Annotated in this window: 55 protein-coding genes and 1 pseudogene (1 of these 56 only partly in view); 28 read left to right on the top strand and 28 right to left on the bottom strand. The window is 70.9% G+C overall.

The genetic code is table 11. The features are described from left to right. Positions 1–120 precede the first annotated feature (120 nt). Genes FJ091_10260 through FJ091_10250 form a run of 3 tightly spaced genes read left to right on the top strand, consistent with a single transcriptional unit; the run spans position 121 to position 6,898 of the window. Positions 121–549 carry a lipocalin-like domain-containing protein gene (locus FJ091_10260; protein ID MBM4383738.1) on the top strand — a complete coding sequence of 143 codons (429 nt, stop codon included), beginning with the start codon at positions 121–123 and terminating at the stop codon, positions 547–549. Further along, positions 546–6,056, top strand: a complete 5,511-nt coding sequence (locus FJ091_10255) for an acyltransferase domain-containing protein (GenBank protein ID MBM4383737.1) — start codon at positions 546–548, stop codon at positions 6,054–6,056. Before FJ091_10260 ends, FJ091_10255 begins: the two co-directional genes overlap by 4 nt. An 8-nt stretch (positions 6,057–6,064) precedes the next feature. Further along, positions 6,065–6,898, top strand: a complete 834-nt coding sequence (locus FJ091_10250; GenBank protein MBM4383736.1) for an alpha/beta hydrolase — start codon at positions 6,065–6,067, stop codon at positions 6,896–6,898. 13 nt (positions 6,899–6,911) lie between these two features. On the opposite strand, the pseudogene FJ091_10245 reads toward FJ091_10250, so the two are convergent. Beyond that, a pseudogene (locus tag FJ091_10245) lies at positions 6,912–7,115 on the bottom strand (4-hydroxyphenylpyruvate dioxygenase). Between the two features lie 149 nt (positions 7,116–7,264). On the opposite strand from FJ091_10245, the gene FJ091_10240 reads away from it, so the two are divergent. The 4 genes from FJ091_10240 (at position 7,265) to FJ091_10225 (ending at position 11,296) form a co-directional block, all read left to right on the top strand. Further along, positions 7,265–7,402 carry a hypothetical protein gene (locus FJ091_10240; protein ID MBM4383735.1) on the top strand — a complete coding sequence of 46 codons (138 nt, stop codon included), beginning with the start codon at positions 7,265–7,267 and terminating at the stop codon, positions 7,400–7,402. A gap of 21 nt (positions 7,403–7,423) precedes the next feature. After that, positions 7,424–8,698, top strand: a complete 1,275-nt coding sequence (locus FJ091_10235) for a 2-oxo acid dehydrogenase subunit E2 (protein MBM4383734.1) — start codon at positions 7,424–7,426, stop codon at positions 8,696–8,698. Positions 8,699–8,701: 3 nt separating this feature from the next. Next, the gene (locus tag FJ091_10230) at positions 8,702–9,136 is read left to right on the top strand and encodes a helix-turn-helix transcriptional regulator (protein MBM4383733.1); all 435 of its coding nucleotides are present in this window, start codon (positions 8,702–8,704) and stop codon (positions 9,134–9,136) included. 1,314 nt (positions 9,137–10,450) lie between these two features. Then, positions 10,451–11,296: an aspartate/glutamate racemase family protein gene (locus FJ091_10225; GenBank protein ID MBM4383732.1), complete on the top strand. Its 846-nt coding sequence runs from the start codon at positions 10,451–10,453 to the stop codon at positions 11,294–11,296. A 25-nt stretch (positions 11,297–11,321) separates the two neighbouring features. Here FJ091_10225 and FJ091_10220 read toward each other — a convergent pair whose 3' ends face one another. The 8 genes from FJ091_10220 to FJ091_10185 form a co-directional block, all read right to left on the bottom strand. Next, on the bottom strand, positions 11,322–12,509 hold the full coding sequence (locus FJ091_10220) for an ATP-binding protein (GenBank protein ID MBM4383731.1): 1,188 nt from the start codon (positions 12,507–12,509) through the stop codon (positions 11,322–11,324). 58 nt (positions 12,510–12,567) lie between these two features. Beyond that, positions 12,568–12,849 (bottom strand): hypothetical protein, encoded by a 282-nt coding sequence (locus tag FJ091_10215; protein MBM4383730.1) that lies wholly within the window; start codon positions 12,847–12,849, stop codon positions 12,568–12,570. Beyond that, positions 12,849–13,541 carry a hypothetical protein gene (locus tag FJ091_10210; GenBank protein MBM4383729.1) on the bottom strand — a complete coding sequence of 231 codons (693 nt, stop codon included), beginning with the start codon at positions 13,539–13,541 and terminating at the stop codon, positions 12,849–12,851. The genes FJ091_10215 and FJ091_10210 overlap by 1 nt, the downstream gene beginning before the upstream one ends. A gap of 18 nt (positions 13,542–13,559) precedes the next feature. After that, positions 13,560–16,682, bottom strand: a complete 3,123-nt coding sequence (locus FJ091_10205; protein MBM4383728.1) for an efflux RND transporter permease subunit — start codon at positions 16,680–16,682, stop codon at positions 13,560–13,562. Beyond that, positions 16,679–17,827 carry an efflux RND transporter periplasmic adaptor subunit gene (locus tag FJ091_10200; GenBank protein ID MBM4383727.1) on the bottom strand — a complete coding sequence of 383 codons (1,149 nt, stop codon included), beginning with the start codon at positions 17,825–17,827 and terminating at the stop codon, positions 16,679–16,681. Before FJ091_10200 ends, FJ091_10205 begins: the two co-directional genes overlap by 4 nt. Then, entirely contained in the window at positions 17,824–18,465 is a 642-nt protein-coding gene (locus FJ091_10195; GenBank protein ID MBM4383726.1) for a TetR/AcrR family transcriptional regulator, read from the bottom strand. The genes FJ091_10200 and FJ091_10195 overlap by 4 nt, the downstream gene beginning before the upstream one ends. 99 nt (positions 18,466–18,564) lie before the next feature. After that, on the bottom strand, positions 18,565–18,945 hold the full coding sequence (locus FJ091_10190) for a cobalamin biosynthesis protein CbiX (protein ID MBM4383725.1): 381 nt from the start codon (positions 18,943–18,945) through the stop codon (positions 18,565–18,567). Continuing rightward, a complete protein-coding gene (locus FJ091_10185) occupies positions 18,945–19,253 on the bottom strand; it encodes a (2Fe-2S)-binding protein (protein ID MBM4383724.1) in 309 nt (102 codons plus the stop codon). Before FJ091_10185 ends, FJ091_10190 begins: the two co-directional genes overlap by 1 nt. A gap of 84 nt (positions 19,254–19,337) precedes the next feature. Here FJ091_10185 and FJ091_10180 point away from each other — a divergent pair, with 84 nt between their 5' ends. The 3 genes from FJ091_10180 to FJ091_10170 are packed head-to-tail and all read left to right on the top strand — an operon-like array spanning position 19,338 to position 21,532. Next, positions 19,338–20,063: a competence/damage-inducible protein A gene (locus tag FJ091_10180; GenBank protein ID MBM4383723.1), complete on the top strand. Its 726-nt coding sequence runs from the start codon at positions 19,338–19,340 to the stop codon at positions 20,061–20,063. A gap of 38 nt (positions 20,064–20,101) precedes the next feature. Beyond that, positions 20,102–20,548 (top strand): DUF4079 family protein, encoded by a 447-nt coding sequence (locus FJ091_10175; GenBank protein MBM4383722.1) that lies wholly within the window; start codon positions 20,102–20,104, stop codon positions 20,546–20,548. Positions 20,549–20,608: 60 nt separating this feature from the next. Continuing rightward, positions 20,609–21,532, top strand: a complete 924-nt coding sequence (locus tag FJ091_10170) for an alpha/beta hydrolase (GenBank protein MBM4383721.1) — start codon at positions 20,609–20,611, stop codon at positions 21,530–21,532. Between the two features lie 10 nt (positions 21,533–21,542). On the opposite strand, the gene FJ091_10165 is transcribed toward FJ091_10170, so the two are convergent. Continuing rightward, on the bottom strand, positions 21,543–22,919 hold the full coding sequence (locus FJ091_10165; protein ID MBM4383720.1) for a wax ester/triacylglycerol synthase family O-acyltransferase: 1,377 nt from the start codon (positions 22,917–22,919) through the stop codon (positions 21,543–21,545). A 48-nt stretch (positions 22,920–22,967) separates the two neighbouring features. Further along, positions 22,968–23,588 (bottom strand): TetR/AcrR family transcriptional regulator, encoded by a 621-nt coding sequence (locus FJ091_10160; protein ID MBM4383719.1) that lies wholly within the window; start codon positions 23,586–23,588, stop codon positions 22,968–22,970. Between the two features lie 100 nt (positions 23,589–23,688). On the opposite strand from FJ091_10160, the gene FJ091_10155 reads away from it, so the two are divergent. Continuing rightward, the gene (locus FJ091_10155; GenBank protein ID MBM4383718.1) at positions 23,689–24,870 is read left to right on the top strand and encodes a cytochrome P450; all 1,182 of its coding nucleotides are present in this window, start codon (positions 23,689–23,691) and stop codon (positions 24,868–24,870) included. A gap of 253 nt (positions 24,871–25,123) precedes the next feature. Next, entirely contained in the window at positions 25,124–26,332 is a 1,209-nt protein-coding gene (locus FJ091_10150; protein ID MBM4383717.1) for an MFS transporter, read from the top strand. Here FJ091_10150 and FJ091_10145 read toward each other — a convergent pair. Continuing rightward, positions 26,278–27,624 (bottom strand): phosphotransferase family protein, encoded by a 1,347-nt coding sequence (locus tag FJ091_10145; protein ID MBM4383716.1) that lies wholly within the window; start codon positions 27,622–27,624, stop codon positions 26,278–26,280. The genes FJ091_10150 and FJ091_10145 overlap by 55 nt on opposite strands. A gap of 192 nt (positions 27,625–27,816) precedes the next feature. Here FJ091_10145 and FJ091_10140 point away from each other — a divergent pair, with 192 nt between their 5' ends. Next, positions 27,817–29,085, top strand: coding sequence for an MFS transporter (locus FJ091_10140; protein MBM4383715.1), 1,269 nt, complete (start codon positions 27,817–27,819; stop codon positions 29,083–29,085). A 126-nt stretch (positions 29,086–29,211) separates the two neighbouring features. Here FJ091_10140 and FJ091_10135 read toward each other — a convergent pair whose 3' ends face one another. Next, positions 29,212–29,733 (bottom strand): nuclear transport factor 2 family protein, encoded by a 522-nt coding sequence (locus tag FJ091_10135; GenBank protein ID MBM4383714.1) that lies wholly within the window; start codon positions 29,731–29,733, stop codon positions 29,212–29,214. Between the two features lie 143 nt (positions 29,734–29,876). Here FJ091_10135 and FJ091_10130 point away from each other — a divergent pair, with 143 nt between their 5' ends. Continuing rightward, complete coding sequence (locus FJ091_10130) at positions 29,877–31,418, top strand: propionyl-CoA carboxylase (protein ID MBM4383713.1); 1,542 nt, start codon at positions 29,877–29,879, stop codon at positions 31,416–31,418. A 323-nt stretch (positions 31,419–31,741) separates the two neighbouring features. Here FJ091_10130 and FJ091_10125 read toward each other — a convergent pair whose 3' ends face one another. After that, positions 31,742–32,116 (bottom strand): GFA family protein, encoded by a 375-nt coding sequence (locus FJ091_10125; GenBank protein MBM4383712.1) that lies wholly within the window; start codon positions 32,114–32,116, stop codon positions 31,742–31,744. A gap of 29 nt (positions 32,117–32,145) precedes the next feature. Between FJ091_10125 and FJ091_10120 the strand changes: the two genes are divergently transcribed. Then, positions 32,146–32,550: a GFA family protein gene (locus FJ091_10120; protein MBM4383711.1), complete on the top strand. Its 405-nt coding sequence runs from the start codon at positions 32,146–32,148 to the stop codon at positions 32,548–32,550. A gap of 50 nt (positions 32,551–32,600) precedes the next feature. On the opposite strand, the gene FJ091_10115 is transcribed toward FJ091_10120, so the two are convergent. Next, positions 32,601–33,542, bottom strand: a complete 942-nt coding sequence (locus FJ091_10115) for an alcohol dehydrogenase catalytic domain-containing protein (protein MBM4383710.1) — start codon at positions 33,540–33,542, stop codon at positions 32,601–32,603. A 107-nt stretch (positions 33,543–33,649) separates the two neighbouring features. On the opposite strand from FJ091_10115, the gene FJ091_10110 reads away from it, so the two are divergent. Genes FJ091_10110 through FJ091_10100 form a run of 3 tightly spaced genes read left to right on the top strand, consistent with a single transcriptional unit; the run spans position 33,650 to position 36,505 of the window. Further along, positions 33,650–34,816, top strand: coding sequence for a cytochrome P450 (locus FJ091_10110; GenBank protein MBM4383709.1), 1,167 nt, complete (start codon positions 33,650–33,652; stop codon positions 34,814–34,816). A gap of 19 nt (positions 34,817–34,835) precedes the next feature. Continuing rightward, the gene (locus FJ091_10105; GenBank protein ID MBM4383708.1) at positions 34,836–36,077 is read left to right on the top strand and encodes a cytochrome P450; all 1,242 of its coding nucleotides are present in this window, start codon (positions 34,836–34,838) and stop codon (positions 36,075–36,077) included. Next, positions 36,074–36,505, top strand: a complete 432-nt coding sequence (locus tag FJ091_10100) for a heme-binding protein (GenBank protein ID MBM4383707.1) — start codon at positions 36,074–36,076, stop codon at positions 36,503–36,505. Before FJ091_10105 ends, FJ091_10100 begins: the two co-directional genes overlap by 4 nt. 15 nt (positions 36,506–36,520) lie before the next feature. Here the strand turns inward: FJ091_10100 and FJ091_10095 are convergent, their stop codons facing one another. Both FJ091_10095 and FJ091_10090 read right to left on the bottom strand, forming a co-directional pair. Further along, a complete protein-coding gene (locus FJ091_10095) occupies positions 36,521–37,297 on the bottom strand; it encodes a zf-HC2 domain-containing protein (GenBank protein ID MBM4383706.1) in 777 nt (258 codons plus the stop codon). After that, the gene (locus tag FJ091_10090; protein MBM4383705.1) at positions 37,290–37,808 is read right to left on the bottom strand and encodes an RNA polymerase sigma factor; all 519 of its coding nucleotides are present in this window, start codon (positions 37,806–37,808) and stop codon (positions 37,290–37,292) included. The genes FJ091_10095 and FJ091_10090 overlap by 8 nt, the downstream gene beginning before the upstream one ends. 206 nt (positions 37,809–38,014) lie before the next feature. On the opposite strand from FJ091_10090, the gene FJ091_10085 reads away from it, so the two are divergent. Further along, positions 38,015–38,674 carry a spondin domain-containing protein gene (locus FJ091_10085; GenBank protein MBM4383704.1) on the top strand — a complete coding sequence of 220 codons (660 nt, stop codon included), beginning with the start codon at positions 38,015–38,017 and terminating at the stop codon, positions 38,672–38,674. Positions 38,675–38,720: 46 nt separating this feature from the next. Here the strand turns inward: FJ091_10085 and FJ091_10080 are convergent, their stop codons facing one another. After that, the gene (locus tag FJ091_10080) at positions 38,721–39,212 is read right to left on the bottom strand and encodes a cytochrome P460 family protein (GenBank protein MBM4383703.1); all 492 of its coding nucleotides are present in this window, start codon (positions 39,210–39,212) and stop codon (positions 38,721–38,723) included. 152 nt (positions 39,213–39,364) lie between these two features. Here FJ091_10080 and FJ091_10075 point away from each other — a divergent pair, with 152 nt between their 5' ends. From FJ091_10075 to FJ091_10050, 6 genes are all read left to right on the top strand, one after another. Beyond that, positions 39,365–39,649, top strand: coding sequence for a helix-turn-helix transcriptional regulator (locus FJ091_10075; protein ID MBM4383702.1), 285 nt, complete (start codon positions 39,365–39,367; stop codon positions 39,647–39,649). Positions 39,650–39,673: 24 nt separating this feature from the next. Continuing rightward, a complete protein-coding gene (locus tag FJ091_10070) occupies positions 39,674–40,030 on the top strand; it encodes a DMT family protein (GenBank protein ID MBM4383701.1) in 357 nt (118 codons plus the stop codon). 125 nt (positions 40,031–40,155) lie between these two features. After that, positions 40,156–40,587, top strand: a complete 432-nt coding sequence (locus FJ091_10065) for a hypothetical protein (protein ID MBM4383700.1) — start codon at positions 40,156–40,158, stop codon at positions 40,585–40,587. Between the two features lie 49 nt (positions 40,588–40,636). Then, positions 40,637–41,182: a formaldehyde-activating enzyme gene (fae, locus tag FJ091_10060; GenBank protein ID MBM4383699.1), complete on the top strand. Its 546-nt coding sequence runs from the start codon at positions 40,637–40,639 to the stop codon at positions 41,180–41,182. A gap of 235 nt (positions 41,183–41,417) precedes the next feature. Next, a complete protein-coding gene (locus tag FJ091_10055; GenBank protein ID MBM4383698.1) occupies positions 41,418–41,741 on the top strand; it encodes a TonB C-terminal domain-containing protein in 324 nt (107 codons plus the stop codon). Beyond that, positions 41,738–42,607 (top strand): GNAT family N-acetyltransferase, encoded by an 870-nt coding sequence (locus FJ091_10050; protein ID MBM4383697.1) that lies wholly within the window; start codon positions 41,738–41,740, stop codon positions 42,605–42,607. Before FJ091_10055 ends, FJ091_10050 begins: the two co-directional genes overlap by 4 nt. A 58-nt stretch (positions 42,608–42,665) precedes the next feature. Here FJ091_10050 and FJ091_10045 read toward each other — a convergent pair whose 3' ends face one another. Both FJ091_10045 and FJ091_10040 read right to left on the bottom strand, forming a co-directional pair. Continuing rightward, the gene (locus FJ091_10045; GenBank protein MBM4383696.1) at positions 42,666–43,835 is read right to left on the bottom strand and encodes a CoA transferase; all 1,170 of its coding nucleotides are present in this window, start codon (positions 43,833–43,835) and stop codon (positions 42,666–42,668) included. Between the two features lie 88 nt (positions 43,836–43,923). Continuing rightward, positions 43,924–45,024: a hypothetical protein gene (locus tag FJ091_10040; GenBank protein MBM4383695.1), complete on the bottom strand. Its 1,101-nt coding sequence runs from the start codon at positions 45,022–45,024 to the stop codon at positions 43,924–43,926. A gap of 93 nt (positions 45,025–45,117) precedes the next feature. Here FJ091_10040 and FJ091_10035 point away from each other — a divergent pair, with 93 nt between their 5' ends. Both FJ091_10035 and FJ091_10030 read left to right on the top strand, forming a co-directional pair. Continuing rightward, positions 45,118–47,637, top strand: coding sequence for a response regulator (locus tag FJ091_10035; GenBank protein MBM4383694.1), 2,520 nt, complete (start codon positions 45,118–45,120; stop codon positions 47,635–47,637). 107 nt (positions 47,638–47,744) lie between these two features. Then, positions 47,745–48,158, top strand: coding sequence for an SRPBCC family protein (locus FJ091_10030; protein MBM4383693.1), 414 nt, complete (start codon positions 47,745–47,747; stop codon positions 48,156–48,158). A gap of 280 nt (positions 48,159–48,438) precedes the next feature. Here FJ091_10030 and FJ091_10025 read toward each other — a convergent pair whose 3' ends face one another. From FJ091_10025 to FJ091_10005, 5 genes are all read right to left on the bottom strand, one after another. Next, on the bottom strand, positions 48,439–49,242 hold the full coding sequence (locus FJ091_10025) for an SDR family oxidoreductase (protein ID MBM4383692.1): 804 nt from the start codon (positions 49,240–49,242) through the stop codon (positions 48,439–48,441). Beyond that, complete coding sequence (locus FJ091_10020; GenBank protein ID MBM4383691.1) at positions 49,235–50,242, bottom strand: GDSL family lipase; 1,008 nt, start codon at positions 50,240–50,242, stop codon at positions 49,235–49,237. The genes FJ091_10025 and FJ091_10020 overlap by 8 nt, the downstream gene beginning before the upstream one ends. Positions 50,243–50,248: 6 nt before the next feature. Next, entirely contained in the window at positions 50,249–51,370 is a 1,122-nt protein-coding gene (locus tag FJ091_10015; protein MBM4383690.1) for an LLM class flavin-dependent oxidoreductase, read from the bottom strand. Between the two features lie 76 nt (positions 51,371–51,446). Beyond that, the gene (locus FJ091_10010; protein ID MBM4383689.1) at positions 51,447–52,223 is read right to left on the bottom strand and encodes an SDR family oxidoreductase; all 777 of its coding nucleotides are present in this window, start codon (positions 52,221–52,223) and stop codon (positions 51,447–51,449) included. Further along, positions 52,220–52,807, bottom strand: a complete 588-nt coding sequence (locus FJ091_10005; GenBank protein ID MBM4383688.1) for a hypothetical protein — start codon at positions 52,805–52,807, stop codon at positions 52,220–52,222. The genes FJ091_10010 and FJ091_10005 overlap by 4 nt, the downstream gene beginning before the upstream one ends. Before the next feature lie 71 nt (positions 52,808–52,878). Between FJ091_10005 and FJ091_10000 the strand changes: the two genes are divergently transcribed. Continuing rightward, positions 52,879–53,361, top strand: coding sequence for a hypothetical protein (locus FJ091_10000; GenBank protein ID MBM4383687.1), 483 nt, complete (start codon positions 52,879–52,881; stop codon positions 53,359–53,361). On the opposite strand, the gene FJ091_09995 is transcribed toward FJ091_10000, so the two are convergent. From FJ091_09995 to FJ091_09985, 3 genes are all read right to left on the bottom strand, one after another. After that, positions 53,362–54,183 (bottom strand): SDR family NAD(P)-dependent oxidoreductase, encoded by an 822-nt coding sequence (locus FJ091_09995; protein ID MBM4383686.1) that lies wholly within the window; start codon positions 54,181–54,183, stop codon positions 53,362–53,364. 90 nt (positions 54,184–54,273) lie between these two features. After that, positions 54,274–55,470 carry a M48 family metalloprotease gene (locus tag FJ091_09990; GenBank protein ID MBM4383685.1) on the bottom strand — a complete coding sequence of 399 codons (1,197 nt, stop codon included), beginning with the start codon at positions 55,468–55,470 and terminating at the stop codon, positions 54,274–54,276. Further along, positions 55,467–55,717: the end of a hypothetical protein gene (locus tag FJ091_09985; GenBank protein ID MBM4383684.1), read on the bottom strand. It continues 523 nt past the right edge of the window; the window shows 251 of its 774 coding nt (coding positions 524–774); its start codon lies off the right edge, out of view; it ends in the stop codon at positions 55,467–55,469. Before FJ091_09985 ends, FJ091_09990 begins: the two co-directional genes overlap by 4 nt.

Below are 55,717 nucleotides of genomic sequence, written 5' to 3'. Positions count from 1 at the left end.
GTGAATCCGCCCATCATCCGCGTCCTTGGTTTGGCGCGAACGCTGTTTCGCCGCGCGCAGTGAGCCCACCCCCGAGACTCCTCGCGACCACCTCTCTCTAAAGCCATCGAGGAAGTTCGGATGAGCGACGACGCTGGCCGCCACGCGCTTTGCGGCTCCTGGAAGCTGCTCTCGTTCGAGCTGCGCATGCCGAACGGCGACGTCTCGTACCCGTTCGGGAAGGGGCCGCGCGGCTACCTCTTCTACAACGCGCAGGGCTTCATGTCGGCGGCGTTCATGGGCGCGGATCGCTTGAAGCCGCAGTCGAGCGACCTCGCCGACACCGCGAAGAACGTGAACTTCGATCAGTTCAACGCCTACTGCGGGCGCTTCGAGACGAAGGGCAACCGCGTCGTTCACCACGTCGAAGTCGCGTCGCTGCCGCAGTGGGTCGGGGTCGACCAAGAACGCATCTTCAAGATCGACGGCGACCGCCTGATCCTCGAGACGCCGCCGCTCACGATCAACGCGCAGGCACCCACGGGCTACCTGATCTGGGAGCGCGTTTGATCCCGCGCGCTCCGGAGCCGATCGCGATCATCGGCATCGGGCTCCGCTTCCCCGGCGGCGCGCGCGGCCCCGAGCAGTTCTGGCGCATGCTGCGCGAGGGGCGCAGTGGCATCAGCGAGCCGCCGCAGCACCGCGTCGAGCTCGGCTTCAACATCGACGACATCTACGACCCGCGGCCGGGCACGCCGGGCAAGATCTCGTCGAAGCTCGCAGGCTTCCTCGATCACCCCGAGCTGTTCGATCCGTTCGTGTTCGGCCTCTCGCCACGCGACGCCGTCGCGATGGAGCCGCACCAGCGCTACGCGATGGAGGTCGTCTTCGACGCGCTCGACGACGCCGGCATTCCGCACGACGCGCTGATGGGCGAGCGCGTGGCCGTGATCTTCGGGCGCATGAACGAGGACTACTCGCGCGAGCACATCGCCGTGCTCGGCGAGGATCGCTTCCGCCGCAACATGGACGTGTGGGGCGCTGCGGGCATCACGGGCTCGGTGTTGTCAGGGCGCATCTCGTTCTGGCTCGGCACGCGCGGCCCGAGCTTCTTCATCGACACCGCCTGCTCTACCTCGCTGCTCTCGGTTCACCTCGCGTGTCAGAGCCTGTGGAGCGGCGAGACGCACACCGCAATTGCTGGCGGCGTGAACGTGTTCATCACGCCCGAAGGCATGATCGCGCTGTCGCGCGTGGGCATGATGGCGCCCGACGGCAAGATCAAGGCGTTCGACGACCGCGCGAACGGCTTCGTGCGCGCGGAAGGGGCCGGCGCCGTCGTGCTGCGGCCACTCGCCGCCGCGCTCGCGAACGGCGACCCGATTCACGCAGTCATTAGGGGAACCGGCTTCAGCGCCGACGGCCGCGACGGCGGGCACATGATGGCGCCCGGTCGCTTCGGCCAAGGTCAAGCGATTCGCGACGCCTACGAGCGCGCGGGCATCGCGCCGAGCGACGTCCACTTCGTCGAGACGCACGGCACCGGCACCGTCGTGGGCGATCCCGTGGAGATCGCCGCGCTCGCGGACGTGATGGGCCCCGGCCGCGCGAAGGAGCGCCCGCTCCTGATCTCGTCCGTCAAGGGCAACATCGGCCACGCCGAACCGGCGTCGGGCGTCGCGGGACTCATCAAGGCCACGCTCGCCGTGAAGCACCGCGAGCTGCCGCCGCAGGCGAACTTCGAGACGCCGAGCACGAAGATTCCGTGGGAGAAGGTGCCGATCCGCGTGCAGAAGGACCTCGCGCCCTGGCCGTATCCCGAGCGCGCACTCGCGGGCGTGAACTCGTTCGGCATCAGCGGCACGAACGCGCACGTCGTGCTCGAAGAAGCGCCTGCGCTGCCTGCGCTCGCAGACGAGGCGGCGCGCCCGCGGCTCGTGACGCTCAGCGCGCACACCGATCGCGCGCTCGTCGAGCTCGCCGATGTCGTTCGCGAAGAAGCGGCGCGCGGGGGTGGCCCCGCGCTGCGCGACGTCGCCTACACGCACGCACGCCGCCGCACGCTGCGCGCGAACCGCGCGGCGGTCGTCGCGCGCGATCGCTCGGAGCTTGCGAGCGAGCTGGCGAGCTTCCTCTCGGGCGCGCCGTCCCCAACGACTTCGAGCGGCGTCGCCACAAAACCGACGGGCGTCGTGTTCGCGTTCTCAGGTCACGGCACGCACTGGGCAGGCATGGGCAAGACGCTCCTCGAGCGCGAGCCCGCGTTCGCCGCGGCGATCGACGCGTGGGACGCGGAGCAGCGGAGGCACGTGCGCTGGTCCCTCCGCGATCTGCTCGAGCGGGCAGTCGGCGGCGAAGACCTCGATCGCATCGACGTGCTTCAGCCCGCCCTGACCGGCATCGCGATCGCGCTCGCGCGGCAGTGGGAGCACTGGGGCGTGAAGCCGGCCGCGGTGCTCGGGCATTCGAGCGGCGAGATCGCCGCGGCGCACATCGCGGGCGCGATCTCGCTCGCGGACGCGGCGCTGATCGCGTGCGCGCGCGGCGCGGTGGTGCGCGAGCTCGCGCCGCCCGGCGCGATGGCGCTCGTCGCGCTGCCTGCGAGCGCAGTCGACGAAGAGCTCGCGCGCGTCGGGAACCGCGCTGCGGTGGCTGGCGCGAACAGCCCGAACATGACCGTGCTCTCCGGCGACATCGACGCGATCGAGGCCGTCGTCGCCGCGTTCGAGGCGCGCGGCGTCTTCGCGCGCAAGCTGCGCGTCGAGTTCGCCTCGCACGGCTCGCACATGGATGCGCTCGCGCCCGAGCTCGCGCGGCGCGTTGCGAGCGTCGCGCCGAGCGCGAGCGCGGTGCCGATCTTCAGCACGGTCACGCCGGGTGTCGTCGCGGGTGAGTCGCTCACGGCGAGTTATTGGGGCGAGAACCTGCGCGAGCCCGTGCGCTTCGCGGATGCGGCGGCCGCCGCAGTCGCCGCGGGCCACACGACGTTCCTCGAGATCGGCCCGCACCCTGTGCTGAAGCTCTCGCTCGAAGAGATCGGCCGCACCGCGAAGCAGCGCGTGAACGTCGCGGTGTCGCTGCGCCGCGAGGCCGACGATCAGGCCGAGATGCTCGCGTCGCTCGGCGCGCTCTTCTGCGCCGGCGCGAGCATCGACTTCGCCGCGGTGCACCCGCAGGGCCGAGTCGTTGCGACGCCGCTGTATCCGTTCCAGCGCGAAGAGCACTGGTACGGCGGCAAGCGCGGCGTCGACGGCCGCAAGAGCGCCCATCCGTTCGCGGGCATGATCGGATCGAACGCCACCGAGCTCGAGAGCGCAGAGAGCGGCGAGCGCTTCTGGCAGATCGACCTGTTCCGCGAGGCGCTCGGCGCGGAGGCAAAGCGCGACGGCGCGATCGTCGTTCCGCCGAGCGAGCTGCTCGCGACCGCGCTCGGCGTCGCGAAGCGCTCGTTCCCCGATGCGGCCGTTCGGGTCGAGGACTTCGCGCTCGCGGCGCCCCTCACACTTCCGAAGAGCGGCGCGCGGACGCTGCAACTCACCGCGAGGGAAACCGCGGATGGCGCTGCGCTGCGCTTCGCCACGCGCGCCGCGTTCTCGAACGCAGCGTTCGAGCCGCTCGCGAGCGCGCGCATCGTGCGCGCACAGAGCGCTGCGAGCGCGCTCGACCTCGCGGCGCTGCAAGCGCGCTGCACGAACGCCGAAGCACGCGATGCGTTCTACGCCGCGCTCGACGCGGCGGGCGAGTCCGTACCGAAGGAGCGCCGCGCGCTGCGTGAGGCGAGCTTCGGCGCGGGTGAAGCGCTCGCGCGCGTTGCGCACGCGGCGCCGCTCGCGAGCAACGAGGTGATTCCGGGCGCCGTTCTCGACGCGAGTCTCCAGCTGCTCGCGCGCCTCGCCGAGCGCGCGCGCGGCGACGTCGCGACACGCTTCGAGCTTGCGGGGATCGAGCGCATCACACTCGGTGCGGCGTTCATCTCGGGCGACATCTTCGCAAGCGCGCGGCTCGACGGCGCGCGCGCGGAGGTCGCGCTGCTCAGCGCCAGTGGCGAGATCGTCGCGCGGCTCGAAGGAATCGCACTGGCGCGGCGTGCGCGCCCCGCGAAGCCCGAGGCAGGCCCGTTCCTCTACGAGATCGCGTGGCGAAAGCTCGAAGGATCGGGCGAGAACGAACCGCAGCGTGCGACGCGCAACGGCGTTCCGAGCGCGCCGCGCCTCGTGCCGCTCACGCTCGCCAGCGGCGAGCGCCGCGAGCCCGCGCGCGGCCGCGAGTTCACCGCGCTGCCCGCAGCGCCCGAGCGCCTCTCTGCGGCGGTGTTGCGAGAGTCCGAGCCGATCGCGCCCGGCCCCGGCCAAGTCGCGATCGAGGTGAACGCCGCCGGCCTCTCGTTCCTCGACGTTCTACGCACGTTCGGCCTCGAACAGGACGACGCGCTGCGCGGGCTTGGCTGCGAAGTCGCGGGGATCGTCTCCGAAGTCGGCGCCGGCGTGAGCGAGCTCGCGCCAGGCGACGCGGTCCTCGGCTTCGCGCGCGCGTCCGTCGCCTCGCGAGTTGTTACGGACGCCGCGCTCGTCGTGCGCAAGCCCGCAGCGCTCAGCTTCGAGAACGCCGCCGCGCTCCCGCTCGCACGCGCGGTCGCGCACTACGCACTGCACGGCCTCGCGCGCGTGAGCAAAGGCGAGCGCGTGCTCGTACACTCCGCGGGCGGCGCGATCGGGCACGCGGCGGTCGCGCTCGCGCGCGCGCTCGGCGCCGAGGTCACCGCGAGCGCCGGGAGCGCGCGCAAGCGCGAGAGCCTCGCGCGCGCCGGCGCAGCGCACGTGCTGGGCGCGCGCGCGGGTGAGACATTCCGGCCGGGCCGAAATGTCGCAGCGCGCGCCGAATCCAGCCCCGCCGAAGTGGCCGGCGCGTTCGACATCGCGCTCGACCTCGCGGGCGACGGCGCGCCGCTCGCCGCGCTCGCACCCGGCGGCCGCTACATCGCGCTCGCTCGCAACGGGGACTCGCACGCGACGCTCTCGCGCGCACCGCGCAACGTCTCGCTGCACACGCTCGATCCCGCGGGCCTACTCGCCGCGAAGCCCGACGAGCTCGCGGCATCGCTGTGCGCCTCGATCGCTGCGTCGCCCGCGGCGCTCGAATTCCCGCTCAGCGTCTTCCCCGTCGCACAGCTCGGGCGCGCCGTGCGCTTCATGGCGCAAGCGCGCCACACCGGGAAGGTCGTGATCTCGCTCGCGCAGCGTGCGTCCGCGCAGCTCGTGCCGCTCTCGATGTCCGAGCGCATCGCGAACGGCGCCGTGATGGTGATCGGCGACGAGGCGCGCTTTCCGGCGCTCGCCGCTTGGATTGCGGCGCAATCGCCGCGAGAGTTGTTGCGGCTCGGTGCGAGCGACGACCTCGAGGCGGCGCGCGCCAAGCTCGGCGCGCCGTTGCGCTTCGTCGCGCTCGTCCTCGACGAAACGGACGCGGGCGACGCCGCGCCGCGCGCTCGCGAGGTCGCCTCGTTCGCCGCGGAGCAGGGCGCAGCGCTCTGGCTCGTGAGCGACGCAAACGCCTCGCTCACGCTCGGCGAGATTCCGCTCGCGGACTTCGCCGCCGCGCGCCGCGATCGCGGTGATGTGGTGACCGCCCTCGCGCTCGATGCGAGCGTCGCGCCCAGCGCGGGGGCCTTCGCGCTGCTCTCGCGCATCGCAGGCAGTGACGTCGCAGCGTGTGCAGTGCACGCCACTGCGCCGAACGCGTGGAACGCAGCGAGCGCCCCAATCCTGCGCGAGCTCGGCGCCGCGAACGCGAGCGCCGCTTCGAAGCTCGCTGCCGCTTCGCCCGACGGGCGCACGAAGCTGCGCGAGATCGTCGCCGCCGCGCTCGCGATCGTGCTGCGCCTCAGCGCCGAAGCGCGCGCGCGCATCGACTGGCACCGCCCGCTCAGCGAGCTCGGCCTCGACTCGCTGATGGGCGTCGAGCTGCACACGCGCATCGAAGAAGCCGCGGGCCTCGAGATCCCGCCCGCGGTGCTGTTCGCCGAGCCCAACCTCGAAGCCGTGGTCGAGCGCCTCGCCGCCTCGATCGGCGGCGCGTAGGAGTTCGCATGGAAGCGCGCCTCGTCACTCGCGACGGAATCGAGCTGGCCGCGACGGATTCGCGCGGTGGCGCCTCACCTGTCGTGTTCGTGCACGGCTTCTCGAACGACCGCTTCGTGTGGGACGACCTCGCTGCCGCACTCCCTGACAACCGAGCGATCCGTCACGACCTGCGCGGGCACGGCGACTCCGGCTGGTCCCTCGACTGCCGCTACCACCTGTTCGATCACGCTGCCGATCTGCTCGAGATCTTCAACGCGCTCGGCATCGAGCGCGCAGCGCTCGTCGGCCACTCGCTCGGCGGCAACATCTCCGCGCTCTTCGCGTCGCGGAACCCCGAACGCGTCTCGCGCCTCGTGATGATCGACAGCGGCCCCGCGCTCGGGGTCGATGCTTGGCGCCGCGCATCCAGCGACGTGAGCGAGCAGGCGCGCGCTTACGAGAGCGTCGCCGAGTACCGCAAGCTGCTCGGCCTCGCGTATCCGCTCTCCGCGAGCGCCGCGCTGGATCGCCTCGCGCGCACGAGCCTCGTGCAGCGCCGCGACGGTCGCTTCGAGCCGAAGCTCGACCCCGCGCTGCTCGAGCTGCTCGGCACCGAGGACGAGCTGCGCGAGACCGAGGCCACGCTCTGGGACGCGCTCGCGAAGCTGCGCTGCCCCGTGCTGCTCGCGCGCGGCGAACGCAGCGCGATGCTCCCAGAAGAAGTGGCGCGCAAGATGACCGAGCGCGTAATCGCGAACGCGCGCCTCGCACAGATCCCGAACGCGGGGCATGCGGTGATGTTCGACAACGGCCCGGAGCTGGCGCGCGTGGTGGGCGAGTTCCTCGCGACCGGCTCGTGATCGGGCAGCGGGCTCACGCCCCCGGCTTCAGCACCCCACGCCGCATCTGATCCGCCTCCATCGCGACGAACAGCGCCTTGAAGTTGCCTTCGCCGAAGCCTTGATCGCCGCGGCGCTCGATCACCTCGAAGAAGATCGTGCCGATCACGTTCTCGGTGAAGATCTGCAATAGCAACCTGCGCGAGCCCTGCGTCGTGCCGTCGACCAGGATGCCGCGCTAACGCTCATCGCGCCGCGACTCCGAGTTTTTGCCGTTCCCGTACACGCTCGAAGAGCACTACCTGCCGAACGCGGATCGAATCCTCTCCGCGCTCGTGCGGGCGATCGATTATTGAGGCATTAGTGACTACAGGCTCGGAGAAGCGCATGTTCCGATTCTTGCTGCCGGACATCGGAGAAGGCGTCGTCGAGGCCGAGGTGATCGAGTGGCGCGTGCGCGAAGGCGAGCGCGTCGAGGCCGATCAGGTGCTCGTCGAGCTGATGACCGACAAGGCGAACATCTAGATCCCGTCGCCCGTCGCGGGCGTGGTGCATCGCCTCGCCTTCGCGAAGGGCGACATCGTGCCCGTCGGGGCCGTGCTGATCGAGATCGACGACGGCGCGGGCGCGATTGAGAGCGCCCCGCCGCCGCAAGCGCCCGCGACGCCGCGCGCGCCTGCCGCCGCGAAGCCTGCGCCGCCTCCGCCTGCGCCGCCTGCGCGGGAAGCGAGCCCGCCGCCAGCTGCTGCCGCGCCGCCGCGCCCTCGCGCAGTAACAACTCCGTCCCGGGAGCCCGAACCCGGCGCGGCGCATCCGCCCGCGATGCCGCCGCGGCCGGGCCTCGCACACCACCGCGTTGCGCACGCTGCGGGTGGCGATGCCGTGCGCGCCGTGCCCGCGGTGCGCGAGCTCGCAAAACGCCTCGGCGTCGACCTCGCGCACGTAGCCGGCTCCGGACCGGGCGGCCGCGTGATGCGCCGCGACGTCGAGCTCGCAGCATCCACCCCTGCACCCGCGCCCGCTCCGGAGCAACCCGCGTCCGCTGGACTCGCGAGCGCCACGGTCGTCAAGAGCGAGGAGCCGCCGCAGTACGGGACTGCGGCGCGCGCGCCGGATCCGCCGGACTGGCGGCGCGTCCCGCTGCGCGGTCTGCGGCGCGCCATCTCGCGCCACATGCGCGAAGCGAAGCAGCACGCCGCGCACTTCACGTACGTCGAGGAGATCGACCTCACGGCGCTGCTCGAGAAGAGCGACGCGCTCGGCGGGCAGAAGCTCTCGCCGCTCGCGTTCATCGCGCGCGCCGTGGCTCGCGGGATCCCGGCGCACCCGAGCCTCAACGCGAGCCTCGACGAAGCGCGCGATGAGCTCGTGTTCAAGGAGAAGCTGCACCTCGGCATCGCGGTCGCCGCGACCGACGGGCTCGTCGTGCCCGTGATTCGCGACGCCGCGGCGCTCACCACGCGCGATCTCGCGCTCGCCACCGACGCGCTCGCGCGCCGCGCGCGCGAGGGCAAGCTCACGCCCGACGAGCTGCGCGGCGGCACCTTCACGATCTCGTCGCTCGGCAAGCTCGGCGGCATCGTGTCGACGCCGATCGTGAACTACCCCGAGGTCGCGATCCTCGGCGTGAACGCGATCCGCAAGCTGCCGCGCTTCGTGGGCGACCGAGTCGTGGCGCGCCGGCTGATGAACCTCTCGATCAGCGTCGACCATCGCGTCGCGGACGGAGCGCACGCGGCGCAGTTCATCGCGGACGTGAAGACGATCCTCGAGGCGGCGGATTTCCCGGACGTATTCGGACCTAACAAGCAGGGGGCGTGAGCCATGAGCGACGACTTCCTCAAGCTCGACGTCGGCGGCAAGCTGCGCCGCCTGCGCGAAGACAACGGCCTCTCGATGGCGGACCTCGCGCGCCGCGCCGCGCTCCCCGAAGCCGCCGTGCGCGACTTCGAGGACGGGAAGGCGGTGCCCGCGGTCGGCGATCTGCTGAAGATGGGCAACGTGCTCGGCGTCTCGATCGGCCACTGCGCCCGAGGCGTTCCACACGTACAGCATGCGCCAGGCGATCGAGGAGGAGTTCATCCTCGACGTGCTCGCGAACTACACGACGTACAAGGCCTACTCCCGCCTCGTGAAGACCGCGGCCGAGGATCCGTCGCTGCCGAAGAGCCAGGCGGCGAAGGCGCTCGCGAAGTTCATGACGCTTCACCCCGTGAACGTGGAGCAGAAGACGGAGGTGATGATCGAGCACTTCCGTAACAAGGTGCGCGCGAAGCTCGGCGGCCGTGCGAAGGCGATGGTCGTGACGTCTTCGCGCCTGCACGCGGTTCGCTACATGCGCGCGTTCCAGGCGTACATCGCGGAGCACGGCTACTCGGACGTGCGGCCGCTGGTCGCGTTCAGCGGGAGCGTGCGCGATCCCGAGAACGGCCAGGAGTACACCGAGCCGGGGATGAATCGCGACGTGGTGAGCTGTAAGCCGATCAGCGAGTCGCAGCTTCCCGAACGCTTCGACTCGCCCGACTACAACATCCTGCTCGTCGCGAACAAGTATCAGACCGGCTTCGATCAGCCGCTCTTGCAAGCGATGTACGTCGACAAGCGGCTCGATGGCGTGCAGGCCGTGCAGACTCTCTCGCGCCTGAACCGCGCCGCGAGCGGCAAAGAAGCGCCGTTCGTGCTCGATTTCGTGAACGACGCGGAGAACATCTACCGCGCGTTCAAGCCCTACTACGACACGACCAGCCTCGCGGAGGCGTCAGATCCGGCGCAGCTCGAAGCGCTGAAGCACGAACTCGATCTCGCGCAGGTCTACCACGCGAGCGAAGTCGAGGCGTTCGCGCGCATCTTCTACAAGCCGCCGGCGAAGGCCGCAGCGACCGACCACGCGCAGATGCAGAAGCACATCCAGCCCGCGGTCGACAGCTTCCAGGGGCTCGAGGAGGAACCGCGCCGCGAGTTCCGCGAGAAGCTAACGGCGTTCGTGAAGCTGTACGCGTTCGTCAGCCAGGTCTTGCCGTGGAACGATCCAGAGCTCGAGAAGCTCTACTCGTTCGGGAAGCTCTTGCTCCCGTACCTGCGCGATGAGCGCGAGCGCCTCACAGTTCGGTTCGGCGACGACGTCGAGCTTCAGTACTACCGCCTCGAGCGCCTGTTCTCTGGGCCGATCCACGTCGCCGAGGGCGAGCCGTGGGGCGTGAAGAGCCCGAGCGAGGTGGGCACCGCCAAGGCGAAGGAAGATCGAGCGCCGCTCTCGGAGATCATCGAGCTGCTGAACGAACGATTCGGCACGCAGTTCACGGAGGAGGACCGCCTGTTCTTCCAACAAATCCAAGAGAAGGCATCGAATGATCCGCGCGTGATCGACACGGCGCGCGCAAACCCGCTCGACAAGTTCGAGCTCGGCGTGCGCAAGCTGATCGAGGACCTGATGGTGCAGCGCATGGCCGACAACGACGCGATCGTCACGCGTTACATGGGCGATGCGCAGTTCCAGGCGGCGGCGTTTCCTGTCCTTGCACGTGCGATCTTCGAAGCCGTGAAAGCACGCGATGTGCGACCGAGTGAAGCCCCATGATCGGCGTCTTCGACTCCGGGCTCGGCGGCCTAACAGTTCTGCGCGCGCTTTCTTCGCGCTTCCCGCAGCAGGCGTTTCTCTACCTCGGGGATCACGCCAACGCGCCCTACGGCGATCGCGCGTCGGCGGAGATCGTCGCGTTCACGCAGGCCGGCGTCGCGCGGCTCTTCGCGCTCGGCGCGAAGCTCGTCGTGCTCGGCTGCAACACCGCCACGGCGGTCGCGCTGCGCACGCTGCAGCGCAAGTGGCTGCCGGGCTCGGGCTACGCGGGGCGCAACGTGGTCGGCATCGTGGCGCCGACGGTCGAGGCGGCGACGCAGACGCCGTGGGCCGTAACGACTCCGCAGTATCCGCAGAAGAACAACCGCGACGTGATCGCGGTGTTCGGCACCACGCGCACGATCGCGTCGGGCGTGTACGCGGAGGAGATCTTCAAGCGCTGTCCACGCGTGCGCATCGTGCTGCAGCCGTGCTCGGAGCTCGCCGCCGCGATCGAGAACGCGCAGCCGCGCGCCGAGCTCGAGGCAATCGTCGCGAACGCGGTGAAGGCGATGACCGCGCAGCTCGGTGGCGGCAAACCCGATCGCGCGATTCTCGGCTGCACGCACTTCTCGCTGGTCGAGGACGTGTTCGCAGCGAAGCTGCCGGCCGGCGTGCGCATCCTCTCGCAACCCGAGGTCGTGGCGGACAGCTTCGAGGACTACCTCGCGCGACATCCCGAATACGCCGCGAACGGAGCGCCCGGAGTGCGGCTGCTGACGACGGGCGATCCGGCGCACGTCTCGCGCACCGCGGCAGTGTTCTGGCCCGAGGCGCCGCGCTTCGAGCGGGCAGCACCTTGAAAATCGAAAGTCTGCCTTTCGATTTTCAAGGTCTCCGTTTCGCCTGACGCGCCCTGGCGGACTTCGTGATCTGCGTAGCGCCGCCGTCGGCAAGAGCGCCGACCGGGAGCACGTGCACACGGTCTGACAGGGCGTAGGCGCGCTCGCCGGGATAGATCACCGTCACGCGCTCGAGGCCGAGGTCGTCGATCGCGGTGCGCATCGATGGCGTGATGCGCGGCGCGTCGGCGTGCTTCACCTCGACGCCGAATCGTCGCCCGCCCTTCACGAGCAGCAAGTCGAGCTCGGCGCCGGAATGCGTGGCCCAGAAATAGGCTTGCGCAGGACTCACCGCCCGCAGCACTTCCTCGATCGCGTAGCCCTCGAACGACGCGCCGAGCTTGGGGTGGCGTTGCAGGTCGCGGTCGCTCGCGATGCCGAGCAGTTGGTGCAGGAGCCCGGCGTCGCGCACGTACACCTTCGGCGCCTTCACCTGGCGCTTGCCGAGGTTCTCGTGCCAAGGCAGGAGCTGCCGCACCATGAACAGGCCAGTCATCAGGTCGAGGTACTGGCGCACGGTCGGCTGGCTCAACGCGAGCGAGCGTGCGAGCTCGGCGCCGTTCCACACGTTTCCGTGGAAGTGAGCGAGCATCGCCCAGAAGCGATGCAGCGCCTGCGGCGGGATGCGCACGCCGAGCTGCGGGAGGTCGCGCTCGAGAAAAGTCTGAATGAACTGCTTTCGCCACTGGAAGCTGTCGCCCTCGCTGCGCGCGAGGAACGACTGAGGGAAGCCGCCGCGTCGCCAGTGCCGCGTGAGCGAGTCCTCACCCACTTCCGAGAGATCGAAGCCTCCGATCGTCAGCACTTCGATGCGTCCCGCGAGTGTCTCGGAGGATTGCCGCAACAACTCGGGCGAGGCGCTGCCGAGAATCAGAAAGCGCGCGCGGAGCGGGCGTCGATCCGCCAGCACGCGCAGCACCGGAAACAGGTCGGGGCGCCGCTGCACTTCGTCGACGACGACCAGGCCGCGCAGCTCACGCAGCGTGGTAATCGGCTCGGCGAGGCTCGCGAGGCTCGCGGGATCCTCCAGGTCGAAGTAGCGAGGCGAGCCGGGCGGAACGAGCGTGCGCGCGAGCGTCGTCTTGCCGCACTGGCGCGGGCCCACGAGCGCCACGACGGGGCTGCGGCGCAGCGCCGTCTGCAGCTCGCGCAGGAGGCGAGGGCGTTCGATCACGCGCCGAGCCTACCTTGAAAATAGAAAGTCTGCCTTTCGATTTTCAAGGTGCGCGAAGTCAGCTCCCGCCGCGGTCTCGCCGCGCTTCGTCCATCTCGTCCTTCGCCTGCGCGAGCCCGAGGCCGGTCAGCTCGCGATGGATCTTGATCGCGTCGATCTGACGCCCCTCGCGCAGCGCCTGCTCGCGTGCCGCCTCGAGCTCGGCGCGCTGCGCGGGGCTGAGCGTCGGCCGCGGGCGCTCGGGGTCGCGCTCCTTCGCGAGCGGGATCTCGCGCGCCGCGAAGCGCGCGAGGATGCGCAGCGCGATGAGCACCGCGAGCGCGATCAGCACGAGGCGCATCACGAGAGCACGTACTCGCTCATCGGGTGCGACTCGACGCGCTCCTGCGCGAGGAATCCCTGACAAGTGTCGATCATGCGCTTCAGGTTGCGCTTCAGCTTCGCCGGATCGCCCACCGCGTCGTAGAACGCGGCGGGGTCGTTCAGCGCGGCGATCGGAAAATTCTCCTCGACGATCGCCGCCCAGCTCGGCGCGTTCGACGTGAGCGCTCGCACGATCTCGTTGCGCACGTAGCCGAACGTGCTCTGCGTCTCGATCGCGCAGGCGCGCTGCTGCTCGTGCCAGATGCGCAGGAACTCGGCGTACGGGAGGCCGTCTGCAGGCTCGATGCACGTGACGAGCGCGAAGCCCGGCGTGCGCGCGCCGGCGCGCGCGCTGCGGTTCACGAGCGGGCGCGACTCGACGACGAGGTAGCCCGCGAATGCGCCGCAGGTGCCCGCGAGCACGCGCTCCACCGGCGCGCGGTCTTGCGACTGCTCGATCCAGAACGATGCGAAGGCGGCCTTCGGCGGCGACATCTTCCCGAGCCGGAGCTTCTCGCCCGCGGCGACGTCGTCATCCACGATCGAGATCTGCACGCGCTCGACGTCGAGCGCGAGCAGGCGCGGGCCCGTCTCGCCCAACAAGCGCTGCTTGAACGCTTCGTTCGGCTCTTCGCCACGCTTCCACAACACGTAGACGACTTTCTCCACGGCGACTCTCCTCGAGCTTCAGGGCGAGACGTCGAGGCGCGCGCGCTCCTCGTCGCGGCCGCGCAGCGACGCGCGCGCTCGCGAGATCGAGCCGCGCACGCGCGCGCTCATGCCGTCGATGAGCGCGTAGAACACGGGCACCACCATCAGCGTGAGCGCGGTGGAAGTGGCGAGCCCGCCGATCACGATCACGGCCATCGGTGCGCGGAACTCGGCGCCGGTCGCGTTCGAGAGCGCCATCGGCAACAGGCCCAGCACGAGCGCGGCGCTGGTCATGAGGACCGGGCGCATGCGCACGGGGCCGGCGCGCAAGATGGCTTCGTCGCGTGACATGCCTTCGCCGCGCAGCTGGTTCGTGTAGTCGACGAGCAGGATGCCGTTCTTCATCACGAGGCCCATCAGCACGAGCAGGCCCATCGCGCCCATGATGTCGAAGGACATGCCGCTGACTTTCAGCGCGAAGAAGCCGCCGACGAACGAGAGCGGCGCCGAGGTCATGATCGTGAGCGGATGCGTCACCGAGTTGAACAGCGACGCGAGGATCATGTAGATCGAGATCATCGCGAGCACGAGCGCGAAACCGAGGTCGGCGGCGGACTCCGCTTGCGATTCGGCGGCCCCGCCGGCATCGAGCGAGTAGGGCGGCGCGACGCCCACTTCTTTGCCGAACTGCTCGATCTTCCGCATCGCGGCGTCGAGCGAAGTGTCTGGGGCCTTGCTCGAGTAGATGCGGATCATGCGCGCGCGGTTGTGGCGGCGCACTTCGACCGCGCCGCTCTCGCTTCGCACGATCGCCGCGCTGGTGATCGGCACGAGCTCTCCGCGCATCGAGCGCACACGGATCAAGTCGAGCTTGCTCGGATCGTCGCGGTACTCGGGCAGCACTTGCACGCGCACGTCGTAGCGCTCGCCGCGGTCCTCGAACGAGCCGACCTCCTCACCTGCGAGCAGCGTGCGCAGCGTTCGGCCGAGCGCGACGGAGGAGACGCCGATGTCCGCGGCGCGCCCGCGATCGATGTCGAGCGTGATCTGTGGGCGGCCCGTCTCGTGCGACCAGCGCACGTCGATGAAGTCCGGATCCGCCTCCATCTTTGCGCGAATCGCAGTCGCGTAGCGCGCGATCTGCTCGAGGTCGGGGCCCTGCACCGAGTAGGCGAGGTCGTTGTAGCCCTCGCCGCTCGAGCTCGCGTACATCGGGTGCGACACGCCGATCTCGGTGCCCGGCGGCAGCACCGCGGCGACGCGCTGCCGAATCTCCTCGAAGGTCTCGGCGATCGGGACGTCGCGCTCGGTCTTCTCGGTCAGTAACAAGTTCATGCGCGCTCTGTGCGGCTGGTACTGCAGCTCGTCGCCCGCCGTCGCGAACGTCGTCACCACGTAGGGATGCGACTCGACCGCCGCCTCCATCGCGCGCAGCGTCGCGTCCGTCACCGAGAGCGGAGTGCCGATCGGCAGCTTCGCCGTCACGAACGCTTCGCCGAGATCGTCCTGCGTGAAGTAGTTCGTCGGCAGCGTGCTGAACACGCCGCAGCCGCTGAACACGGTGACGAGCGCGATCGCCACCGTCGCGAGCTTGTGCTGCAGCGACCAACCGAGCACGCGCGCGTAGCCGCGCTCCAGCCACCGCAGCATGCGTTCGCACGCGAGGAACAACGCGCTCTCCTTCGGCGTTTGGCGCAGCACCTTGCTCGCGAGCATGGGCGTGAGCGTGAGCGCGACGAGCGCGGACATCAGCACCGCGACCGTCACCGAGACCGCGAACTCGAGGAAGTAGCGGCCCATCGTGCTCGTCATGAAGAGCACCGGAACGAACACGCCGCACACGGCGAGCGTGGTCGAGATCACCGCGAGCGCGACTTCGCGCGTGCCCGTGAGCGCCGCACTCTTCGAATCCTCGCCGTGCTCGACGCGGCGGAAGATCGATTCGAGCACGACGATCGCGTCGTCGATCACGAGGCCGACCGCGAGCGAGAGCGCCATCAGCGTCATGTTGTTGAGCGAGAGACCGGTGGCGTACAGGACGGTGAAGCTCGCGATCACGCTCGCGGGGATCGCGAGGGACGCGATCAGCGTGGAGCGCCAGTTGCGCATGAAGATCAGTACGACGGCGACGACCAGCGCGGCGGCGAGCAGCATGTCGAGCAGCACGGAGGAGATCTGGTCCTCGACGATGCGCGCGTAGTCGCGCAGCACGCTCACTTCGACGCCCGGCGGCGCCACGGCGCGAATGCTCTCGAGCTCCTTGCGCACGAGCCGCGCGGCCAGCACGAGGTCGGATCCGCTCTGCTGCTGAATGTCGATCGAGACGCCGGGCTCGCCATTCACACGCGCGACGCTGCGTTCCTCCGCCATGCCGTCTTCGACCAGAGCGACGTCGCGCAGCTGGATCGGGCGGCCAGCGCGCTCGGCGATGATCAGCGCGCCGAACTCGTCGACCGTGCGCGCCTTGCCCTGAGTCGTTACGGACCACTCGCGCGCCGCGCCCTCGATGCGCCCGCTCGCGAGCTCCGCGTTCTCGAGCCGCAGCGTGGTCGCGACATCCTCGATCGCGAGGCCGTAGCCCGCGAGCTTCAGCGGATCGAGCCACACGCGGACTTCGCGCTCGCGCCCGCCGCGAATGCGCACGCCGCCGACGCCGGGAATGCGCTCGAGCCGCTCCTTCACCGTGTTCTCGGCGAAATCCGTTAGCTCGCGCTGCCCGATCGGCCCGCCCAGCACGAGCGTCATGAACTCGATCGCCGAGAGATCGAACTTCTGGACGATCGGATCCTCGACGTCGACGGGCAGCTCGGGCCGGGCGAGCGCGACCTTGTCGCGGATCTCCTGAACCTTCGTGTCGATGTCGTAGCCGAGCCGAAACTCGACGTGGACCTGCGAGAGACCTTGCTCCGAGGTGGAGTTGATCTCCTTCACGCCCTCGATCGCGTTGAGCTGCTCCTCGAGCACGTCGGTGACTTCGCGCTCGACGGTTTCCGGCGATGCGCCGCGCAGCTCGGTGACCACGTTCGCGAACGGGAAGTCGATGTCGGGCTCGAGCTTCAGCTCGAGGCGCGAGAGCGAGATCAGCCCCAACACGACGAGGCCGAGGTTCAGCATCGCGGCGAACACCGGCCGCTCGATCGAGATGTCCGCGATCCTCACGGCTGCGTCTCGTTCTGCGCGACGACCGGCGCAGCGGCTCCGGGCGCGGCGGCGTCGACGCGCGTGCCATCGCTGAGGCGCTGCGCGGCCTCGCCGTGCACCACGACGTCGCCGGGCGCGACGAGGGCGAGCAGCTCCACTCGCGTCTCGGTGGCGATGCCCACGCGCACCGGCACTTCGCGCGCGACGCCGCGTTCGACGCGCAGCACGTAGGAGCGCCCGTCGCGCGTGACGACGGCGCTGCGCGGCGCGACGGGCTGCGGCGATTCGCGCGTGGCGGTGATCTCGGCGCGCGCGTAGGAGCCCGCCTTCACCGCGCCGCTCGCGTCGCGCACGAGACAGCGCACCTCGTACGTGCGCGTGCTCGGGTCGATGCGCTCGGAGACGCGCGTCACCTCCGTGACGATCGGGTCGGCGACGCCCTGCGCGAACAGGCGCACGGCGTGGCCGGCGCGCACGGTGATCGGCGTCGTCTCGGGCACATCGAGGATCGCTTCGAGCGCGCCCGACTCTTGGAGCACGAGCACGGGCGCCGCGCCCGCGAGCGCACCCTCGTGCGCGCGGCGCTCGACCACGCTGCCCGCGTACGGCGCGCGCACCGTCGTGCGCGCGAGGTCGCGCTCGGCGCGCGCGACGCGCGCTTCGCCCTGCACCACGCGCGCCGCCGCAACTTCCGCCTGCGTGCGGATCTGGTCCGCGCGCTGCACCGAGGCCGCGTTCTCCTCGACGAGCTTCGCCATGCGCGCCGCCTCGGTCGCCGCGTTCGCGCTCTCCGCGCGCGCGAGCGCGAGGCCGGCGCGCGCCTCGGCGAGCGCCATCTCGTACGGACCCGGGTCGACGCGGAACAGCGGAGCACCGGCCTTCACGCTGTGCCCCACGTCGACGAATACCGCGTCGAGCGTGCCGGGCACGTCGGTGCCGACTTCGGTGAGCCGCTTCGCTTCGATCGTGCCCGAGGCGGCGACGACAGCGGTCAGGGACTCGCTCGCGACGACTGCGGTCTCGACGCGCGCCGGCGCCTGGGCGCTGCCCGCGGGCGCGGCTGCGACATCGCCCGTCGCCTTCGCCGCGTGCTCGCGCTTCCCATCGTCTCCGCACGCGGCGAGCGCCACCGTGAGTAGAAGAACGAGGATCCGCACCTTCATCGCGCGCCCTCCGCGCGCAGGCCGCGCTGCAGCACGTCGACGCAAGTGGCGACGAAGCGCTCGTCCGAGGCGTCGATCCACTGCGGGAAGAGCAGGTGATCGCAGAGCGCGATCATCACGAGCCGTAACAAGTCGGCGGCGCACTCGGGATCGAGGTCGCTGCGCAGCTCGCCGGACGCGATGGCCGCGCGCACCGCGGCGACCAGGCGCGTGCGCGCCTCGCTCATGCTGCGCTGCACCGCGGCGCTGCCGCCGAGGCCGAGCACGACCGCCGGATCGAGCTGGAAGAGCGCGCGCAGGAGCGGGCTGCGGCGCGCGTAGTCGAGCGAGGCGCGCAGCGAGCGCTCGAAGGCGGCGAGCAGGCCGGCGCCGCGCGCGAGGTAGGCGTCGAGGTCGGAGACGCGTGCCCAATCCGCGAGCGTGCGCTCGAGCAGCGCCTCGAGGATCGACTCCTTGCCGCGGAAGTGGTGGTAGACGACGGCCTTCGACGCGTGCGCCGAGGCGGCGATCTCCTCCACGGTCGTCTTCGAGTAGCCCGCGTTCGCAAAGCACTGAGCGGCCGCATCGAGCAGGCGTTGGCGCGTGCGCTCCGCGCGATCGACTCGCAGCGGCTCGCCGAGGGGGGTCGGGTGTGCCATCGCAGCACTCTAGGACGAACTAGACGAGATTGCTCCAACTCGTCTCAGAAGTGACCCGCGGGAAACCTAGACCCACACCGCGCGCCGGGGACATGGGAGTCAAGGGGAGCCAGGCCCGCGGAGTGCCTCGCGCACGCGCTCCGCCAGCGCGTCGGCCACCGCGGGGTGCGCGCCCAGCGGCTCCGCGAGCACCACCTCGACCCCCGAATGCGTGGCGCGCAGCTCCGCGGCGAGGCGCGGCAGGTCCTCGCGCACGTGCCGGCCCGGCGCGAGAAAGCACGGCAGCACGACGAGCTCGCGCGCACCGTCGCGCACGCACGCCGCAGCAGCCTCCGCGAGCGAGGGCGCGGCGAGCGTGAGGTGCGCGGTCGCGACGCGCGCGCCGCCGAGGCGCGCGGCCACGTGAGCGGCGAGCGCCTCGAGCTGCGCGTTCGCCTCGGGCTCGCGGCTGCCGTGATCGAGCAGAATCACCACGCGCATCACCAGTACGCCGCCGTCGCCGTCACTTCGCCGTGCACGCCCGCGCGGCACGCGAGCCGCTGCTCGGCCGGGATGCGATTGCGCTCCTTTTGCCGCCGCTCGTCCGCGCGTTCGGGGTCGAGCGCCTCTGCGCCCGCGAGCACGCTGAGGCCGCAGCGCGCGCACAGCGCGACTCCGGAGCACGCGCTCGCGATCGGGAGCCCCGCCGCGCGCGCGGCATCGAGCAGCGTGGTGCCGTCGACCACGCGCGCGACCACGAGCGCGGGCTCCCCCGCGACGCGCCGCACGAACGTCACCGTGTGCTCCATGCGCGCGATCTTAGGCGCCTTTCGCGAGCGCGATTTCGCTGGGTTCCGTCGCCGCGCCCGCGCGCGCCGGTTTAAGCTCGCGCGATGCCTACCGCGGCCATTCTCGTGATCGGCAACGAAGTCTTGTCCGGCAAAGTCACGGACACGAATTCGCCGTACCTGTGCCGCGAGCTGCGCGTGCTCGGCGTCGACGTGCACCGCATTCTCACGATTCCCGACGACATCGAGCTGATCGCGCGCGAGGTGCGAACGCTCTCCGCCGCCTACGACATCGTGTTCACGTCGGGCGGCATCGGGCCGACGCACGACGACATGACGATGGACGGCGTTGCGCTCGCGTTCGGCGTGCCGCTCGAGCGCAACGAGTCGATGGTGTCGCGCGTCGAGCGCCACCAGAACAAGCCGGCGAACGCGAGCCAGATCAAGATGGCGATGGTGCCGGCGGGCGCGCAGCTGGTGGACGCGGGCGATCTCTGGTTCCCCGTCGTGATCGTGAAGAACGTGCACATCTTCCCCGGCATCCCGGAGTTGTTACGGAAGAAGTTCGAGTCGATCCGCGAGCGCTTCCACGGCGTGCCGGTGCTGCTGAAGAACGTGTTCGTGAAGCGCCGCGAGAGCGAGATCGCGCAGTCGCTCAACGACCTCGTCGCCGAGTTCCCGGAGCTGATGCTCGGCTCCTACCCGAAGATCGGCGAGGAGATGTTCCACGTGCTGCTCACGCTCGAGTCGCGCGACGCAGGCTATCTGCAGCGCGCGCTCGACTCGCTGCTCGCGCGGCTCCCGGCGGACGCGATTCACCGAGTCGAGTAGGGCGCCGCTCGATGCCGCATGCTGGTGCGAGCTGTTAGGTGGAGAACGATCTCGCGGCGCAGGGCGGCGCGGCGTACTGGCTCGCGTACGCACACCCCGCCTTCATGCTCGCCGCGCTCGGCCTCGCGCTCGCCGCGCTGCGGCTCGGCCTCGGGCTGCGCAGCTCGCGCAGGCTCGGCGCGCGGCGCGATGGGCGCGCCTACGCGCGGCACCTCCGGCTCGCGAAGCTCGCGGTCACGCTGCTGCCGCTCGGCTTCGCCGCGGGCGTCGCGTCCGCCGTGCTGCTGCGCGGCTGGAGCGCGCTCGGTAGCGCGCACGGCCGGATCAGCAGCGCGGCGCTCGTGTTGTTCCTCGGCGCCGCGCTGTTCGGGCGAAAGCTCGAGCGCGGCGCGAAGGACGCCCACGACACGCACGCGCTGCTCGCGGTTCTCGCTGCGCTGTGCGCGGCGGCGTCGATCTTCACGGGCTTCGTGTTGCTCCCGTGAGGCGCGACACCACTCGGTGTCGCTGCTGGCGTAGAGTGAGCGCACCCCGAGGAGAACCCCATGGCCAGCCCCCAAGCCAAGCAAGTCGATGCTCATCTCCGCGCGCTCGCGAAGCGCATGGCCGCTGCGGGCGCGGACATCGAAGCGTCGCGTGCGGCAGTGAACGATTACTGGAAGGTGGACGGCTCGACGCAGGAGCTCGTCGCCGACGTGAAGCGCATCGATCTCGCGGGGGTCGCCTGCGAGTGGCTCGTGGCGAAGGGCGCAGATCCTGACAAGCGCCTGCTCTACATCCACGGCGGCGGCTGGACCGCGGGCAACCTCGACTCGCACCGCCCGCTGAGCGCGCGCCTCTCGAAGGCTGCGGGGGTCGCGGTGCTCGCCGTGCACTATCGCCTCGCGCCCGAGCATCCGTTTCCGGCGGGCCTCGACGACTGCGTGCACGCGTACCGCTGGCTCCGTAACAACGGCCCGAACGGCGCCGCGCCCGCGCGCGCGATCTTCATCGCGGGAGACTCCGCGGGCGGCAACCTCACGCTCGCCACGTTGCTCGCGTGCAAGGAGCGCGGCCTCCCGCAGCCAACCGGCGCGATCCCGATCTCGCCTGCGACCGACTTCAGCGCGAGTGGCGATTCCTACGGCACGCGCGCCGCGCTCGATCCTGTCATCCCCGGCGTGCGCGAAGGCATTCAGGCGATGGGCGCCGTCTACACGCAGGGCCGCGCCGACCCGCTCTCGCCGCTGTGCTCGCCGCTGAACGGCGACCTACGCGGGATCGCACCGCTGCTGATCCACGTCGGCGACCACGAGGTGCTGCTCGACGACTCGACGCGCATCGCCGCGAAGGCGAAGGCCGCGGGCGTCGACGCGACGCTCGCGATCTACCCCGAGATGCCGCACGTGTGGCACGCGTTCGCGCCGTTCCTGCCCGAGGCGAACGCCGCGATCGACGAGATCGGGGCGTGGGTACGGAAGCGGTCGTAGACGCGAGCCGCTAGCGGCCCACCACCTTCAGCGGGCGCGACCTGCGCTTCGCGGCGGCGACGAGCTCGCGCACGGACTCGCCGAGCAGGCGCGTGAACACGTCGAGGTCGGCGACCCGGTCGTAGTCGGCGTTCACGCCCACGCACAGCTTTCCGTCGTAGCTGAACATCGCGATGCCGAGGCCTCCGCTCTTCGCGAGCGGCACGGTGCCGAACGCTTCGAGCAGGCGCGCGCCGCGCAGATACACGGGCGTCTGCGGGCCGGGCACGTTCGCGATGCGCACGTTCACGGGCGTGCGCTCCGAGATCGCGCGCACGGCCTGCGCGAGCGTCCGCGAGCTGGTCCACTTCGCGACGCTGTTCAGCGTGCGCGCGCCGAGCGCCGGGCTCTCGCGATTCAGCTCGTCGGTCTTCACGTGGATCTGCTCGAGGCGCCGCGCGGGATCGCGCTCCCAGATCGGCAGATCGAGGATCCACTCGCCGACGCCTTCGTTCTTGTCGCCGCTGCGCAGGCTCACGGGCACCGCCGCGCGGAAGTCGATCACGGCGGGATTCATGTGGCGCATGCGGAAGTACGCGCCGACGGCGCCGGCGACCGCGGCGAGCAGCACGTCGTGCACGGTGCCGCCCAATTCCTCGTGCACGAGCTTCGCGTCGGCGAGCGGAATCACGAGCGTCTCGAAGCGGCGGTGCGGGCCGGGCTCGCCGCTGAGCGGCGTCTCGTGCAGCTGACGAATCGTGTAGCCGAGCAGGTTCGCGACGCCCTGCGCGCGGTGCCGCAGCTCGTTCGAGAGCGAGTCGCTCTCGCGCGCGAACTCCTGCAGCCGCCGCAGCGCGCGCTGCGGCAGGCGCAGCTGGCGCACCACTTCGTCGCGCACGAGCTCGGCGGCGCTCGGCATCGCGCGCGGCACGAACGGCGGCGCGGGCTCGAACTCGTCGTCGGCGTTCTGCGCGAGCAGCACCTGCATCAAGTCGCCACCGCTCTCGGCGAGGATCGCGTGCTGTTTCACCACGAGCGCGAAGCGCCCCCCCGACAACCCCTCGATCACCCAGCATTCCCAGAGTGGCCGCGAGCGATCGAGCCGCTGCGCTTGCAGGCGCGCCACGACTTTCTGCACATGCGCGATCTCGCCGGGATGCGCGATACCGGTGTGACGCACGTGGTAGTCGAGGCTGAACTCGCGGTCGTCGACGAGCACGGGGTGATTCTCGAACGGGATGCGGCGCAGCTTCCTGCGATACGCCGGTACGAGGTGCAGGCGCGACTCGATCGCGCTGCGGATCGCATCGAAGTTCACGCCGCCGCCGGGGTTCGCGAGCGGGCCCGCATCGAACACGAGCGTCGTCGCCGCGTGCCCGAAGTGGCGCGAGCTCTCGCCGCCTAACAACGCGGCGCTCTCGTAGCTCAGGCGTTCGTAGAAGTAGCGGGCCAGGATTTACTCCCTGCGCGCGCCGGCTCGGCGCACGCCTTCGAGGGCGAGGTCGACCATCGGATCGACCATGGCGGGCGAAATCTTCATGGCCCGAAAGAAGAGGCGAACCGCGATCGGGCCCACGACGAGATCCGCCGCCAGATCGAGGTCCGTGCCCGGCGCGATCTCGCCGCGCACTTCGGCGCGCTTCAGCGCCGCCTCGAGCGGGCGGCGGCGCCCCTTCAGCACGGGATCGAACACGGCGCCGAGCTCGGGATTGTGCGCGCGCTCCGCGGCGAGGCTCGGGTAGATCGTGGCGAGCGGCGTCGCGAGAAAGTTCTCGAGGTAGCGCGTGAGCATCGCCTTCAGGTCGCCCGCGAGTGTGCCGGTGTCGACGTCCTCGAACGCGGGCAGCTGGCCGAACGCCTCGACCACGAGCGGGAGCTTCGAGGGCCAGCGCCGGTAGATCGTGGCTTTGCCGACGCCCGCGCGCGTCGCGACGCCCTCGACCGTGAGCGCGGAGAAGCCCACTTCCTGCAGCAGCTCGAGCGTCGCGTCGAGAATCGCGCGGTGCGCTTCGCCACTGCGCGGACGGCCAGCGGCGCTCGCCTCGCCGTTCCCGATTCCGCTCGTCCCGGCGCCCATTTCTAGAACCCCCGGAAGCGCTCCCGGCCACATCGTCTCATTACGATACTGTACGTCTCGTTATCATTCACCCTCGCAGAATCAAAGGGGAATTCGCGCGATGGTCGACTACCACCCGTTCTCGGAGGCGGTCCAGGACGACCCGCACCCGACCTACGCCCGCCTGCGCGAAGAAGACCCCTGCTTCTACTTGCCCGAGTGGAACACGTACTTCCTCTCGCGCTTCGACGACATCTGGAGCGCGTCGATGGATGCCGAGCGCTTCTCCACCGCGCAGGGCACGACGACCGCGCAGCTCGTGACGAAGGTCCAGCCCGTCACGCCCATGATCAACAGCCTCGACCCGCCGTTTCACACCGCGTTTCGGAGCGCCGTGATCGGCTTCTTCACGCCGGGCCGCGTGAAGCGCCTCGAGCCGCAGATTCAGCAGTTCGTCGACGACGCGTTCGCCGAGGTGCGCGAGCTCGCCGAGGTCGACGTGTTCAATCAGTTCGCCGCGAAAGTCTCGGTGAAGGTGGCGTGCCTCGCGAACGGCTTCCCGATGGAAGACAGCGAGATGCTGAACAAGCTCGTGTGGCGGTTCTTCGCGCGCGAAGAAGGCGTCTCGGGCATGACCCCCGATGGCGTGAACGCGATGATGGAGATGTTCCAATACTTCAACGAGCTGATCGCCGCGCGGCGCGCCGCGGGCGCGAACGAAGCGAACGTGGTCGACCTGATCTGCCGCTTCGAGAAGGACGGCAAGCGCTTCGAGCCGCAGGACGCCGCCTCGCACCTCTCGATGTTCCTGATCGGCGGCGCCGAGACCTTCCCGAAGACGTTCGCGAGCGCGGTGCACCGCTTCTGGCAACACAAGGATCAGCGCAAGTGGCTCGTGCAGGACGCGTCCCTAATCCCTGACGCCTACCGCGAGGTGCTGCGGTACGACATGCCGACGCAGTACCTGATGCGCAAGATCGTGAAGCCCGTGCGCTTCCACGACAAGGAGTGCGCGCCCGGCTCGAACCTCGCGTTCCTCTACCCGAGCGCGAATCGCGATCGCCGCGAGTTCGAGAATCCCGACGTGTTCGACGTGCGACGCAAATCGCCGCGCATCCTCTCCTTCGGCCACGGCGTGCACCTCTGCATCGGGCAGCACTTCGCGAAGATGGAAGCGAAGCTGTGCGTCGAGAAGCTGCTCAGCTTCGCGCCGGAGTACGAAGTGCGCGCGGAGAAGCTGAAGCGCTTGAGAACCGAGTTCGTGCAAGGCTGGGCATCGATGCCGGTGGTGTGGCGCGGGTAGTTGGGGCGCACCGTGAAGTCAGAGCCGCGCAGAATGCGAGCCGTCGCGCGGCCGGCATCGATCTTTCCTTGTTGACTCCGCTCGCCTCCGAAGACTCCGGCTCGCTGCGCGCTTCGCTTGCGGTCTCGGCCGACTTGCTTTGGTGGAGCGTTCGTCATCGAGGTTTTTCTGACTTCTTCAGCGGCGCGTCGGGCTCACAGCTGTGAACGGCGCGGAGTCGATTCGGTCACCGAGTGCCTCTCAGCGCGCGCTGGTGGTGTTTGCGTGTTTCGTGTGTCAGTTGGGGCTTGGGTACACGTATTTGTTTTCGGCGGTGTTGCCGGAGGCGACGGCCGAGCTGGGGTGGACGCGGGCGCAGTTTTCGAGCGGGCGCTGGCCTTACTTCGCGATGACGGCGCTCGGCGGGCTCGCGGCGGGGCAGTGGACCGTACGCTTCGGTGCGCGGCCGGTGCTCGTTACGGGCGCGCTCTGTCTCGCGGCGGGGTTGGCGCTGCTGTCGCGCATGCAGGACCTCGCGATGTTCTGGATCGCGCAGATCTTCTACGGGCTCTTCATGGCGGGGCTCGGCGACGTCGCGATCGCGGGCGTGCTCACGAGCTGGGTGCGCGGCGCGCGCGGCGCGGCGATGGGCTTCGTGTACGCGGCCTCGAACATCGCCGGCTTCTTCGTGCCTCAGGTTTTCGCGGCAGGCGTCTCCGCGCGCGGCTGGCGGGCCACGTTGTTATGGATGGGCCTCGCGGGAGCGGCGGTGATCCTGCCGTTCGCTTGGATCGCCGGGCGAAGCGCGCCAGGCGGAGCCGCGGCCGCTTCCGGCCCCGCAAGCGCGAGCGCGCTCTCGCTCGGCGAAGCGCTGCGCACTCGCACGTTCTGGCTGCTCGCGTTCACGATCTTCGGCTTCTTCTTCTTCTTCCTCGGCATGAACGACGCGTTCGTCTCGTTCCTGAACGACCTCGGCATGTCGCGCGAGGAAGCCGCGCGTCATTACGGGATCGCGACCGGCGCGGGCGGCGTGAGCAAGCTCGTCGCGGGCTGGTTCGGCGATCGCTTGCCCGCGAAGACCGCGCTCGTGCTGGACCACGCGCTGCTCGCGCTCGCGGCGCTCCTCGTATTCGCGTTGCCCGTCACGCCCGCGCTCTTCTTCCCGTTTCTCGCGGCCTACGGCTTCGCGATCGCCGCGCGCGACGTCGTGTATCCGCTCGCGCTCGCGCACTGCTTCGGCGAGCGCACGATGCCGGCGATCTACGGCGCGGTGATGATGAGCCTGTTCGTCGCCGCGCCGCTCGGGTCGATGGTGACGAGCCGCGTGCGCGACGTGACGGGCAGCTACGAGCCGGCGTTCGCGGGCTTTGCGGTGCTGAACGTCGCGATGCTCGCGGCACTCTGGTTCGTGCGCCGCGAAGTGAGCGACTACGCGAGCGGCGAGAACTTGCGCCCTGCGAAGGGCGCCACGACCGGCGCGTAGAGCGCCTCGGCGCGCTGCGCGTGGCACGCGAGGTAGCGCAGCGTCGCTGCCTCCGGCGCCGATCCCGCGCGAATGCGCTCTTCCAGCTCGATGCGGCCGGCGCGCGCTCGCTCGACGCGAATCCCTAACAGCTCGCTCAGCTCCTCGCGTTCGCACGCGGCGATCGCCGCGCCGTAGCGCCGCTCGCGCTCGATGCATTCCACGAGCGCGGCCGCGCTCTCGGCGCGGTGCTTCAGGTACGCGCTCGGCAGCGCTGGTGCGATCTCGTCGCTGAGCTGCTTCGCGACGAGCGCGGGCAGTGCGTGCTGATCGAGCGCTGGCGCATCGGGCAGCGCCGCGGGCTCGAGCGCGATGCCCAGCGCATCCGCGATCGCTTCGCACAGCGCGCGCTCGCAGATCACGCGATAGGCGAGATTCATCGCGACGGGGCCGCGCGGATCGTGCGGTGAGGTGACGCGCACGAGGCCGAGCACCGAGCGCGTCATCTGCTGCACGCGGAAGTAACGCACGCGACCCAGCGGCACCGGCGCGCCGGTGAGCTTCCCGTAGTGCGCGAGCGCCTCTGCGACGCCGCCGCACGGCGCGAAGAACTCGCGCACGCAGAAGTTGCCGAGATCCTCCATCGGATCGCCGAAGTGCGCCCACTCGAAGTCGACGAGCGCCGTCATGCGCGCGCCTTCGTAGAGAAAGTTTCCAGGGCCCGTGTCGCCCTGCACGAGCGCGACGCGATCGAGCTTCTCGGGCACGTGCTTGCGCAGCCACGCGACGCCGAAGCGCGCGATCGGCTCGGGCTCGCGGTGGCCCGCGAGCATCCCTTCGAGCGTGTTCACCTCGCCGAGGGCGGCCTCGGCGGGCGTCTGAGGAATCGCGAGATCGAGCGCGAGCTGCGCAGGTGTGAGGGCGTGCATGCGCGCGATCTCTTCGACGAAGTCGAGGAGCACGGCGCGGCGCTCGGCGGGCGGCGCCGGCGGCAAGTCCGCACTCCCGCGCACGCGCTCCTGCAGCGCGACCTGATGCGCCTCGCTCCAGCCGTGGATGCGCGGCACGCGAATGCCATTCGCGCCGAGCGCCCCGAGGACGCGCGTCTCGCGCGCGAGCGAGAACGGATTCGGGCGCGCCGGCTTCGCGCGATCGACGCTCAGGAACCACTCCGCGCGCGAGCCATCAGGCCGAGACACGTCGACCAGCCACGCTTCGCGTCGCGCGACGTGACGCGCTGCGCGCGTCACGTCGCCGGCGCCTTGCTTTGCCACCCACGCGATGATCTCGGGCTCCAAGGTGTCGCTGGGCATCAAGCCTCCGTCGTGGCGGCGCCGGCCCTCCTTGTTTACTTCGCTCGGCTTCGCCTCGCTGCGCGCTCCGCTTGCGGCCCATGCAGACCTACCCCGAGGAGTGTTCGACTTCGAGGCAGCTCCTCCGATTCCGCGAACTCGGGGCAGCAGCACGTTGGCTCGGCTATCTCGCCTCTTCCGCTGGAGCGTCCATTGCCCGACTCGAAGCCGACCCGTGCGTACTCGCTCTGGGTACTCGCGCTGCTCTCGCTCGCGTACGTGCTGAACTTCGTCGACCGCCAAGTGCTCGCGATCGTGGCGGGTGACGTGAAGAAGGAGCTCGCGCTCACGGACTTTCAGCTGAGCCTCTTGTTAGGCCCGGCGTTCGTCCTCTGCTTCACGCTCTCGGGCTTCGTGGTTTCGCATTGGGCGGACACGCGCTCGCGCAAGCGCGTGCTGACGGCGGGGCTCACGGTGTGGAGCCTGCTCACCGCCGCCTGCGGGCTCGCCACGAACTTCTGGCAGATCGCGACGCTGCGTTTCGGCGTCGGCATCGGCGAAGCCGCGGGCGCACCGCCCTCGCAGTCGATGCTGTCGGACTACTTCCCGCCCCAGCAGCGCGCGCGAGCGCTCAGCGTGTTCGGCCTCGGCATCTATGTCGGAACGCTGCTCGGATTCGCGGGCGGCGGCGTGATCGCGGAGTGGTTCGACTGGCGCACCGCGTTCTTCGTCGCGGGGTTATCAGGCGTGCCGCTCGCGCTGGTGATCGCCTTCAGCGTGCGCGAGCCCGAGCGCATCGCAGCGAGCGCCCAGCACGCGCCGCTGCGCGAGATGACGCGCGTCCTGTTCGAGCAGCGCACGTATCGCTGGCTCATGCTCGCAGCCGCGTGCCAGGCGTTCATCGGCTACGCCGCGCTCTCGTGGAGCGCGCTCTTCTTGCAGCGCGTGTTCGCGATGAACAAGGCGGAGTCCGGAATCGCGTTCGGGCTCACCGCCGGCATCGCGGGCGCCGCCGGCTCGCTGCTCGGCGGCGTGCTCGCGGATCGCCTCTCCACGCGCGACGCGCGCTGGTACGCGTGGCTCTCGGGCGGCGTGTCGCTCGCGGCGGCGCCGTTCTTCGCGGCGTTCGCACGGGTCGAGAGCGCGGCGCTCGCGCTCGCGTGCTTCGGCGTCTTCTACTTCCTCAACAACATCTACGTGCCCTCGCTCTGGACGCTGGTGCAGTCGCTCGTGCCGGCGCGCCTGCGCGCCACGTCGTCCGCGACGCAGCTCGCCGTCACGAACGTGTTCGGCTACGGCCTCGGTGTCGCGCTCGTCGGCAAGCTCAACGACGTGCTGTTCGCCGAGTACGCCGACGCTGCGCTGCGCTGGACGCTGCTCCTGCCCGCCGCGATCGGCGCGCTCTCGGGCCCGCTCTTCTTCCGCTGCGCCGCGAGCGTCCGCGAAGACCTCGCCGCCGTGGCGCGCGAGGAGCGCGCGTAGCCCGCGCACTGGGGACGTACGTGCACATCGAGACGCCTGGGAGCGTGCACGTACGTCCCCAGTGCGCGCTTTGGTGCATGTACGTCCCGTGTGCGCGCTTTGGTGCACGTACGTCCCAGGTGCGCGTCAGCGGAGGATGCGCGTCCAGCCCGTCGCGTGCGGCGCCATGAAGACGGGCGTGAGCTTCATCGCGCGGTGCAGCCACTCGCCGCCGACGCGCGCGTACTCGTCGTCCTCGAAGCCGACCATCCAGCTCGGCGCGCCGTCCGCGGTCGTGCATGGCGAGAGAATGTCCCAGCGCGCGCGGGCGCGGTCGGGCGAGAGCACGTCGATCTGTGGCTTCACGAAGAAGTGCCACGAGAAAACGAGCGTGGGCACGCGCATGCGCGCCGCGATCTCGGCGCGCCCGCGGGCGATGCCGAGCTGCGCGCCGCCGTCCCATACGCCGTCCTCGGTGAAGAGCGCCGCGATCGCCTCCGCGCGCGCCGCCACGATCTCGTCGCTCGCGACGCGGCCGCGCGCGTAGCGCTCGTCCACGAGCTGCGCGTAGCGCGCCTTCAGCGCATGAATCGCGAGCGCCGCCTCCGCGCGCTCGACGCGCGCCCGTAGCGCCGCGATCTCGGCGGCGAGCTCATCGGTGGTGGGCATCGGGTCTCCGGTTCGGTCGGCGCGGCTGCGGCACAAAAGGGTCAGACCTCAAGTGGTCGGACCCCGAGTGTGCCATTGCCATGCGTTCGCTCGCGTCCGGGCACGTTCGCTCGCATCCGGCCTCGGGGTACTGTCGCCCGCCTATGAGCTGGCAGGACGAGGCGGACGAGATCGCGCGCCGGCGCCGCGGTGCGCACGCGCTCGGCGGCGCGGAGGCGGTGGCGAAGCACAAGTCGCGCGGGCGTGGCACGGTGCGCGAGCGCATCGACGCGCTCGCGGACGCGGGCAGCTTCCGCGAGGTCGGCGAGATCGCGGGCGAAGTCGCCGAGGGCGGCGCGTTCTCGCCCACGAACATCGTGGCCGGCACCGCGACGGTCGGCGGGCGCGCCGCGGTGATCGCGGGCGACGACTTCACGATCAAGGGCGGCGCCTACACGCCCGCGAGCCTCAAGAAGATCCAGCACGCCGAGGGCCTCGCGATCCGCCGCCGCATGCCGCTCGTGCGCCTGCTCGAAGGCGGCGGCGCCAGCGTGTCCGGCGCGTACGGCGCGCGCGGGCGCTCGGGCTACGACTTAACAGCCCCGAGCCCGATGAACCTGCTCGCGATGCAGGCGCTCGCCGAAGTGCCCGTCGTGTGCGCCGCGCTCGGCCCGTGCGCAGGCTTCCCGGCCGGCCGCCTCACCGCGTCGCATTTCTCCCTAATGACTCGCGACACCGCGGTCGTGCTCACCGGCGGCCCCGCGCTGGTCGAGCGCGCGATGGGGAAGAAATTCACGAAGGAGGAGCTCGGCGGACCCGCGGTCCACCTGAGAAGTGGCGTCGTGCACAACGAAGCCGCCGACGAAGCCGACGCGTGGCGCCAGATCCGCGCGTTCCTCTCGTACCTCCCGCCCTCGGTGTGGGAGCCCGCGCCACGCCTCGTGTGCAGCGATCCCGCAGCGCGCGCGGAAGAAGCGCTGCTGAGCTTCATCCCGCGCGATCGCCGCAAGACGTACAAGGTGCGCCGCTTGCTGGAGCACGTCGTCGACTCCGGCTCGCTGTTCGAGATCGCGCCGCTCTACGGGCGCACGCAGGTCACGGCACTCGCGCGCATCGCGGGCCAGCCCGTCGGCGTGATCGCGAACGACCCCAACATCTACGGGGGCGGCATGTCGGCCGACGGCGCGCAGAAGCTGCGCCGCTTCGTCGAGACGTGCGACGCGTTTCATCTGCCGATCGTGAGCTTCGTCGACGAGCCGGGCTTCCTGATCGGCCCCGACGCCGAGAAGGCGGGCACGATCCGCTACGGCATGGAGGCGCTCTTCGCCGTGCAGCAGACGCGCGTGCCGTGGATCGCGGTGGTGCTGCGCAAGTCGTTCGGGGTCGCGCAGGGGATTCATTACGGCCCGAGCTGCACGGTGCTCGCGTGGCCGTCGCTCGCGAGCGGCGCGCTGCCGGTGGAGAGCGGCGTGCATCTCGCGTTCGCCAAGGAGATCGCGGCGGCGCCGGATCCGGAGGCGCGGCGGCGCGAGCTGGAAGAGGAAATGGCCGCGGCGCAGTCGGTGTTTCCGCGGGCTGAGGAGTTCGGCGTGCACGAGCTGATCGACCCGCGCGAGACGCGCCCGCGGCTGTGCGCGTGGGTGGAGGAAGTGCAGGGAGAGCTGCGGGGGTTGTCAGGGCCGCGGGTTTACTCGATGCGGCCTTGAGTGGCGGATCGAGCGCGTCGCGGACTCGCGCTCGAGGAAGCACTCGCGCTCGCAGCGGCCGCGGGGGGCGGGGGCGGCCGCGGCGAATGGCTCGTTGGCGGCCGCTCGCTTGGGGCGTCTCCGAGATCTGGGAGAACGCGCTCGCCTCGGCGTAGCGCTGCACGGTGTTCGCGGCCGAGCTGTGCTTGATTTCGCCTCCGCCGCCCCCGCCCCCCGCGGCCTTGTCGTGGGTTCGAAGAGGGGCTGCACGTCTCGTTTGTGGAGGAACGAAGCGACGGCGCCATCGAGGCGCCGTCGCTTCGCTTTTCTGAGGTTGGCGGCGGTTACTTCCAGCGCCTCGTCTTGATCGCGTCTTCCCAGTGGGCGCCGTCGAAGCGTTGGACGTGCAGCTTGCTCGCGTCGACGCCGTGAAGGCAGCGCACGTTGATGTCGATCAGGTGCGGGTCGGAGCGCGGGACGCGGAAGGGGGAGATGCCGCAGGTGGTGCAGAAGTGGTTCCGCGAGGTGCCGGTGCCGAAGGTGTAGGTGCGGTAGGCGTCCGCACCCTTCGTGATGCGGAGCTGGCGCGGCTCGACGTTCCAGTGCAGGTAGCCGGCGCGGGCGCAGTAGGAGCAGTTGCAGTCGACGACGTGGTCGAGCGTGCCGTCGACCTCGAACTCGATCGCGCCGCAGTGACACTTTCCCGTGTACGTGGGCATCGCAGCCTCCACTCATCGCGGGGAACAGCATGCACCACGGCTCGTGCCTCTGTGGCGGCGTCGCGTACGAGATCGACGGCGAGATCGGGACGATTCTCTACTGCCACTGCTCGATGTGCCGGCGCTGGCATGGCTCGGCGTTTCGCACCAGCGCGGCGGTGCGGAAGCGCGACTTTCGCTTCGTGCGCGGCGAGGAGTTGATCACGGAGTACCGCTCGTCGGCGGACACGGTGAAGCGTTTCTGCCGCGTGTGCGGGTCGCCGCTCGTGAACTCGTGGGATCCCGACCCTGACAACTACGGGCTCGCACTCGGCACGCTCGCGACGGACCCCGGGAAGCGCGCGGTGTGCCACATCTTCGTCGCGTCGAAGGCGCCGTGGTACGAGATCAGCGACGACCTCCCGCAGTTCGACGAATTCCCGCCGAAGGCTTGACCGCGAGCGGCGCTCCCCTGCGCGCAGCGCGGCGAGGCCAGCGACGCCTTTCAGGCCGGCTCGAGCACGACCTTGATCGCTCCCGCCTTGCGGTCGCGCGCGGTAGCGAAGGCTTCGGCGGCGGCTGCGAGCGGGAAGCGGTGCGTGATCAGCAGCTCGCCGATTTGCGGCTTCGCGGCGAGCAGCGCGGCGGCTGCGTCGGCGTCGCGCCCTTGGGCGCTCCGGCCGTACATCGAGGCGACGGTGAGCGCGAGCTCCTTCGCGACGAACGTGAAGCCTGGCAGCGCGATCGGGCCCCAGGCGGCGGCGAGCAATAACAACATCCCGTTCGGCCGCAGCGCGGCGGCGCACTCTTCGAGCGATTGCGTGGTGCCCGCGCAGTCGATCGCGATGTCGGCCTCGCCCGCGGCGAGCGGCTTCGCGCCGAGGCGCGCGCCGGCTTCGCGCTGGCGATCGTGGCGCGCGGCGAGTGCGACCTGACAGCCGGCCGCGACGGCCGCCGCCGTCGCGCACAGGCCGATCGCGCCGCCGCCGATGATCGCGACGCGCTCGCCGCCGCGAATCCCTGCGCGGCGGAGGCCGTGCACCGCGACCGCGAGCGGCTCCACGAGCGCCGCGTGGCGCGGATCGAGTCCGCGCGGCAGCGCGACGAGGCAGCGCTCGGGCACGACGATCTCGTCCGCCATGCCGCCGTTGCGACCGACGCCGTAGATGATCTCGACGCCCGCACGGCAAACCTGGTAGTCGCCGGTGCGGCAGAACTCGCACGCGCCGCACGGCGCGACGGGCTCGATCGCGACCGCGGTGCCGTCCGCGAGCGTGCCCGCGATCTCGTGGCCGGGGATGCCCGCGATCGGGAAGCCCGCGTCGAGCATCGCGAGGTCGCTCGCGCAAATGCCGCACGCGCTGACGCGCACCCGCACGCCTTCGCCGCGCGGCGCCTCCGCGTCCACTACGCGCACCGCGCCTTGCTCGAATCGCACCGCTTTCACCGCTCGACTCCCCGCTCGCCTTCGGTCGCTGCGTTCGATCGTGGCATCGCGCTCCGCCTCGGACGAAGTCGGCTCGCGGCTGGGCAGGCTACGCCAAGATGCGGGCCATGCCGTTCGCCCAAGGCTGGGATCTCTATGCGCTGCATCGCCGCGAGGACATGCACGCGGCGCTCGCGGAGCTGCGCGACGCCGCGGCGGTGCACGCGCTGGCGGGCAACGTGTTCCTCGTGACGCGCTACGCCGAGGCCGAGCGCGCGCTGCGTGCGCCGGAGCTCGTGGCGGGCAGCGGCGTCGCGGAGTCGTTCGGCGCGCGCAGCGGCCTCCTCTACGACGTGATGACGCACTGGCTGATGGCGCAAGACGGAGCCACTCACGAGCGCGCGCGTGGCCTCGTGCGCCGCGAGTTAACGCCGCGGCGCGTCGAGTTGTTACGGCCGTTCATCGCCGCAACCTCGGAGCGGCTCGCGCAGGGCGTCGCGCGCGAAGCAGTGCACGGCCGCGTCGACCTCGTTGCGCGCCTTGCGTTCGCGCTGCCGAGCGAGGTGATTCGCGCGCTGTTCTGCATCGAGCGCGAGGAGTGGCAGGCTCGGGTGGAGCCGCTGCTGCGACCTGGCGCGAGCGCCGAGGGCGGCGGCTTTCTCGCGGCGCTCGCGGAGTACTTCTTCGCCGCGAATCAGCGCGCCGCGAGCGCTCCGCCCGAGGGCCTACTCGCGCGGCTGCGCGCGCCGGACGCGCAGCTCGGCGCGCTGAGCGAGCTCGAGGTGGTCGCGAACTGCGTGCTGCTCGTGTCCGCGGCGATCGACACGACGACGGGGCTGATCGCGAACACGCTGCTGTGCCTGCACGCGCATCCCGAACAACTTGCGAGAGCGCGCGCGGACGACGCGGCGCTGGCCGCCGCGATCGAGGAGACGCTGCGCTTCGAGCCGCCCGCGCTCTCGTGCAGCCGCTTCGCGGCGCGCGCGCTGGAGCTCGGCGGCGCCGAGATTCCCGCTGGTGCGCACGTGCTCATCTCGATCGCCGCCGCGAGCCGCGACCCCGCGCGCTTCCCGTCGCCCGATCGCTTCGACCTCGCGCGCGCGCCCGAACGCTCGCTCGCGTTCGGCGGCGGCCGCCACGTGTGCCTCGGCGCCGCGCTCGCGCGCCTCGAAGCGCAGCTCGCGGTGGGCGCGCTGCTGCGCGCGGCGCCGGCGCTGCGCCTCGAGGGCGAGGTCGCGTGGCGCAGCGACAACCCCACCGTGCGCGCGCCCGCCGCGCTGTGGGCGAGCGCGTGACGTTGCGAGGGGACCGCGCATGAAGCCCAGCGACGCGAGCTTGCTCGATCCCGCGGTGCAGCAGAGCCCGTACGCCTACCACGCCGCGCTGCGCGAGCACGGCGTGTACTTCATGCCCGAGATCAACGCGTGGGTCGTGACGCGCTATCGCGACGTGCAGCACGTGCTGTCGCATCCCGAGATCTGGTCGAACGACCTGCTCGGCAAGGCGGGCTTCTCGATGTTCCGCCACGCGGAGGCGGCGGAGCTGCTCGCGCGCGAGGGCTTCGCGCGCAACACGAAGCTGCAGACCGATCCGCCCGAGCACCGCGGCTTTCGCGCGCTCGTCAACACGTCGTTCACGGCGGGCCGTGTGCGCGCGAGCGAGCCGTTTCTGCGCGCGATCGTGGCGCGCCTCGCGGACGCGCTGCTCGACTCCCGCGCGTGCGAGCTGATCGCGCGCTTCGCGGCGCCGCTGCCGATTCACGTGATCGCGAATCGCCTCGGGCTTCCGCCGGAGGACGCGCCGCGCATCAAGGCGTGGAGCGACGCGTGGGTGGAGCCGCTCGGCTTCACGCTGACGCTCGAACGCGAGCTCGAAGTGGCGCGGCTCGGGCTCGAGCTGCAGCGCTACCTCGCTGCGCGCATGGCCGAGCGCGAGCACGCGCCGCGCGAGGACATCCTCAGCGACTTGGTGCACGACACGCTGCCGGACGGCTCGCGTCTCACCCCCACGGACCGCATGGGCATCGCCGAGCACCTGCTCGTGGGCGGGCACGAGACGGCGACGAGCGCCATCGCATCGGGCGTGTTGTTATTGGCGCAGCGCCCCGACGTCGCGGACGAGCTGCGCCGCGAGCCGGCGCTGCTGCGCACCTTCGTCGAGGAAGTGCTGCGGCTCGAGTCGCCGAGCCAGGGCTTCTTCCGCTTCGCCGTGGCCGACGGCGTCGTGGGCGGCGCCCTGATTCCGCGCGGCGCGATGGTGCACGTGCGCTTCGCCGCCGCGAACCGCGATCCCGAGGTGTTCGCGAACCCGGACGCGCTCGATCTGCAGCGCCCGAACGCCGGCGCGCACATGGCCTTCAGCCAAGGCGAGCATCACTGCATTGGCGCGCCGCTCGCGCGGCTCGAGCTTCAGCTCGCGTTCGCCGCGCTACTCGAGCGACTCGACCGCATCGCGCTCGCGCCCGGCTTCGCGCCCGAGTATCTGCCCGGCCTCTCGCTGCGTACGCTGCGCGCGCTGCACATCACGTACGAACCGCGACGAGGAGCCACGCCATGAACAGCGCACCGCGCGCCACGCTCAGCACCGAAGCGACCGAGAAGCTGATCCACGCCGCCGCCGCGAAGTCGCGCGCGCTGGGCATCCGCGTGCACATCGCGGTGATGGATTCGTCGGCCCAGCTCGCGGGCTGGCTCAGCTTCGAGGGCGCGCCGCGCATCGCCGCGAACACCGCGCGCGACAAGGCGTTCACCGCGGTGAATACGGGCATGTCGACGCGCGCCTGGGGCGCGTACGTCGCGAGCATCCCGGCGAGCGAGCAGCAAATCATCCACGCGATCCCGGGCTACATCGGCGCGGACGGCGGCTACCCCGTCGTCGAGAACGGGCTCTTGTTAGGCGCGATCGGCGTCTCGGGCGCGGACCAGGCGCGCGACGCCGAAGTGGCGAAAGCAGCGATCGCCGCGCTCGGGCTCGTCGCGAGCTGAAGGGCGCGCGAGCGCCTACGAGGGCGGCGGCAGCATCGCCTTCGCCACCGCGAGCGCGCGCACTTCTTCTGCGGGCAGCCTACCCGCGAGGAAGCACAGCACGTCCCCCTCCGCCCAGGCGACCACCGTGACGTCGCCACGCGTGAACTCGAAGAACGTGATCGCTCCGGAGTCGAAGCGCGCGGCGTCGTCGGGCAGCTCGCTCGCGCGCGCCTCGAGCATCACGCACAGCAGCGAACGACCCGTAGCGTCCCGATAGAGGATTTGAGTGCTCGGGCGCTCTGCGAGCCGGCTGACCTCCCCCGACGCGATCTCCCAGCCCATCATGCCCAGATCGAGCACGCGCGCTGCGAAGGGCAGCTCCGCTGCGGCGAAGCGCGCTTCGAGCGCCGCGGCCGGGGTCCGCGCGCTCGGCTGCGCGGCGGCTTCGCGCGCGAGCACTGCGGCTTCTGCAGGCAGGTCGACCGCTCGCGGCAGCGCGGCCCATAACAACAGCGCTGCGGCGGCCGCGGCGAGCGCAGCGTACGGCCAGCGCGGCCGCACGCGTCGCGGCAGGGCGCGCCCATCCTCGCGATCGAGCGCTGCGCGAATGCGCGCATCGAACGCCGGGTCGGCGCCGACGCCCGTGCCATCGCGCAGCTGCGTCTTCAGTGCGGCCAGCGCGCGCAGCTCCCCGGCGCACGTCTCGCACGTGCGCGCATGCGCCTCGACCTCGGCGCTCTCTCGCGCCGCCAGCGCGCCGTCGACGCACGCTCCCAGCACCTCGGGCGACGGATGCAGCGCGTCACTCATGCGCAGCCCTCGCTCTCACGCGCGTGAGGTGCGCGAGCTTTTCCGCGAGCGCGCGGCGCCCGCGCGCGAGCCGCGAGCGCAGCGTCCCAGTCGCGCAGCCCGCGGCGCGCGCGGCCTGCTCGTACGAGAGCTCGCCCACGTCGACCAGCAGCACGGCGCTGCGGAACGGCTCCGCGAGCGCCGCCAGCTCGCGGCCGACTTCGCTCTCCGCGAGCGAGTCTTCGGGTTTCACGGGTTGCGAGGGATCGGCGAGCATCGCTTCGGGAATCTCGTCGAGCGCCGTCACCCTCCGCAGCCGGGCGCGCTCGCGCTCGTTCGCGCACACCGAGTACAAGATCGTGAACAACCACGCCCTCGCATTCGTTCCCGGCTCGAACGCGTCGAAGGTTCGGTAGGCGCGCAGGTACGTCTCCTGCACCGCGTCGTCGGCCACGCTCGCGTGGCTGCACCAACGGCGTGCGGCGCCGCGCAGCGACGCCGCGTGCGGCAGCGCGAGCTGCTCGAACGCCACCCGTCGCGCGGAGTGATCCGTCCACCGTTGCGCCAAGAACGTGCCTCGAAGCCTCGGGCGCGAACGTTCCAGCCGGCCTTTCGGTTACGCGGGGGGTTCGCGAGCGAAGCGGGAACTTTCGTGGGGGCTCGCCTGTTGCTCCGGGTGCGCCTCTCTCGCGCGGTGCGAGCCGCGGCGCATCCCCAATCAGGAGCAACTCGATGCGAATGCGAACTCTTCTTTGTGCGGCCCTCGCCGCCGCCGCGGTCCCGGCGCTCGCGGAAACCCGCCTGGCCACGTACGAGGTCACGCTCACCAACGCGACGCGCAATCAGCGCTTCACGCCCGTGCTGGTCGCCACCCACGGTGAGGGCGCGCGGCTCTTCTCGGTCGGCATGCCAGCCTCGCCCGAGCTCGCGACGCTCGCGGAGGAAGGCGACACCGCTCCGCTCGCGAGCGCGCTGCAGGCGACCTCCGGCGTGCGCGAGGTGAGCAGCACGAGCGGACTGCTCGCGCCGGGCGCTTCGGTGCAAGTCGTGATTCGCGGCGTCCCCGGCGAGCAACTCAGCGTCGCAGCCATGCTGATCCCCACGAACGACGCGTTCGTGGCGGTGAACGGCACGACGCTCCCGAAGAATCGTGTCCCGGTGACACTGAACGCCGTCGCTTACGACGCTGGCAGTGAGCGCAACGACGAGAGCTGCGCCTCGATTCCGGGGCCCGGCTTCGCCGAGTGCGGCGGCCCCGGCGGCGGCGGCGCCCCGAGCGGCGGCGAAGAGGGCTTCGTGCACGTGCACAACGGCATGCACGGTGTCGGCGACTTCGACGACGCCGAGCGCGATTGGCGCAACCCCGTCGCGCGCGTGTCGATTCGCCGAATCCAGTGAGCACGCGCGGCGCGCAGCCTCGTCGCTGCGCGCCGCGCGCCTCAGCTCACTCGCGCCACGCGCTGAACACGTAGTCGCGATCCGCCTGCGACGCGTGGCAGCCATAACAAGCTTCCACCGCGTTCGCGCCGACGGCGCGCTTCGTCGCGTCGCCGCCCGCGAATCCTTCGAAGCCCCAGCCGCCGGTGGCAGCGAACTTCGCGGCGTCCTTCTGCATCACGCCGAGCACTTTGCGTGCGCCCTCGGTCACGGCGCCTTCGGCGCGCGCGGCTTCGAGCAGATCGAACGCGATCACCGCGCCGTCGGGAAACTTGCCCGCGCGGTAGCCCTCGATCGCCTTCTCGTTCGCGTAGAGGTGGTGAATGCCGCCGAAGCTCGCGAAGAGCGGGTGGCCCTCTTCGATCACCATCGACTTCACGTGGGTCCACTCGCGATAGCCGGTCTGGTAGTCGACGCTCGCGGCGTCGGCGAAGGCGAAGGCGAGCGTTGCGGCGAGCAGCCCGGCGGCGGCGAGCGAAAAGAGTGCGGTGCGGTGCATGACTTCTCCTCATGCGCGGTGTTGCGCTCGCGCAATCGTCACCGCGCGGGAGTACCGTTGTCGAGCACGCACTCGCGCGTGGGGTAGGCACGAAACGGTTCATCTTGGCGACGCGGCGCACGAAAAAAACTTCGCGAACGACGGTCGCGCGCATGGTCGAGGACGTCGTCGGCTGCAAGTGGTCGCTCGCCGTGCTCGGCGCCGTGCGCCGCGGCGTCGCGCGGCCCGGCGCGATTCAGCGCGCCGTCGACGGCATCAGCGCGAAGGTGATGAACGAACGCCTCGCGAAGCTCTTGCGCTTCGGCGTGATCGCGAAGCGCGCGTTCCGCGAGATTCCGCCGCGCGTCGAGTACACGCTCACGCCCTTCGGCGCGCGCTTCGCGCAGATCCTCGATCTCGTGGACGAGATCGAAACCGAGAACACGCGCCGGCGCTGACGGCCGCGTGTGCAGGAGACGCTCATGCCCGCCGCGCTTCAGACCGTGCTGCTGCTCACTCTCTCGAACCTCTTCATGACCTACGCCTGGTACGGCCACCTGAAGTCGCTCGCCGACAAGCCGTGGTGGATCGCGGCGCTGCTCTCGTGGGGCGTCGCGTTCTTCGAGTATCAGCTGCAGGTGCCCGCGAATCGCATCGGCTTCACGGTGATGACGCTCCCGCAGCTGAAGATCCTGCAGGAGGTGATCACGCTCGTGGTGTTCGTCCCGTTCGCGATCTGGTTCATGCGCGTGCCGGTCGGCATCGACTTCGCGTGGGCGGGGTTGTGCCTGCTCGGCGCGGTGTTCTTCGCGTTTCGCGGGATCGGGGCCGTCGCGTGAACCGGCTTCGATTCACCGCGCGCGCGGTCGACTCGCGGCCGCGCGGGCCGCGTGTGGCGGCGGCTCCCGGGTAGCATCGCCGCAACCGCACGCCGGCCGCGCGGTTCGACCCTTCGAGGTGCACGATGCGCAAGCTCGCCCTGCTCCTACTCGCTCTCTCGCTCCTGGCCTGCGCCACGCCGCGGCCGGTGCTCTACCCGAACGAGAAGCTCGAGCGCGTCGGGCGCGAGCAGGCGCAGCGCGACATCGACGAGTGCCTCGCGCGCGCGAACGGCGACGTGGGCGGGAGCGCGTCGAGCGGCGCGGAGGACACCGCGAAGCGCACCGCCGCGAACACCGCGACGGGCGCGGCGACCGGCGCCGCGGTTGGCGCAGCGGTCGGGCGCAGCGCGGCGCGTGGTGCTGCAGGCGGCGCGGCGGGTGCCGCGACGGCCACGGTGGTGCGCTCGATCCTTCACCCGCGCCGGCACGGGCGCGTCGATCCGGTGTATGCGCGCTACGTGAACCGCTGCCTGCGCGACCGCGGCTACGACGTGATCGGCTGGCGGCGGCGATAACGTCGCGCGGCTCGCTCGCCGTTCTCCGCGCGTGAGCGGAGGACACGCGATGGCGGCGAGGCGGCGGTACAAGTCGAGCGCGCGCGGCGCGCGTTCGTTCGTCACGCAGATTGGCGAGGGCTTTGCGGGCGAAGGCGGCGACTCGGCGCACGTGAACACCGTGCTCGGCGCGCGCGGCGGCCCCGCAGAGGCTGCGTTCGCGACCGCGCTCGCGCAGCCGTCGCCCGGGCACACGCCGTTCCTCGTGGTGCTGAAGCCAGGTCTACCGGTGAAGCCGTTCACGCTGTTCGTGAGCAAGGCGACCGTGACGGAGGCGCTGCACGGCAAGCTCACCTGGGGCGCCGCGCAGGCGGGCGTCGCGCAGGGGGTCGCCGAGTCCGTGGCCGCTGGCGTGATCCCGCGCGCGCTGGTCGACGCGCTCGTGCTGATCGCCGCGGTGTGGGTCTCGCCCGAGGCGCGCGACGAAGAAGCCGTGTACCGCAACAACCTCGCCGCCACGTGCGCCGCCCTCGCTGCGGGTGCGAAGCGCGAGCCGCGCACCGAAGACGTGCTCGCGGCGCGAGGCGCGCCGGAGAATCCGTACTTCCGGAAGTGAGGCGCGTGATAGCTTCGGCCGCGAGGTTGTTATGAGGTCTCGACGCTTCGCACTCCTCGGACTCGCGTGCATCGCCTGCGCGAATCCCCCGCGCATCGCGTGCCCGGATCTTCGTGAAACGCCGATCACGCGCGAAGAGGCCTACTCGTTCGGACGAACCGACCCCCTCGCTGGCTCGAACGGCGCCGCGGCGCAGCCTCGCCCCCCGAGTCCACCGCCGCCTGGGCGTGATGCGGTGCTGCCCGCTGCCGTGCAAAGCACGTATGGGGTCCGTACGCCGGACGAGCACAAACGCGAGGCCGAAGCCTATCTGCGCGCCGGCAGGGCCCGAGTCCTTCGCCACTGGACCGGGCCGACCTCGGTCAGCGCGACGGTCGAGATGGAGTTCCAGGTCGCGGCGAACGGCTGTGTCACCTACGCGAGGGTTCTCAGCTCGACGAGTGATGCCGCGGCGCGCAGCACGCTTCGGGCAGTGACGAGTGCGACGCCACTCGCTCCTCCGCCGGACCGCGTCGTCGGTGAAGTCCTCTTCGCGACGTTCTCTGCCCGCGTCCGGTGAGTCGCACGCGCGGCATCGGTTTCGCCCGCTTCGTGCTCGCCGCGAGCGCGCTGCCTTTCTTCGCGATCGGCGCCGCGTTCTTGCTCGCGCCCCATGCGCTCGCGGAGCGCGTCGGGCTCGCGCTCAGCGGCGCCACCGCGGACAACGACGTGCGCGCGGTGTATGGCGGGCTGCAGCTCGCGTGCGGCTTGTTGCTCGCGCTCGCGGCGCGCGCGAACGAAGCGCTCGTGCGCGTCGGGCTCGCGGCGCAGCTCCTGCTCTACGCGGGGCTCGCGAGCGCGCGCGTGGTGAGCTTCGCGCTCGCGGGTGCGCCGAACGCACTCGGCTTTGCGCTGCACGCTGGCGAGATCGCGGCGCTCGTGTTCGGCGCGATCGCTTGGCGCCGGCTGGCGGGCGACGCCGGCGCGTTCGAGGCGCCCACTGGCGTCTCGATCGAGCGCGCGGCGCCTAACAACCTCCCCGAGCTGCTGCCGCTCGTCGACGCATTCCAGCGCGAGGAGGGTTACGCCGCCGGCGACGACGCGCTGCGCAGCGCCGTGCTCGAGCTCCTCGGCGTCGCTCAGCGCGGGAGCATGCTCGTCGCTCGCGAGAACGGCCGCGCGCTCGGCTACGCGGCGCTTTGCTTCGGGCACTCGATCGAGTTTCGCGGCCGCGACGCTTTCGTGGACGAGCTCTACGTCGCGCCCGACGCGCGAGGGCGCGGACTCGGCCGCGCGCTGCTTCGCGCGCTCGAGGCCGACGCGCGTGCGAGCGGCGTGCGGCAGCTGCATCTCGAGGTGGAACCAGGCAACGAGGCGCAGCGGCTCTATCTCGCCGAGGGCTTCACGGCGACGGGCCGCGAGCTGCTGACGAAGAAGCTCGGGTAGCGCAAGCGGAGCGCGCAGCGAGCCGCAGGCGAGCGAAGTTCGAACGTTCGCTGCCGCCCTACGCCACCACCTTCTTCTCCCGCAGCGCGGCGATGCGATCCGCGAAGCCGAGCTCGCGCAGGATCTCGTCCGTGTGCTGCCCGAGCGTCGGTGCGGGCGCGCCGATGCGCGCGGGCGTGCGCTCGAAGCGCGCGGCGGGACGCGGCTGGCGCACGCGGCCCGCGGCGGGGTGCACGCTGTCTTCCAGGAGCCCCGTCGCGGCGACGTGCGGATCGAGGTGATGCGACTCGGGCCCGAGCACGGCGCCGGCAGGCGCCTTCTCGCGATCGAAGCGCTCCATCGCCTCGGCGGTCGTCATCTGCGCCACGCTCTCGAGCACGCGCCTTAACAACTCTTGGAACGGGCCGGGGTTCGCGCGGCGCTGCATCAGCTTCGTCTGCGGGTCGTCGTAACCGTCGACGCCCGCGGCGCGGCAGATGCGCGCCGTGTCCTCGTCGCCGGTGGGCGCCGCGATCACGAAGCCGTCCTTCGTCGGCCAGAGCTTCTGGTCGCGCGCGAAGCTCGAAGGCTGCGAGTGATCCGCGTCGAGCAGCACTTCGTTCCCGGCGGCGTCGGCCCACACGAAGTTCACCACTGCGTCGAGCATCGGCACGCGCACGTGCTGCCCGCCGCGCCCGTTCGCGCGCGCGAAGAGCGCGGCGGTCACGGCCTGTGACGCGGTGAGCGAGCTGATCTTGTCGGCTGCGGTGTGCCGAATCAGCTGCGGCGGTCCGTCGCGCCCGGCCTGCGTCGCGGCGAGGCCGCCGTACGCCTGCACGACAGGGTCGTAGGCGCTCTTCTCCGCGTAGGGGCCCGTGTCGCCGAAGCCGCTGATCGAGAGGTAGACGAGCTCTGGGTTGTCGCGACGCAGCTCGTCGTAGCCGAGCCCTAATCGCTCGATCACGCCGGGCCGGAAGTTCTGCGCGAACACGTCGGCACGCATTGCCAGCGCGCGCACGATGTCGCGCCCCTCGTCGGTCTGGAGGTTCACGCACAGCGAGCGCTTCCCGCGATTCGCGAACTGCGCCATCGCCGAGACGCCGCCGCGCGCGACGCCCACCCAGCGCCCGATGTCGCCGATCCCCGGCGGCTCGATCTTGATCACCTCCGCGCCCTGATCCGCGAGCAATCCGATCGCCCACGGTCCGGAGAGCGCGATCGTGAGATCGACGACCTTCACGCCCGCCATCGGGCCAGCTTGTTTCACTTCGCTCACCTCCGGCTCGCTGCGCGCTCGCTTCGCTCGCTTGCGTGCCTCTCGCAGTGACTCGTCGGGCTCATTCTTCGAACGCTCCCTTGCGCGCGGTTCCGCCCGGCCCGCTGTACGACAGCGTGAAGCCCGGCTCGCGCGCGAACTTCGGCGGGGGCACCGAGGCGAGCGCGCGGCGCCAACTCCCGACGAGGTCGTCTTCCGCCGCGTAGTCGAACGGATCGGTGAGCGACTTCTCTTCCTTGCCGCCGCGCTCGAGCGGATTCGCCAGCAGCTCGCGCGCCGTCGCGGCGAGCGCCTCGCGTGCGGGCACGACATCGCGGTAGCCGAGCTGCACGCGCAGCTTGGTGAGATCGAGCACGCGGTGCGTCGTGCGCTGCTGCATCACGAGCGGCCGCGCGCACACGGCGAGCTCCCACGGCATCGATACGAGCTCGAGCTGCGCGCCGCAGGCCGCCGTCACGAGCTCGATCACCTGGCGCAGCGTGAGGATCTCCTCGTCGCCGCAGTTGTAGATCTCGCCCGCCGAGGCCTCGGGCTTGTCGATGGCGAGCAGCAGCGCATGCGCGAGGTTCTGCGCGTAGCCGTAGTGGCAGAGCGTGAGGCCATCGTCGGGTACGACGATGAACGGGCGGCGATCGAGGATGCGCCTGACGACCAGCCACTCGCGCGGCAGCAGCTGGTACTTGCCGTAGACGTACGGATATCGGAAGTGCGCCGCCGTCGGGTGGATCGCGAGCACCGCTTCCTCGGTGCGGCGGATGCGGAAGCCCTTCGCGTCTTCGCTCTCGCCCGGCACCGTGCGTGCGTCCTCGCGCGTGGGCACCGGCATCCCGGCCGGCGTCCACGCGTCGGCGTTCATGTACCCGCTGTACGCCGGCGCGCCGCCCACCGAGACGAAGCGCCCGCAGCGCCCCGCCATCACCTTCGCCGTGACGCGCAGGCGCCCGTACGTCGCGACGCACACGTCGAACGTGCGCGCGCCGAGCGCCTCGCGCAGCGCCGCTTCGTCGAACGGATTCGTGTGCACGTGCTCGACGTCGCCCGGGATCTCGGGCACTTCGTGTCGCCCCGAGTGCAGCATCGCGACCTGATAACCGCGCGCGCGCAGGCCGTTCACGATGAAATGGCCCGTCGGACCTGTGCCGCCGATCACCAAAGCGCGCATCGAAAAAACTCCTCGATTCGCGCGAACAGCATACGGCGACCGGAGTAGGATGGGCGCGACGCGCGGCTGCCGGCGCGCGGACAGGGTTCCCTCGTGCAATTTTGGCTCTTCGTCGGCATTGCGTGCGTCGCCTCGATGGCGCTCCTCCTCGTCGACGTGTTGCGTCGCGAGACGCCGCGGGCGCTGAGGCCCGCGCTGCTCGTCGGCATCGGCGGTGCGCTCGTGTACGCGATCGCCGACGTGATGACGCGCCTCACTGTGCACGATCCCGTGCAGCACTGGCGCTGGCTCGTCGTGCTCTACGGGGGCCTGATGTGCGTGCCGCCCGCGTGGTGGATCACGTCGCTGCGCTACGCGGAGGCGCAGGGAGAGCACCTCTCCTTCGCGCACGCGCGCTGGATCCACGTTCCCACGCTCTCGGCCGCGTTCTTCTTCGGGGTGCTCCTCACGAACCCGTGGCACGGCGCGTTCCTCGAGCCGCAGCCGTTCCGCAGCGAGTTCCGGCCGCTGTTCTGGGTGCACACCGCGATCACGTATCTCGCCGCGGTGGGAGCGATCGGCGTGCAGGCGTGGCTCGCGCTGCGTGCGCGGCGCCCGCGCGTGCGCGCCAACAGCCGCGCACTGGCGTTCGCGATGTGCGCGCCGCTCGTCGCGAACGTCGTCTATCTCGCCATGCCCAGCCCGGGCGAGCTCGACCCCACCATCGCCGCATTCACGCTCACTTCCGCGGTGATGGTCTTCCTGGTTGCGCGGCGGCGCGTCTTCTCGCTCGCGCCCGTCGAGTTCGCGGAGCTGCGGGCGCAGGATCCGGATGCCGTCGTGCTGTTCGACTGCGACGGGCACCTGCTCGACGCGAATCCCGCCGCGCACGCGCTCTTCGGCGCCGCGCTCGACGACCCGAGCGAAGCACTGCGCCGTGTCGCGAAGGCGCTGAATTCCGGCGAGGCATCGGACGACCTCACCGTCGACGAGCGCTTGCGCATCGGCGTCGCGCCGCCGGGAGAGGTCTTCACGTTCGTGCGCGACGCTGCGCGCACGCTCCGAGTCTCGACGCTCGTCGTGCGCGACGAGCGGCAGGAGGCCGCAGCGCTACTGCTGCGTGCGCGCGATGAGAGCGAGCTCGCATCCGCCAACGAGCGAGCGCGCAAGCGCGCCGCGCTGCTCGAAGCCGTGTTCGACGCCGCCGGCCTCGCGGTCGCCGTGGTCGATCGCCAGGGGCGGGTGCGCTTCGGGAACGACATGATGGAGCGCCTCTGGAAGGTCCCGCGCGGCGAGGCGACGAAGGGTCCGATCGCGGAGCTGGCACAGCGCGAGCCGCTGCGTTCTTCAGGCGCGGCGGACGGCATCGTGCGCTTACTCGACGAAACGAGCCGCGACCCGAATGTGTTCCTCCGCCGCGACCTCACGCTCAGCGACGGCCGCATCATCGAAGTCGTCACCGTGCCGATGCGTGACGCCGGCGCCGTTCATTCGCGGCTCTTCCTGAACGCCGACGTGACCGAGCGTCGCCGCCGCGAGCGCGCCGCGCACGACGCCGCGCGCCTCGACGATCTCGCCGCGCTCGCGGGTGGTGTGGCGCACGGTTTCAACAACCTGCTAGCCGCGATCCTCGGCAACGCCGATCTCGCGCTCCTCACGGCGTCGCCCGAGGCGCGCGCGAGTGCGCACATGCGCGAGGTGCGGGACGCCGCCGAACGCGGCGCGGCGCTCGCGAATCAGCTCCTCGCCTATGCCGGCCGCGCGCCGCTGCGGGAGGCGCGCGTGGACTTGCAGCGCGTGGTCGAGCGCGAGGCGGCTGCTCTCGCTGCCGAGGCGCGGGCGGGCGTGCTCGTCGAGGTTTCCCTTCCTGCAGCGTTGCCGCGAGTGGCTGGCGACGCGGTGCAACTCGGGCATTTGCTCGCAGTACTGCTTCGCAACGCGGTCGAATCGCTTCCTGCGAGTGGCGGTCGGGTCGCCGTAGATGCGTACGAAGACGGCTCGGACGTGGTGTTGCGCGTGCGCGACGACGGCTGCGGCATGGATGCCGAGACGCTGCGGCGCGCGTTCGAGCCATTCTTCAGTACGAAGCCGACGGCGAAGGGCCTCGGCCTCGCCGCTGCGCGGGGCATCGCGACGCAGCACGGCGGCTCGCTGAGCGCAGAGAGCGAGCCGGGCCGCGGCGCCACGCTCACGCTGCGGCTCCGGCGGGCGAGCCCCGACACGAGGGACGCGGTCGAAGTCGACGCCCCGGTGAGCGCATGGCGCGGGGCAGGGCGGCTGCTCGCCGTGGACGACGAGGCGTCGGTACTGAGCGTGGCGCGCCAGCTCGCGGAGGACCTGGGCTTCGAGGTCACTGCGGTCGACGGCCCGAGCGCTGCGCTCGCGGCGGTGCGCGACGCGCCAGGCAGCTACCGCCTTGCGCTCGTCGACGCAACGATGCCGGAGCTCAACGGGCCCGAGTTGTTACGGCGCCTGCGCGAGGCGGCGCCGGGCTTGCCCGCGGTGATCTACTCGGTCTTCACGCGCGAGTCGTTCACGCTGCCGGCCGAGCCGCCGACCGAGTTCCTGCACAAGCCCTTCCGCCGCGACGAGCTCGCGCGCGCATTCCGCCGCGCGCTGCGCGAGGAGGAGTGAGGTGCCCGGCTGACTCGTGCTCGACTTCGATGCGAACGCCTGAGTGAAGCGCTCGCGATTCGAGCCTCGACCTCCTACGGTCGCGCGCTCGCGAAGGGAGGCGACACGTGGCGAGCGTGGTGATTGCGAAGAAGGTCGACGTCTCGGCGGACGCGATCTGGAAGCTCATCTCGAACTTCGGCGATACGAGCTGGATGCCGGCGGGCACGCAGGTCACGGTCGCGGGCAGCGGCGTCGGCATGGAGCGCCGCATCGCGATGGGCCCTGATAAATCGATCGTCGAACGGCTCGAAGCGCTCGACCCCGCGGCGCGCACGCTCACCTACGGCATCCCCGTGAACGTGCCGTTCCCCGTCACGAACTATCACGCGACCATGCGCGTGCGCGCGGCAGGCAGCGGCTGCGAGCTCGAGTGGAGCGCGAGCTACGACTGCGCCGCCGACGCTGCGCCCGCCATCGAGAAACAGGTGCAGGGCATGTACGGCATGATGATCGACTGGATCGCGGCGAAGGCGAAGTAGCCAGGCGGCACTGCCCAGACACCCGCTCCCAGTGGGCCGAACCCCGAGCTTGTGGAACCCGGCGCGCAACCTCCGCAGATGACGCGCCGAGACGAAGGCGGAACGTCCTCGAGGTCGAACGCTCCTCCCGAGCAGGTCGGCCGTGGCCGCAAGCGAAGCGCGCAGCGAGCCGAAGGCGAGCGGAGTCAACCGGGAAGATTCGCCGACGCGCCTCCGCACACGCGCGTGAACGGATGGCAGATGCGCGTCGGCGAAAACGTGAACCTCGATGCGAGCAAGGTCACCGAGGGATCGTGGCTCCTCCATTGCTCCTCCACACCTGCCCCGTGCAAAACCGCGAAGCATCGCTCGCGAGGAAGAGCACGAGCCACGCTTGATCGAGCGGATCGCCGACCAGCCCGAGCGGTGACATCGACTTCATCGAGGCGACGAAGGCGTCGTAGCGCGCGGGATCGAGCGAGCCGTCGGGGCGGCGCAGGTGGCGCTCGGTGAACTTCGTGAGCGTCGCGCCCGGCGCGAGCACGTTCACGCGAATGCCCGCAGCGCCGACCTCCGTCGCGAGGGTCTGCGTGAGCTGCGTGACCGCCGCCTTCGTCAGCGCGTAGAGGCCGTAGTTCGGCACCGCGCGGTCGATCGCGCCGCTCGCGACGTTGATGATGCTGCCGCTGCCGCGCGGCGTCATCGCGCGCACCGCGGCTTGGCAGCCGAAGAGCGTGCCCTTCACGTTGATCGCGACCACGCGATCGAACTCGCTCTCGGCCAGCTCGCCGAGCGGCCCATCCGACGGCACGCCCGCGACGTTGCACATCACGTCGAGTCGCCCCCACTCGGAGATCGCGCGCGCGACGAGCGCATCGACCTCCTCGCGTGTCGCGACGTTCACGCGCTGCGCGACCGCGGCGCCGCCATCCGCGCGAATCGCCGCCGCGACTTCCTCCGCGCCGCGCGCGTCGAGATCGCCCACGACCACGCGCGCGCCCGCCGCCGCGAGCACTTCCGCCGCCGCGCGGCCGATGCCGCTCGCGGCGCCCGTAACGACTGCGACCCGGCCCTCGAGCCGGAAGACCTGCTGCGCGTCACGCATGCTGCGCTCCTTCGAGTGCGGCGCGAAGCACGGGGCCGATCGCGCGCGCCATCAGATCGTGCCCCGCGTCGTCGGGGTGGATGCCGTCGGGCAACCGCTCGCGCGGCACGAGCGCGAGGCCGCGCACGAGCGTGAGCGCGGGATCGCTGCGCCGCCGCGCTTCGATCGCGCCCTCGAACGCGGCGCGCAGGTCCGCGAGCGTGGCGCCGAGCTTGTTGCGCGTGCTCTCCGCATCGGCGCGCAGAATCGGGCTGACCGCCACGATCGGGCCGTGCGGATGCGAAGAGCGCAAGACGTCGAGGAATGCGCGCAGATTCGCCGCGAGCTGTTCCGCGCTGTGCGGTGTTCGCGTCCAGCAATTCGTGCCGTGCGCGATCGAGATCACGCGCGAAGGGAGCTGCGCGATCTCCTCCGCGCTCGCGATCTCGCCGCGCGCCGCGCCCGCGTAGCCGAGGTTCGCGACGTCGAGGCCGTACTCGCGCGCCGCGACGTGCGGCCACGCGCCCGCGGGCTCGCTCGCGCACCAGCCCTCGGCGATCGAGTCGCCATAACAAATCCAGCGCGGCTGCTCGGGCGCGGGCGCGATTTCGCCGCCGAGCGCGCGCAACGACAGCAGCGTCGGCCTCATGCCCTCGGGCAGATAGATCACCGCGCGGCCCGCACCGCTGCCCGCAGCGAGGCGCGCGGTGCCCACGCCGAGCTGCGCTTCCGCCTCGCTCACGCGCGCGCCATCGCGAAACAGCACGAAGCTGGTGCCCGCGCCGGCACCGCGGTAGCCGAGCTCGCGCGTCTCGGTGCGGTAGTCGAGCTCGATCGCGTCGCACGCGCCGGTGAGCTCGAGCCGCGCGCCGACGGGCAGCTGCGCGCTCGCACGCGTGTCGGCCGGCAGCCGCAGCCCGAGCGGGCCCGGATCGCAGCGCGGATACGCCGCAAGCTCGCCCGCAGGCCAGAGGCAACCCCGCAGAAACGGCTCGACGGCGGCGGGACGAGTGATCGGCACGCGCGCTCAGCGAGTCTTCGGCGTGTACCGCTCGATCTCGGGCAGCACCTCTTTGCCGAGAATCTCGATCGTGCGCATCACCGACTCGTGCGAGTGGTACCCGAACTGCACGTAACAAATGAGCTGGTCGACGCCGAGGTCGGCGTAGTGCTTCATCTTCGCGAGGCAGCGCTGGGCGTCGCCCACGACGATCATGTCGGCGTCGTGGAAGTGCTGGATCGGGATGTTGCCCTCGAGCAGCGGCTTCATCAGCGGGAACGTCGCGTCTTGCTCAGCTTTTGTTAGGTGCACGAGCTCCCAGTCGAGCGTGAACTGCGCGAGGTGCTGGTACCACCAGGCGACGCTCTTCCAGATCTCGTTCGCCTCGGCCTGCGCCATCGTGTCCGCGCAGTGCACGAGCGTGTAGGCCGCGACCTTGTTCGTGGCCACGTCAGTCAGCGGCTTCGCGCGCAGCTGCGCCTTGCGGTAGCCCTCGATCTGCTGCGCCATGCGCTCGAGCGGCTGCATGATCGCGAACGAGAGCATGCCAAGCGCGTTCTCGCCGGCGACCTCGCACGAGCCGTCGCTCGTCGCCGCCATCCAGCACGGCGGATGCGGATCCTGATACGGCTTCGGCGTGACGACGCGCTCCGGGAACTTGAACGTGGGTGAGTCCCACGAGAAGCGTTCCTCGCGCCACATGCCGCACACGATCTCGATCGCCTCCTTCCACTGATCGCGCGATTTCTCGCGATCGACGTGGAACGCGGTCTGCTCCATCGGCGTCGAGCGGCCCGTGCCCCACTCGGCGCGGCCACGCGAGAGGATGTCGAGCGTCGCGACCTTCTCGGCGATGCGCGCCGGGTGCGTGAAGCCGAACGGCGTGAGCGTCACGCCGAAGCCGAGCCGGATGCGTTCCGTGATCTGCGAGAGCGCCCCTAACAACACCTCGGGCGCGGGGCAGTGCGAGCGGCCCTCGCGAAAGTGGTGCTCCACCGCCCAGATCGTGTGGAAGCCGAGCTTGTCGGCGAGCTTGATCTGCTCGATCGCTTCGTGATAGGCGCGCCGCTCGCGCTCGCGCTGCCCCCACGGATGCGGCTTCCCCCACGGCTTCGGCGCGTCGACTTCGTAGAGCAGATCGAGCTTCATGCGCGGACCTCGGGCGAGAGCAGCGAGATAGCGCGAACCCGGCGCGGCTCGCCGCGTCCGGTGTTGCGCGAACGCGTCACGCGAACTCGAACGGAAACCGCGTCGTCTGCCCGCCGTCCACGACGAGCGTCTGGCCCGTAACAAGTCGCGCGAGATCGCTCACCAAGAACACCGCCGCGTTCGCGATGTCGTGCGGCATCGCCATGCGCGCTTGGTCCTCGGCGGCGGGCGTGCGCACCGCGCCGCTCGCCCAAGCCGCCTCGATGCGCGGCGTGCGCACGGTTCCCGGCACTACCGCGTTCACGCGAATGCCGTGCGGCCACCACTCCTCCGCCGCAGTGCGCACGAATGCGTGCAGGCCCGCCTTCGCGGCGCCGTATGCGCCGTGGTTCGCGGCGGAGAACATCCCGCTCACCGAGCCGACCACGCACAGCGCGCCCGGCTGCTTCGCGGCGATGAAGCCGCGCGCGACGGCGCGCGCGACGTACCAGTGGTGCTTCAGGTTCACCGCGAAGTCGCGCTCCCAGGTGGCGTCGTCCATCTCGAGCAGCGTGCCCCACGAGGCGGAGCCGACGATGTTCACCGCGATGTCGAGCCCGCCGAGCGCCGTGCGCGCTTCGCCGACGCAGGGCGCCGCATCGTCCGCGCGCGTCACGTCCCCAACCACGGCCGCAGCGCGTACGCCGAAAGCGCGTGCCTCCGCTGCCACGCGCTCCGCCCGCTCGCGCTCGGCATCCAGCAGGGCGACCTGCGCCCCAAGCCGCGCGAGGAGCAGCCCCGTCGCGCGCCCAATGCCCTGGCCGCCGCCGACCACGAGCGCGCTTCTGCCTGCCAGTCCGAAGAGAGAGCTCACCTGGATTCCTCCGCACGGCAATCACGGTATGCCATGCTGCGAATCGCTCGTGCACGCGGGCACCGCGGAGTTCGCGAGCGCGGAGGGAGCTCCATGGCCGACCTCGAGATCGCACAGGTGGATTTCGCGAAGGGCCTCGCCGTGAAACACCTCGTCGTGCCGCCGATGCTCGCGCGAGTCGTCATCGCGAACGCGCCACCGGAGCTCGCGAAGGCGGTGGCCAAGGACAAGCTCGTCCTACAAAAGGTCGCGGCTGCGGCGTTCGAGGCGCTGAACAAGTCGCGCGGCGAGATCCACAAGGCGATCAAGGCCTTCGACGCCGAGCTCGCCGCGAAGCCGCCGGACAGCCCACGCGACGGCGAAGAGCGCGTAAAGACCTTCAACACGGTCTGCAGGCAGATCGCCGAGGCGCAGTGCGGCGTGGCGATCAAGGCGGCGACGACCGAGTGGCAGGTGCAGCAGAAGAAGGTGACGGACCTGCGCACGTTCCGAATCGTGTTCGCCGCGAAGACGACGCTGAACGCGATCAGCATCGCCGCTTCGGTGACCGCGGCGGCGCTCTCGATGGGCACGCTCGCGATCACGCTGCTGGGAACCGCGAAGACCGTCGCCTCGCTCGCGAGCGACGTCTACAACTTTGCCCGCGGACGCGTGCGTGGATGCGTCGCTCGCGGTGCTCACGATCCATCATTGGCCCGATCGCGTGCGTGGGCTCGCCGAGATGCGCCGCATCGCAAAGAAGCGCGTCGTGATCCTCACGCACTTTCACCTCGCGTCGTTCTGGCTCGGCGAGTACTTCCCCGGCATTCGCGAGATCGACCACGAAATCTTCCCGACGCTCGCCGACTTCGAGCGCGCGCTCGGGCCGGTCTGCGTGAGCGCCGTGCCGGTTCCCCACGACTGCATCGACGGCTTCCTCGGCGCGTACTGGCGGCGCCCGGGCGCTTACCTCGACGCGAACGTGCGCTCCGCGATATCCAGCTTCGCGAAGATCTCGCAGACCGAGATTGCTACCGGCCTCGAGCGCCTTCGCTTCGACCTCGACTCCGGCGCGTGGGAAGCGCGCCACGGCGCGCTGTTCGGCCTGGACGCGCTCGACCTCGGGTATCGCCTCGTCGTCGCCGAGCTGCGCGCGTAGTCAGCTGCGCGCGAGCGCGTCGTAGGCTTCTTCGATCGCCTTGGCGCGCGCCGTGAACGCGCCGCGCGTGTCTGCGTGCGTGACGATGTAGGCGGCGTCTTCGCGAATGCCGCGCAGCACGAGCTCGCCGACGCGCGCGGGATCGAGGCCCTGCGCGACGGCCGGCTTCAGCACGTCGAGCATGGCGGTGGGCGGTGCGCTCGCGCCGCTCGCGAGCTCGGCGGGCCGATTGCGCGCGGCTTCGAGGATCTTCGTGTTCACGACGCCGGGGCACACCACCGAGACGCCGACGTGCTCCGGCGCGAGCTCCAGGCGCAGCGTTTCGGAATACGCGACGACGGCGTACTTGCTCGCGGTGTAGACGCCGAGGCCGGGCGCGGCAGAGAGGCCCTGCGTCGACGCGGTGTTCACGATGTGCCCGCCGCCCTGTGCGCGGATGTGCGGCAGGAACGCGGCGACGCCGTTCACGGCGCCCATCAGGTTCACGCCCATCACCCAGCGCCAGTCTTCGGCGCTCGCTTCGGCGAGCGCGCCGAGCACGACCACGCCGGCGTTGTTGCACAGGATGTCGACGCGCCCGTAGTTCTCGATCACGCGCTGCGCAGCGGCGTCGAGCGAGTAGCGGCTCGACACGTCGGCGGGGATGCCGACCACGTCGCCGCCGATGTCGCGCACCGAGGCTTCGGCCGGCGCGAGCGCGCGCTCCTCGAGATCGAGCAGGGCGACCTTCACGCCCGCGCGCGCGAGCGCCTTCGCGATGCCGAGCCCGACCCCGCTCGCTCCGCCCGTAACAACTGCCACCTTGTCGGTGAGATCCTTCATCGCGCCTCCGGCGGCGTCGCCGCGTTCTCGGTTGCGTTCGCGAGAGGTTCCAGCAGTCCGCCTCGCCGCGCATCGTAGGCGAGCTGCGCGTTACGGCGCGCTCGGTTTGGAGGACTGTGCCGCAGCTTGCTTGCGCAGCTCGCGCACGTACGCCTCCAGAATCGGGCGGTCGAGCGCGCCAGGATCGAGGGTGAGCGCGCGCTCGAGCGACGCGATCGCCTGCTCTCGGCGCCCGCGCTCGCGCTGCACGAGGCCGAGCGCGCGCCACGCCTGCGCGTCGTTCGCGTCGACCTCCACCGCGCGCGCGTAGGCGCTATCGGCCTCCTCCCCGGCGCGCGCACCGCGGCCAGTCAGGCGGTGCCACTCGCCGAGCAGGAAGTGCGCCTCGCTCGAAGCCTTGGGCGCGGCGAGCAAGCGGTCGATGCCGCGGCGCGCGGAGCGCACGCGCGCAAGCGCGAGGTCATCGCGCACGTTCTGCGGCAGCACGCGGAGCACCGCCGCTTCGTAACGCTCCGGCCCCAGCTCGCCGCCGGCGTCGCGTGCGTGCGCGATCAGCTCCCGGTAGTGCGCGGCGCGCGCTGCCATCGATGGGTGATCGGCGTAGTAGTACGGATCCTCGATGTCGGGGGATTCCTCGTCGAGCAGCACCACCTCGAACAAGCGCACGGAGGCGCGCTCGTCGTAACCGGCCGCCGCCATCGCCTCGAACCCGAGCCGATCCGCCTCGAGCTCGAGCTGTTGCGAGTAGCCGCTGACCTGGCGCGCGATCTCGTCTTCCAGGCCGGCCGGGCTCTCGAGCAGCCCGAGCGAGAGCGCGTTCTTCAGCCGCGCGCTCTGCTCCGTCGCGCGGCGTGCCTGACGTTCCCGGATGGAGTGACGGCGGACGAAGTGCGCCAGCTCGTGGCCGAGCAGCGTCGCCAGCTCGGCCTCGTTCCCGATGCGCGCGAGGATCCCGGTGTGGAGCAGGACGACGCCGTTCGGTGTCGCCGAGGCGTTGATCAGCGGCTGTCGCACGACCACGACGCGCGGCGTGATGCCTCTAGGCGGATCGAGATGCGCGTAGACGCGTGCGGTGACGCCATCCAGGTACGCGGCGAGCACTTCGTCGCGAATCACCGCCTTCGACTTCGCGAGCTCGCGCTCGAAGCGCTCGGCTTGGTCCCAAATGCCGGCTTCTTCGCTCGCCTGCGTGGGCTTTCCGCGCAGGGGCTCGAGCATCGGCGGCACGCTCGGAAGACAGCCCGCGAGTAGCAACGCGAGCGCGACCCACGCGCCGCGCGCGATCACTTCGGCTCTTCCGTGTACGCCGCGGCCGCCTCGCGCGCCGCCGGCATGTCCGCGTTGCGGTACGCGCGCACGAAGTGCTCGAGCAGGTTCTTGATGCCGGCATCACGCTCGGGCGAGGTGAGCGCCGGAACTCCGCGCCTCTCGGTGCGCGCACCGAGGCGCAGCTCGCTCCAAGCGATCGTCGCGGTCTCGCGATAGAGCGTGGCGTCGCTGCGGTCGGAGACCGCGAGCCACGCCCACAGCCCGA

The organism is Deltaproteobacteria bacterium, assembly GCA_016875395.1.
Classification (GTDB): domain Bacteria; phylum Myxococcota_A; class UBA9160; order UBA9160; family UBA6930; genus VGRF01.
This window is presented reverse-complemented; position numbering and strand designations above follow the sequence as displayed.

Bases quoted from the DNA above. Each gene is read 5' to 3' on its own strand.
- FJ091_10095 (MBM4383706.1), bottom strand. From the start codon at position 37,297: ATGAGTGACGCGCTGCATCCGTCGCCCGAGGTGCTGGGAGCGTGCGTC.
- FJ091_10250 (MBM4383736.1), top strand. From the start codon at position 6,065: ATGGAAGCGCGCCTCGTCACTCGCGACGGAATCGAGCTGGCCGCGACG.
- FJ091_10200 (MBM4383727.1), bottom strand. From the start codon at position 17,827: ATGAAGGTGCGGATCCTCGTTCTTCTACTCACGGTGGCGCTCGCCGCG.
- FJ091_10130 (MBM4383713.1), top strand. From the start codon at position 29,877: ATGAGCTGGCAGGACGAGGCGGACGAGATCGCGCGCCGGCGCCGCGGT.
- FJ091_10260 (MBM4383738.1), top strand. From the start codon at position 121: ATGAGCGACGACGCTGGCCGCCACGCGCTTTGCGGCTCCTGGAAGCTG.
- FJ091_10215 (MBM4383730.1), bottom strand. From the start codon at position 12,849: ATGCGCCTCGTGCTGATCGCGCTCGCGGTGCTCATCGCGCTGCGCATC.
- FJ091_10085 (MBM4383704.1), top strand. From the start codon at position 38,015: ATGCGAACTCTTCTTTGTGCGGCCCTCGCCGCCGCCGCGGTCCCGGCG.
- FJ091_10180 (MBM4383723.1), top strand. From the start codon at position 19,338: ATGCCTACCGCGGCCATTCTCGTGATCGGCAACGAAGTCTTGTCCGGC.
- fae (MBM4383699.1), top strand. From the start codon at position 40,637: ATGGCGGCGAGGCGGCGGTACAAGTCGAGCGCGCGCGGCGCGCGTTCG.
- FJ091_10045 (MBM4383696.1), bottom strand. From the start codon at position 43,835: ATGGCGGGCGTGAAGGTCGTCGATCTCACGATCGCGCTCTCCGGACCG.
- FJ091_10230 (MBM4383733.1), top strand. From the start codon at position 8,702: ATGAGCGACGACTTCCTCAAGCTCGACGTCGGCGGCAAGCTGCGCCGC.
- FJ091_10160 (MBM4383719.1), bottom strand. From the start codon at position 23,588: ATGGGCGCCGGGACGAGCGGAATCGGGAACGGCGAGGCGAGCGCCGCT.
- FJ091_10170 (MBM4383721.1), top strand. From the start codon at position 20,609: ATGGCCAGCCCCCAAGCCAAGCAAGTCGATGCTCATCTCCGCGCGCTC.
- FJ091_10195 (MBM4383726.1), bottom strand. From the start codon at position 18,465: ATGGCACACCCGACCCCCCTCGGCGAGCCGCTGCGAGTCGATCGCGCG.
- FJ091_10105 (MBM4383708.1), top strand. From the start codon at position 34,836: ATGAAGCCCAGCGACGCGAGCTTGCTCGATCCCGCGGTGCAGCAGAGC.
- FJ091_10185 (MBM4383724.1), bottom strand. From the start codon at position 19,253: ATGGAGCACACGGTGACGTTCGTGCGGCGCGTCGCGGGGGAGCCCGCG.
- FJ091_10145 (MBM4383716.1), bottom strand. From the start codon at position 27,624: ATGCCCAGCGACACCTTGGAGCCCGAGATCATCGCGTGGGTGGCAAAG.
- FJ091_10100 (MBM4383707.1), top strand. From the start codon at position 36,074: ATGAACAGCGCACCGCGCGCCACGCTCAGCACCGAAGCGACCGAGAAG.
- FJ091_10125 (MBM4383712.1), bottom strand. From the start codon at position 32,116: ATGCCCACGTACACGGGAAAGTGTCACTGCGGCGCGATCGAGTTCGAG.
- FJ091_10225 (MBM4383732.1), top strand. From the start codon at position 10,451: ATGATCGGCGTCTTCGACTCCGGGCTCGGCGGCCTAACAGTTCTGCGC.
- FJ091_10240 (MBM4383735.1), top strand. From the start codon at position 7,265: ATGTTCCGATTCTTGCTGCCGGACATCGGAGAAGGCGTCGTCGAGGCC.
- FJ091_10080 (MBM4383703.1), bottom strand. From the start codon at position 39,212: ATGCACCGCACCGCACTCTTTTCGCTCGCCGCCGCCGGGCTGCTCGCC.
- FJ091_10075 (MBM4383702.1), top strand. From the start codon at position 39,365: ATGGTCGAGGACGTCGTCGGCTGCAAGTGGTCGCTCGCCGTGCTCGGC.
- FJ091_10135 (MBM4383714.1), bottom strand. From the start codon at position 29,733: ATGCCCACCACCGATGAGCTCGCCGCCGAGATCGCGGCGCTACGGGCG.
- FJ091_10190 (MBM4383725.1), bottom strand. From the start codon at position 18,945: ATGCGCGTGGTGATTCTGCTCGATCACGGCAGCCGCGAGCCCGAGGCG.
- FJ091_10015 (MBM4383690.1), bottom strand. From the start codon at position 51,370: ATGAAGCTCGATCTGCTCTACGAAGTCGACGCGCCGAAGCCGTGGGGG.
- FJ091_09995 (MBM4383686.1), bottom strand. From the start codon at position 54,183: ATGAAGGATCTCACCGACAAGGTGGCAGTTGTTACGGGCGGAGCGAGC.
- FJ091_10065 (MBM4383700.1), top strand. From the start codon at position 40,156: ATGCGCAAGCTCGCCCTGCTCCTACTCGCTCTCTCGCTCCTGGCCTGC.
- FJ091_10025 (MBM4383692.1), bottom strand. From the start codon at position 49,242: ATGCGTGACGCGCAGCAGGTCTTCCGGCTCGAGGGCCGGGTCGCAGTC.
- FJ091_10120 (MBM4383711.1), top strand. From the start codon at position 32,146: ATGCACCACGGCTCGTGCCTCTGTGGCGGCGTCGCGTACGAGATCGAC.
- FJ091_10040 (MBM4383695.1), bottom strand. From the start codon at position 45,024: ATGCGCGCTTTGGTGATCGGCGGCACAGGTCCGACGGGCCATTTCATC.
- FJ091_10110 (MBM4383709.1), top strand. From the start codon at position 33,650: ATGCCGTTCGCCCAAGGCTGGGATCTCTATGCGCTGCATCGCCGCGAG.
- FJ091_10155 (MBM4383718.1), top strand. From the start codon at position 23,689: ATGGTCGACTACCACCCGTTCTCGGAGGCGGTCCAGGACGACCCGCAC.
- FJ091_10070 (MBM4383701.1), top strand. From the start codon at position 39,674: ATGCCCGCCGCGCTTCAGACCGTGCTGCTGCTCACTCTCTCGAACCTC.